The organism is Polaribacter sp. Asnod6-C07 (genome assembly GCF_045063625.1).
Classification (GTDB): domain Bacteria; phylum Bacteroidota; class Bacteroidia; order Flavobacteriales; family Flavobacteriaceae; genus Polaribacter; species Polaribacter vadi_A.
Map to the genome: position 1 here is coordinate 1,211,101 of NZ_JBEFOF010000005.1, position 57,274 is coordinate 1,268,374.

The following is a 57,274-nucleotide window of genomic DNA, read 5'->3' on the forward strand; positions in this document are numbered from 1 at the left end:
TACTTAAAGTTGAAGCTATTTCTAAAACTTCACTTTTTGTGTGTTTTAAATTAGAAAATTTAGATTTGTTAAAATCAGTTTTATAAATAAACAAAGGTTTTTTGAACTTAAAAAAATCTGAATTATATCTATATCTAGAAATTGTTTTTAATGTTGAATATATTTCAAATATGCTTGGTGAGATTGAATAACTCATTTTATCAATTAGATAACTAGAAGAGTTTAATTTAAGTGCTGCAAATGGTAAAGTGCCAATGTTTAAAGTTGGAACAATAATTATATGTTCAAATTCATTTATAAAAAAATCTTTTGGTAAAATTATTTTGTTAAGTTTCTGATAATTCTTCAAATTAGATTTTGAATTAGTAACAGTTCCTCTTAAATCAGTTTTATTTGTTTTAGAGTGTTTAAGTTGTTTTATATAGGAATTAGTTGAACTAACTAAATTTTCGAGTTCAGCTTTAATTATTGGTGTTTTCAAATAGTTTTTAACTCCATTCTTATCAATAAGGTTTATAATAAGTGTGTCCTTTTCATGCGTATAAATTAGAATTCCTATCTTTTTTTTATTGTAAAAAGTTTTTAATGCAAAAGAAAGATGATTTTCATTGAAATCTGATGGTACATCCCATTCTGGTATAATTCCTCTTGATACAGATAAATCTCTCATATTATCTTTATGCAGTTGAATTATTTCTGACATGTCATTTTGAGAACAAACAATAGATGAAAATGAAAAAATAAGAAACCCAAGTAAAATCTTTTTCATATTCTTTATTACTGATTACTCCTTTACAATTTCATAAATTATTTCGGTTGTATAGCCATCTACTTTATCAGAAACCACAATAACACCTTCTTGCCCTCTAGAATTTAAAAAAGTACTATTCATAAAATTAGCTAAAGGATTGCTTGTACCTCTTTCTCCAGAAACACCTCTATTTTTTATGGTTGATGCAATATTTATAGGGTAAGGAGAAGCAATACATTTTAAAACCAACTTTTCATAAGGTGGGCCATAGCTCATTATTTTATCATCAAAAAGTACTGTTTTTCCTTTTTTAATAAGTCTTTCTTGGTCGTTCATTTCAAATCCTTCACTAGGAAAAATACTGTTTATTTCTCCTTTAGAATTTACTTCTATTATAGTAAAATACAAATCTTTTTTTGAGTGATTTGTTACTTCGAAAACTAATCTGTCTTTACCTGGTACAATAGTTAAAACATTATTTTTTATTAATTCTTCTGGCTCACCAATTTCATTTTCTTCGGTAAGAATATTTAATTTTACGGGTAATGCTCTAAAGGTAAATTCGTATTTTTTGTTGTTAAAATTTAACTTTTTCATATAAGAACCATGTGCATATGTAGATAATGATTCTTTTAAGTTTGCAACTTTTTCTAGACTTATATTTTCTTCTATCGATGTGTATCCATTAGATGTAAACAAATTAAAAGTATTGTTTTTCTCTGTTAAAATAACATCAGATTTTATAGAGTCTACAAGATTACCAAGTTTTGTTGCGTTTAAAAAGTCTTTAATTTCTTTTTTAAATTTGGTGTTCTTAACACTTTTATCAAAAGAAACATTTAAAGAAATTTCTCCATAACTTTTCTTATCGATATAAATATTATAATCTTTTTCGTTTTTGCTTTTAAGATCTTTATCAAACAAAATATTGCTTTCATTAAATTTTGCTAAGACTACTTTTCCTCTCGCTAAAATTTTTGATGAATCCATTTCACTTAAACCTACAGGCATTAAAAAAACGGTTGTTCCTTTAAATATTCCTTGCAATTTACCTGCCTGAATTTTTACAGCATTACTTGTTAAAATATTCTTTATTTTAAAATATTCTTCTTGTTTTACATATTCATTTTTAAACAGTTTAATATTTTGGTCACCTTCTATTCCTGGATGCTGATTTGGCGAAAAAGTATTCATTTTAGCACAAATAACATCAAATAATTGTCTGTAGGTAAAGTTAGATCCTAAGTCGCTCATGGCTTCTGAAAAAGCGTAACTTAATGCTCCATAACCATCAGGATGTTCGTAATTTAATTCGTCTGCAGATGCACCAGAAATTAAAATATAAGGTGCTGAATTTTTATCTACTTTAACCTCATCAAACATGTCACTACCTGTTGCTTTTGCATCTTTGCTTGCTTTCCATCCTTCAGGTGCAAAAACTGTTTGTGTTCCTCTTGCTTTACCTCCTCTTGCAGAAGATCCTGAATGACAACTATCTAATAATAGTAATAACTGACCATCTTTACCTAAAGTATTTCTTATACCTGCTGTAATATTTGCCAATTCATCATCTCTAATATGGTTTTGCCCCTTGTAATTGTAAGAATAAGAAGCCATAGCATCTATAGGCACAATGGCTTCATCTTTATCATCGGCTTCATCTAATTTACCTTCAGTTTCACTATCAAAAATTGGTTGTCCATGGCCTGAATAATGTACAACAACAACATCGCCTTTTTTTATTTTATCTTCTTTTAACTCTTTAAATGCTTGTAAAATTCCTTTTTTGGTAGCTTCTCTGTCTATTAAAGTAGTTATATTTTCCTCTTTAAAACCTTGTCTTAATAAGGTTTCTTTAATTAAAGGAACATCGTTAGCAGAACTAATTGCACCCCAACCTGTACTTCTTGGGTAATCTCCAATAGCAATAATTAATGCATGTTTTGTTGTAGTGCTTTCTTGTGCTTTTGTAAAACCAATAACACAGAATAAAAGGAGTAAGAAATAAATCTTTTTCATAATTATTTATTTTAATTCAATTCGAAAAGGCTAAATGAAATTCCGAAATAATATCCAAAATCATACACAGATTTGGTAAATAAATCTATATCCGTAAAAGTAGCAGTATCACCTACTTCTAATCCGTTTTTTAACTTAGTTACTGTACCATAAGCTACTCCACCAGATAAAGACAACCTACTTTTACTACCTAAAAATATTGTTGGACCTAACAAAAAGTTAATACCTCTTGCTTCTCCAGACACAGGAATTGATACTCCAAAAGAACCTCCAATATTAAAACTTTCGCTAATTACTGGATAAAAATTAATCATTGTACTTAGGTTTGGTGTTGAACCATTACCAGTATCTTCTCCAATAATATTATTTTCATCTATAAAAAACTCTTTAGATTTAGAACCAAAATTATTTAAAGTTAAAGCAACACTTGTGTTAATTTTAAAACCTCCTTTAGAAAATAGATTTAAGCTTCTTGTTTTTATCAAGTTAGCTTCTGCACCTTCTGTTTGTGCCAATTCGCTTTGTATAAATTTAAGTTCTATACCTACTTTATCTGCCTCAATAATATAATCGTAGGTTTGTTCAAAGTTAGAAGCTTCTAAACTTGTATATAGGTTTTTAATTGTATTTAAACTTTCTGAAGTATTAGTTTGTTTAGCATTTAGACTCAATTTTAATGCTTCTAAATTTTTAAATGCATTATTGGTTTGCACTAATTCGCCTCTAGACATTGGTTTTTCGCTATCTAAAGTCTCATCAATTTCAGAACTAATATTGGCAATTTCATTTTGTAATTCTCTAGTATCTTCTTTTACAGCATTGTCTAAATTATATAAAAATGTATAATAATTTTCTTTAGGATTTGGTATTCTAGCATCCATAAATTTAGAAGATGACTCTTTTAAATTTTTAAGAATTTCTGTTTTATCGAAATTAGGATTTAATAAATTAGACCTAAAAGAAGCTTCTATAGCGTCTATATTTGTTGTTAATTTATTTAAATCAGAAAATTGATTGCTAAGTTTATCGCCTCTAGATTTTGCTGCTTGTGGATCTTTACCTCTAGATAAAAAGGAGTTCTCGCCTGCAACACTACCTACATTTAAATTTAAACTTTCGCCAGATAAAGAATTTACATTACCTAAAAGTGAACTAAAATTAAAACCACTCATTTTTGGGTGAATCGTTTCTTCTTTTACGTCTGTTTTTATATTAACAGCAAACGGATTTACATTTGTTAATCTTAATTCTATTAAACTATTTCGCTTAAATTTAGGTGATTTGAGTGTATCTTCTATATTATTAAGTTTATCTAACTTATAATAATTAATAACTTCTGTTTGATAATTGTAAGTAACTCTATATTTTTCTTGTGATATAATTGCGGTTGCAGAAAAAACGAGAAATAAACTTAAAACTTTTTTCATTATAGATTTTTTGATTGATTTAAACGCCTAAAAATAACATTTTTAAAATAAAAAGAAATACTCACTTGTAAGTATAAATAATTTGATGGTTTTACACCTTTTTGTAAGTTTGTTTAATGACAAAAAAAGTTTTTACTGTTGATGAAATAAAACGAAAACTTGAGCAATATTGCATTTATCAAGATAGATGTCATAAAGAAGTAGAACAAAAAATGAGAGAGTTCAGTCTTATTTCTGAAGCTAGAGAAATGATTTTACTAAGCCTAATGCAAGACAATTTTTTAAATGAAGAACGTTTTGCAAAAAGTTTTGCAAGAGGTAAATTCAGAATAAAAAACTGGGGAAAACAACGAATTGTAAGAGAACTAAAATTTAAAGATATTTCTGCTTATAATATTAAAACTGCCCTAAAAGAAATTGATGAGCAAGAATATTTAAATTCAATTTACAGAATTACAGAAAACAGAAACGAAGTTATATCAGAACCAAATCAATATAAAAGAAAGAAAAAACTAATCGATTTTTTAATGCGCAAAGGTTTTGAATCTGAGTTGATTTATAAAGTGGTAAATGAAGTAATTTCTTAATTATACTTCTTTAAAAAAAGGTTGTCATTTTTTTTCTTTGCAGCAATTACAGCTTGTACATCATCATTTGGTATGGCCACAGAAAGTACATAATGTTTAATTACCCAAGTATTTTCTTTTTTCTCTAAAACTCCAGAACCTCTACAAGTTCCCATCCAAGTATTTAACAACTCATCAAACCAAACAAAATTTCCAGGTTCGTTTACATAAACGTTTCTTTCTAGAGTTTTAAAATCCCAGGCTTTGCCTTTATCAAAATAAGGTTTACTAAAATTGGCAAATTGCTTTTTGGTCCAGTTTTCTGAAGCATCTGTACCAATAAAAACAGAAACACTATCCATTTTTCCAAAATAATTATCATAATTAGCTTCTGTTGCTGCCAAATGCCAATTGTTTAAAACTAGATTAATTTCTGTTTTAATAGTAGTTTTATCTGTTTCAGAAATTGCTTTTTGAGCTGTTTTACAAGAAACTATTAAAAACATAAAAAAGGTTACTATTATAAAATTTCTCATTGTCTTTTCTTTTTTAAATTTTTATTAAGTTTAGGAAGTGTTTTCTTTTTTACATCATTTTCTACAACCCTTTCTCTTACCCTTTTATCTACAGATTTTCTAGAAACACTATCCATTTTTGTAGAATCTAAACCTATAAAAATTACATCTACATCAATTGATTCTTCAAAACGTTTTTTAGATAAAATAGTATTTATTTTAGCATTAATTGCAGAAAAAGCATTAAGTGTTTTTTCTGTTTGTACGTTAACTTCTTCTGCTTTAATTGCAGGTATAGATGTCATGTCTGCTAATCGTAACGTTTCGTTGTAAAAAATATTAACTCTTACATCAAAAGAAGGGTTTTCATCAAAAAGTATTGGTTTTATACTATCTTTTAAATTTTTAGCCAATCCTTTTAGCTCTGTTGCATTACTTAAAACTTCATAAGGAGATCCTTTTTTAAACCTTCCTAAAAAATCTTCTACTATTCTAAGCTCTTTCCAACCTTCAATATCTTGCTCAAAATTTGGTTTTACTTTTTGTATTGCAGAATATTCGTGAACGATACTTAAAAGTGGTCTTGGCCTATCTTCTCTGTTTTTAGGGTCCTGATTTTTATCACAAGAAAAAATAAAAAGAAGTAATATAAATGAATAAAAATATTTCACAATGTAGAATTAAGATTGTAAAAATAAACATTTTTTAAAGTTGATGCTCTTATGGAATCCTTAAATTTTAGAAACCGTAATTACTAAAAATCAAGTTAAACCTAATGTGTAAGATTTTAAAAATATTTCGTCTATTTAAAAAACAATTTATTGTAACAATGGTTACAGTTTAAAAAAATAACGAAGTGTATCTTTGTTTTAAAATTTAGAAAAATGAAAAATATAATCGAAAATAGTTTAGAAAACACTTATACATACCAAGAATATAGAAATTTAGTTAGTGATTTACTTTCTAAAGGTAAAGCTACTGGGCCAAACCAATCTGAAGCTTTAACAAATTATAGTTTGTTGAATGATAGAAGAATGAAACGTTTAGACAAAACCATTAAAATTGATGACCAAACTGCTAAAGAAATTAATTTATTAAATGAGCCACAAACTTGGTTAGTAATTACAGAAGGTTGGTGTGGTGATGCTGCACAAAATTTACCAGTTATTAACAAAATGGCTAATTTAAATGATAACATAAACCTAAAAATTGTTTTGCGTGATAACAATTTAGATTTAATGGATTTATTTTTAACAAATGGTGGTAGATCTATACCAAAATTAATTGCTTTAGATAAAGAAAATAATGTGATTAATACTTGGGGGCCAAGACCAACTGTTGCTACAAAAATGGTTGCTGATTATAAAGCAGAACATGGTGTAATAGATGCCCAATTTAAACAAGATTTACAAGTTTGGTACAACAAAGACAAAGGTAAAAGCACACAAGACGATTTTGTAAAAATGATTCAAAAAACGTCTTTAAAAGAAGTATAAACTAAAAAAAAACAGTTTAAAAAACCGCAAATTTCATTTTAAGATTTGCGGTTTTTCTTTGCGTATATTTGTAGTCTTAAAAACAACTTATGTTTGTAGATTATAAATCGATTTCTGATGATGCAAAAGTTTGGGTATACCCATCTAGCAGAAAATTTTACAAAACAGAAATTGAAACTTTAGAAAATAAAGTAAAATCGTTTGTTGATAATTGGAAAAAAGGTGATGAATACTTTACTGCTTCTTATCAATTATTACACAATAGATTTATCGTTTTTATTGCTGATGATGAAAAATCGCCTTTAACAAATGCAGATATTGATGCTTCTGTTGCCTTTATTTTAGAATTACAACAAACTTATAATATAGAGCTTTTAGACAAAATGAATGTTTGTTTTAAACAAGGTGAGTTTGTACAATATAAAGAACTTAAAGACTTTAAAAAATTACTTAAAAATAAAGCTCTTACAGGTAAAACTATCATTTTTGATAATTTAATTGCCAACAATCACGACTTTAAAAACTATTGGGAAATACCAATAGAAGAGAGTTGGTACAATCGTTTCTTATAGATTTTTATGCTTAAAGTTAATCACATTTCTTTTGGTTATTCTAAAAACAAAACTGTTTTAGAAAACTTCAACTTCACTCTAAAAAAAGGGGAGCATTTGTGTGTTATGGGCGAGAGTGGTTGTGGAAAATCGACCTTATTAAAAACAATTTATGGTTTATTAGATTTACAAAAAGGTGATATTTTTTGGGACGATAAGCAAATTTTAGGTCCTTCTTTTCATCTGGTTCCTGGTTTTGAAAAATTTAAGTATGTGGCTCAAGATTTTGATTTAATGCCTTACATTTCTGTTTCTGAAAATATTAAAAAATTCTTATCTCGTTTTTATCCAGAAGAAAGTGAAAAACGAACACAAGAGTTGTTAGATGTAATAGAAATGAAAGCTTTTGCAAATACTAAAGTTAAAAATTTAAGTGGTGGGCAAAAACAAAGAGTAGCCATTGCTAGAGCCTTAGCTAAAGAACCAGAATTATTATTGTTAGATGAGCCTTTTGGACAAATAGACAACTTTAAAAAAAACACTTTAAGAAGAAATTTATTTGGTTATTTAAAAGAAAAAAATATTGCTTGTATTGTTGCTACGCACGATAAAAATGATGCACTTTCTTTTGCAGATCAATTAATAGTTATCAGAAATCATAAAATTATAGCTAACAATAATCCTAAAGAAATTTACAACAACACTAAAGAAAAATATGTAGCTGCTTTATTTGATGATGTTAATGAAATTACAATTAACAACAAAGTTTGTTTGTTATACCCTCATCAAATAAAAATTACAAATAACGCTAAATTAAAAGCAACTGTTTTAAATTCTTATTTTAAAGGTAATTATTGGTTAATTGAAATAAATTTAAATAATCAGACTGTATTTTTGAGTCATAATTCTTTTTTAAAGAAAAATGAAATTGTAAATGTTTCAATAAAAAAATCACCAAAATTCTAATGAATAATGGTGATTGGAATTATATGCTTTCTGGAAAATACCCCCTAATGCATTTTCTGAAAGAAAGTTGGGGGATATAATTTTCTTTATTAAAAAGTAAGTACTCTACAAAAATAATAGGATTTCATATTCAAACAGGGTAATTATTAGCATTTAAACTGTAAAAATGAGAAACTTTATTCTCTATATCTTTTTCTAAAAGCTTCTGGCGTAAACTGAGTATGTTTTCTAAAATACTTATATAAATTGGTTGGATCTTTAAAACCCAACTTAAAAGCAACCTCTTTAACAGATAAATTAGAGTGTAAAAGAAAGCTTTTTGCTTTTATAATTACTAGATCATCTATAAAAGCTTTTACAGGTTTATCTGCAATATATTGTACTATTGTATTTAACTTTTTTGTAGAAAAACCTAATTTATTAGCATAGTAATTTACCTTTTTACTTTTATTATAGTCACTCTCTAACAAGTTTTGAAATTTAATAAACTCTTTTAAATAATTACTTAATTGAACTTTATTATATCCCATAGACTTTATTCTATGAATTATAGTTATTAAAATATGTAATAAACTTCTTATTATTTTAAGCGAATATTCGTCTGATTTTTCTGTAAACTCTTTCTCTATTTGTACAAAAAAACAAAGTACCTCGTTAAACTGTTCTTCTTTTAATTGTGTTTTAGGCGATGAAAGCACCTCATTAAACATTTGAATTGTTTTAGAAATTTCTCTTTGGTTTAAATAACTATTTAAAAAATCTTCTTTAAAAAGTAAGAAATAGCCTCTAACATTTTTGTTATTATAAAAATGATGCGTTTTATCTTTTCTAATGGCTAAAATTGTACCCTTTGTAAAATAATAATCTTTATAACCTATAGAATGTCTTCCTATGTTTTCAGTAATAAAAAGTAAAGAAAAAGTACTTACTTTATGGTTTTTTGTAATGGTTTCTATAATTTCTGATTCTAATAAATCTTCAATTTTTAGAATATTAAAATTAGATATTGAAAAGTTTAAATTGTAATTATTTTGTAATGTAGATGTAGACATTTTTGGGGGAATATTTTAATAGCACCTAAAATTACTAATTATTTTATCAAAATAACTTTATTATTAATTTTATTAAAAGAATACTCCTCGTTTACTTTTTTGCCCAACAAAATTTTACCTATTGGTGATGATACAGAAACTGCATAATAATCCTTATCAAAAGCAGTTAATTTACCTGCTGAAATACTTAAAAAATAATTCGCCTTTTCTGTAATAACTATACTACCTAAATGTGCAATATCTGATGTTTTTGATGCATCTATTTTAGCTAAAATTTGATTCATTAAAGAAATGCCAGCCAATTGCTGACTCGCTTTTTCCATTTCTAGCTGCAACATTGCTCTACCTGTTTCGTGCTTATCACCAGCAGAACTTTTAGTTTCTGATTGCAATGCTTTTTGATTAGAAGATATAATTTCTTCTACGGTTTGCAAACGTTTATTTACAAACGCAGCACATTGCTTAAAAAGTTCTTGTTTTAAATCTATCAAATAAAAGGATTTTTAATTAACAATAAATTTACTAAAACTATTGTTAGTTTTAATAATGTAAAATCCTTTTGATAAAAAATTTACATCAATAATTGCTTTATTATTATTAAATCTTTTACTGATTATTTTTTTGCCTTTTAAGTCAAATATCTCTACCAAACCAATTTTATTAATAGCTTCTAAATTTAATATTTGACTTGTTGGGTTAGGATAAAAAGTAATTTTATTATCATTAAATAAATTATCGTTTACAGAAAGTGAAGCACAGGTATCATCACCAAAAACTTGAACTTCTTCATAACTATTCCATCCACTACCTTCAGAGTTTCCATACCCAAAAATTCTAATAAACTGAACTTCTTGAAAAGGAGAAAAAGGAAAGCTCTCAAAACCAACTGTGTTTCCAGAACTTGAAATAACGTTAGTAACATCTGTAAAATTTGTACCATCAGTAGATGTTGCTATTTTAAATTCTGATGTTCTTGAATCTCCTTTATGAAAATAGATTTTTACCTCTGTTACCAATTTTTTACATTGTAAATCATACGTTAAATATGCAGATCCATCTGTAGAATTTGCAGACCATCTTGTAGAATCATTACCATCTAAAGTGTTTTCTGGTAGGTTTACACCTCCATCTTGTGTACCAACTCCTGTAACTGTAATACCTGTCAGCTCTACTGCATCATTAAAACCAAAAGAACCATCAGATTGCGTAACGTTTATTGTTTGGCTTAATTCCCCTCCATCTTCAGAAATAGTTATTGTTGCTGTTCTATTTGCTCCAGAGTTATTGGTTGTTGCTGTTGCAGAAATGGTTGCACCATTCATTCCGTTATTTACATTTAAAGTTAACCAATCAGCATCATCTGTAATTAACCAATTAATATTAGAATTCACATCAAAATTGATTGTACCTCCAGAAATAATATAACTAATATCGTGTAAAGAAGAATTTAAAAAAGGAGATTGAGAAGACAAAAATCCGATTTTTACACCTACATCTGCAGTTGTAAATGGTAAGTTATCTCCATTTGCACCATATTCTTCTGCACCTGCATCAACATTTGTATCTCTTACACCACCTAAAATATCTTCTGTTACAAATGAATAAGTACCAATTGCAGCATCAACAGCCAAACTTACACTAGTTAATCTATGAAAACTCCCATCATCTAGAATATCTGTATTTGTTAAGTTGGTAATATTACCTTCTGATAAAAAAGTACCTGTTGGATTTGTATTTATTTGATAAGCATTTATACTTGTATTGTACATTATGTTATTCGCAACAGTTAAGTTTACAGGCTCTTCTGTACCTCCTAATGAGGTTCCAATTCTTATAGCATAATCACAATTTACCATTGTATTATTAACGATTATAGCGTTTTTTACCTGAGAATACTCATTTAATTCTGGGTCTGTAACTCCATTCATTACATTAATTCCACCTGTAACATTTGATGAAGAACCTGTTGGTTTAAAAGAATTGATACCTTCTATATAATTGTTATACACTTTATGATCTTCACCAATAATTCTTACACCTCCAGTAAAAGTGTTATTATTTGCAAAAAAATAGTTGTTAAAAACCTCACAACCATTTCCATGCCTTAAGGTTAATGTTCCTTGATAATCTCTAAAAGTATTATTGTAATATTTATTTTTTCCACTTTTGTTAGAGATGATTTCGACTTCTCCTGACCAATTGTAAAAAAAATTGTCATATACTTCTGAATAAGAATCTGATAAGGAAGTTGTACTTGTACCAATTCTTATGGCATCTTGATCATTTAAACCATTAATATCGTTATCTACAGGAACTCTATCTGCAAAATAATTATGATGAATTTTTAAATAATCTTCATTTGCTAAAGATCGATTATCATTTATAATACTACCTACACCATATTTGCCAATAAAAGAATTGTGCGAAATTTCGTTGTACTTGCCATCAACAATATAAATCCATTTAAATTTTAATGTTTTTTGAGCATCTGTACCATTATAAGCATCAATCTTATTGTTAGTCACTATACAATTATCACATTGGTTTAACTCAAAAATGGGCTCTATAGTAGAACCATTTTCTATTAAGTTAGATGGGTTTTGAAACACCAAACCAGAAACAGTTATATAATTTCCTCTCATATAAACTCTGGAATTTCCTGTCATAAAAACAGCTCCTGGATTTTGAGCTTTAATTATAATTGGTTGCGCAGCTGTACCATTTTTATTAATCTCTATAAAAACATTATTCCAAGTACCATTTGCTAATAAAATTTCTGACCCAGCTGTAGCATTAGAAATTGCTGTTTGAAGTTCTGTACTATTAGATACAGTTTGAGCTTTTGAAGTAATTACAAAAACTAAAATTAATAAAAAGGCACAGGTTTTATGTTTTATAGATCTCATATTTACATTTATTTAAATTGGTTAACCAATTTCTGTAAATATAGTCACAAAATAAATATTGTTCAATACCATAAGTAAAAAAGTAATGATTGTTTCTTTTAAAGCAATGGTACTCAAGAAGTAAATTTGCCAAATATTGTTTAAAGAGTCTATATTTTGCTATTAAAAACTGAATCTGTAAAAATTAATTTAATTGTAAATAAAACAACATTTTACTTAACATTACTACTTAGTACCACTAAAAGCGACTACAATATTTGCAGATTTAGACATCCCTAAGCTACCTTCACCAACCTTAAAATCATCTCTATTAATTTTAAAGTTAGATACTATAGAAATGTTTTTATCATCTTCAGAAACTTGTAACGGAATTTGTAATTCTTTAGTAATTCCTTTAATAGTAACATCAGCTAAAAGAAAAATTTCTCCATTTTTTCTTTTTTCAATTTTAGAAGATTTTACTTCAATAAATTTGTGCTTTTGTTCGTAGAAAAAGTTTTTGCTTAAAATCTTTTTATCTCTACCTTTTTTACCTGTAGAAATAGATTTTAAACAAATTTTTACATTGACATAACTTTTCTCTAGATCACTAGAATTAAAGTTTGTTTGTATGTTTACATCACTGAAAATACCTTTTACTTTTACTTGAAATTTTTTAGTAGAAAAGATAACTTTGGTTGCTTCATCGTTTTGATTCCATTCTTGAGAGTTTATGGAAAATGAAAGCACAAATAGGGCAATAAATAAAGTTCGTTTTAACATTTTGGGGGAAATTAAAGCTCTAAGATAGTAAATCTGACAGTTCTTTCCCAATTAAATTTCCAATTGCTATTCCCATTCCTCCTAAACGAACTCCACAAAACACATTATTACTTAGTTGTTTAACAATTGCTTTTTTCTGATTTCCAACACCCATAATTCCACTCCATCTGTGTTCAATTTCAAATTTAGTGTTTGGTAAAATGGTTTCTTTTAAAATTTTTTCAAGTTCATTTTGTACAATTTTTGTTTGTCCAAATTCTGTTGTTTCTTCTGTTTTAAAATCGAGATTTCTGCCACCACCAAATAAAATTCTATCGTTTATATTTCTAAAATAATAGAAACCTTTATCTAAATGAAAAGTACCTTTAATCTGTAAGTTTTTAATCGGTTTTGTAATTAAAACTTGTGCTCTTGCTGGTTTCACTTTTTCTTCTAATAATTGACTTGCAAAACCATTGGTACAAATAAAAAGTTGGTTGGTTTTAAAGTTCATTTTATCCGTCTTTAGATCTACTTGATTGTTATTTTCCTCAAAACTTTCTAGGGTGATATTATTTAGGATTTTAATTCCGTTTTTCTGTGCTTTAAAAAGTAATTTACTTGCCATTTTTCCAGTATCAATCTGACCTTCAAAATGATTAGCAATGTATTTTTGATGCACTTTTTGAAATCCGAAGATATTATCAGAAACAGAAAAAACATCTTCTTTAAAAATGGGTTTTAGCAACTTATTTATTTCGTCTTTTTTTGATAAATAGGTTTCAAATAAAGCTTGATTTTTAAACAATTCAAAACCTTTATTTTGCTGAAAATCGATATTTTTATCACCTAAATTATTACACAATAATTGTAAACCTTTCCAACGTTTATCAACTAAATTAAAAACCTCTTCTTCTGTATGATTATTTAAATCATCAATAATTTCTGATAAGCTACCAAAACAAGCAAAACCTGCATTTTTAGTACTTGCTCCTTGAGGTAACATTCCTTTTTCTAGAATTAAAATCTTAGCTTTTGGATATTTTTTTCTAAGTTCTAAAGCACAAGTTAGGCCTACAATTCCACTACCCACAATTGTAAAATCGAGGTTTATAAACCATTCTTTAAGTTCCCAATAGCTATAATTCATTCTCTGTTTTTAACTTTTCTGCTTTTCTTTTTAAAAAATAACTACTACCATAAATTAAAAACAATCCAAACAAATTAAGAGGTACATATAAGAATAAGGACCATTTTACCCAATTATACTCCCAAAAATAATAATATAATACTGTCGCAAAAATTGTTCTAACAAACCAAATTATTGTTTTTTTTCTTTTAAATTGTTTAGAAAAAATTTCATTTTCCTCAACTTCTTCAAGTTCTTTCTTTATTTCATTTCTATAATTTTTACCCATAATTATATTTCTTTTTCAAAACAAATACTGTTTTCCATTGCTGCATATTGTCCGTAATTAGGAATTACCTTATACTTACATTTATGATAAAAATTTACGGCTTCAACTTGTCTTTTACCTGTTTCTAAAACACATTTTTTATAACCCAATTCTTTTGTCCAAACCTCTAATTCAGTGAGTATTTTTTGTGCAATTCCTTTACCTCTTTTATCCGAAGAAACAAACATTCGTTTTACTTCTACAGCAGAATCATCCATTTTTTTAATCGCTCCACAACCAACAGCAATATCATTTAAATAAACTAAAACCACATATTTTAGAACATCAATATTATTAAATTGATTGTAAAAATCGTGTTCATCTCCATCTGTTATTTTAAGATAGGCATCTAACTTTTTTACTAGATTTATAAAGTCTTGGTTTTCTGAATTTGTTCTTAAAATACGTAGTTTCATAACTTAATTTATTAAGATTTTGAAAGCAACTTTACAACTGAGCTCAAGGTAAAGTTTTCAAAAAAGAATTAGTTTAATTATTAAAATTCAAATTTTAATTGAACCCAAACAGGTTCTTTAATTATTGTGTTTAAATTACCAAAAGAAATACCCAATAAACGTACTGAATTTTTTAGTTTTTCTTGATATAATAACTCTTTTACAATAGGAAAAAACTCCTTCTTTTTACTCATAAAATGATGTACAGTTTTACTTCTTGTTTGCTGTGTAAAATCTGAGTATTTTATTTTTAAAGTGATGGTTTTCCCTTTGGTTTCCGATTTTAGCATTCGTTTCTCAATCTCATCAGCAATATTTTCTAGTTTTTCTAACATAAAAATTTCTGATGAAATATTCTCAAAAAAAGTACGTTCTGCACCAACTGATTTTCTAATTCTGTTAGGTTTTACTGGACTGTTATGAACACCTCTCACAATATTGTAGTAGTGTTTGCCAGATTTGCCAAAGAGATTTGTAAGTTCTTCTAATGATTTTTGTTTTAAATCATTGCCCACAAAAATGCCTAAATTGTACATTTTTGCAGCAGTAACTTTACCCACTCCATAAAATTTATTGACAGGCAATTCTTCTAAAAATTGAATTACTTCATCAGGATGAACCGTTTTTTGTCCATTTGGTTTGTTAATATCCGAAGCAACTTTTGCAATAAATTTATTGATCGAAATTCCTGCAGATGCTCTTAAACCAGTTTCTTCAAAAATTCGTTGTCTTATTTCTCTGGCAATATCATTTGCAGACGGATTTCCTTTTTTGTTTTCGGTAACATCTAAATAAGCTTCGTCTAAAGACAAAGGTTCTACCAAATCTGTATAATCGTAAAAAATTTCTCGAATTTTTGAAGAGAGCTCTTTGTACCTAGCAAAATCGGATTTCACAAAAATAATATGTGGGCATTTTTGCTTGGCTAATACATTGCTCATTGCAGATTTTACGCCAAATTTTCGCGCTTCGTAACTTGCAGCAGAAACTACACCTCTATCTCCTCCTCCACCAACAGCAACTGCTTTTCCTCTCAATTCAGGATTATCTAATTGCGCTACAGATGCATAATACGCATCCATATCTACATGAATAATTTTACGAAAAGGAGGTTGTAATTCCATCTTTCGAAAATACAGAAAGTTCCTGTTAAGAAGAAATTAAATGGACTTTAGAAAAAAGAATAAAAAAACTCAAGTCTAAATTATTTATTGGAATTAGTCGTTTTTAAAATTGACTGATTTTTTTTTAAGAAAAAACCCACAGCAGTAATAGAAATTAAAATTAGTAGACCTACAAAAATGCTATTATTTGAGTAGAGGGAAGAAGAAGAAGTTTCTAGGTTTTTCCAGATACCGTCTTCTAAAACTAATTTAACTTGTTGGTTATTCTCATTATTTAAAACATATTTTTGTTTAGGAAAACCTTCTATTAACATAATGACGATACTTTTGTTTGATCGCATATCTTTGAACATCCTATTTTTTAAATATAATGATTTAATGTCTTTTGGTACGCCAATAACCTCAGCTAATAATTTGGTTTCATGACCCAAAATTACTGCTGGGTTTACAAGTTTTAATGAATCAACACCATTTATAGAAAATGAAAAGTTTTTTTCAAAATATTGAATAACTAGTCTTTTAAACTCTTCTGGTGTTTTATAAGAATCTTTTGTGTAATGGTATTCTATTTCGCCTTCAAATGCAGTTAATGAGCTATTTATTTGTATTATGTACTTACCATCATCAGCTTGCGAAAAAATAACTGTTGATAAATTAGATTGATGAGCATAAGTGGTTATACTCATCAAAACTGATATTATTATAAGGAGTTGTTTCATTAAAAATCTTTAATTTGCGTATACCCCATGAAGACTATTAATGAAGTTATTTGTTCCTGCATAATCTACATGATAGTGATAACCTCTGGTTTCATCATAATGCCCAAGAGATTCATCTAAATCACTGAGTATAGAGCTATCATAGTTATACATTCCATAACCATCAAGAGCATAACCAATCATACCTGTATGACCATCTGTTTGTTCAATCTGAGTGCTTATTCCTGTAGCTGCATGATAATGATAACCTGCTGCCAAATTTATATGTCCTCCAGCATCATCAAAAGGAGCTAATGTATATGCGCCTAAAATATTACTTACTGGTGCTGGTGCATCAAAAACAACGCCATTAAAAGCCAATCCTCTAACACTTGGTCCTGTTGACATTGGTCCTGATCCAAATGCTGTTGGAGAACTTGCTTCTACAGGTGTAACAGGAATGTAATATGTGTTTGTAATGCTTTCTAAATAAGAAGGTAAGCATTCTACACAATAATTTTTATAATCATCTCCAACATCTGGAATAGCTGCATTTGCACAATCTTCTTTAGATTCAGTTTTTGTTATTTCTCCTGTAGAACTATCGTACATGGACCAAGTACTATCAGAATAAAACGTTGCTAAATTTTCGATAAATGAACCATCTACATCATATTTTTCTCCACCTTCTAACCAGATTCCTCCTGCTGATGCATCATCAGAAATATTACTAGGACACCAAGGACCCATATCATGATCTGTTGCTAAACCAGTAACAACAATTTTATAACAATCTGCAGTTGATCCATCTGACATTGTTCTAGATTCTATAGTTATTGTTTCTGATAACCCTGCTGTTAAAAATAAGGATTCATCAACATCTACAACAACTAAATCGCTTGTTATTTCTTCTTCTATTTCTGTTGTAGAATTGCTTGAACATGCAAAAATCATAAATGATAATGCAAACAATGTTATGTAATATGATAATTTTTTCATGTTGTTGTTGTTGTTGTTGTTGTTGTTTTATTTAGTTAGATGTCATTTTTAAAAAAAACTTGTGTAAATTATTATTGTTCTTTTATTAAAATTAAAAAGATTACTTTATTACTGTAGCCATGGTTCTAATTTTAATTTCTTCATTTTCTACTTCATAACAAGATTTTGATCTTTGAAGCCCATATCTAATTCCGTTTTTAACTTGAAAATTTCGATATAAACTTCCATTTAATCTCCATGCTTTTTGAAAACCATCTTGTTTATCATTCTTATAATTATAAATAAAAGCGATGTTGCCATTTGAATACCAACTTTTTTGAAAACCTTCTTTTTTATTGTTCTGATAATTATAAGAAAACTTTAATTTCTTTGAATCTTTCCAGTAGCCAAAATGATTTCCTACAGAAACATTTTCTTTATAACTTCTTATTTCAAAAGGGTTACCATTTGCATAAAAACTTCTATAAATTCCGTTTAATTTTCCATTAAATACAGAGCTATAGGTTTTTACTTTAAACCCTTTTTGTTCTTTGTAAATGATTCCAGAATATTTTTTATCATTTAAATAATAAATACCATTTGTTAGAGATACATTAGGGTTCTTAAAGTCTATAGTATCTTTGGGTATGTTTATAATTTCTGTAAAAGAATCTTCTTTTTTGTCTTCAGCTTTAAGGATGTTATTTTTTTTAGTTTGGCAACTTATCAATATAAAAAAACAAACAGTAATTATATATATAAAATTACTTAATTCATTTTTATTTTGGTGAAAATTTGCCATCTTAAAATAGTATTAATTTACTGTGTAAATGTTCCTTTGGTTCCATGATAAGCTCCTGATTTAATAACAAATAAACCAGAAGTAGAATATTCTTCACTACTTATGTGATAGTGGTAAATTTCATCAGAAAAATCATTTGTTGTACCTGTATGACCTCCATTTTCATCTAAATCATTTGGATAAGAACCATCAGCATCTTTTCTTCCATAAACAGGAAAACCATCTCTAAGAAATCCTATTAAATTGTTTTCATCTACACTTAGATAAGTTCCTTCACAATGGTAATGATAATCTTCTCCTGGGCCTGGATGTGCGCCTGTTGAGTCAAAAGTACTCCAAGCAATTTCTGTTAAAACCCCACTTCCTTCATAATCATTATAAATTGGAGCTCCATTTAAAGCCATACCTACAGCACCTAGTTCTGTTTCTTCTTTATTTATTGCCTCTTGAGGATAAATAGGTATTGTCATTGCATAATTATGAGCAACCATACTTGTGTTTGCATTGGCGTGGTTTGTACCTGGAAAATCTTCATACATTTCATGACCTGAACCCCAATATGGAGTTTTATGATCTGGTAAACCTGTACTAGAAATTGTTATATAATCTCCACTAACAGCAACGCTAACATCGTTAGTATAACTATTAGTAAAGTTAGCTTGAACTACAGATGTAATATCTACTGAAGATTCATCAATAATTGTTGTTGTTTCTGATTCATTATCACTTGAACAAGCAAAAAAAACCAAGAAAAACATTGGAAAAATTAATTTTTTCATTGTTTTTTGTTTTATTTAAAAATATTTAGATGCAATCTAAATAAAAAACTTGCGTTAATTTTTATTTTTTTTGAAAGTCTTAAAAATTAATCGTTTTTCTATTTAAGAAATTGCAACACTATTTTTAAATCTATTGAATAAGAGTTGTATGTTAATTCAAAAATTTAAAACAAAATTCTACAGTTTCTTTTAGTTCTTGAGATAAATTATTTTGTTTCCAAGGATGAGAAACATTAAACACATGATTTGCGTTTTCTATAACCTTAAATTGTGCATCTGGATTCCATTTTTTTAGATTTTCTCCTTCAGATATAAAAACAGCATCATCTTTATTTCCGTGAATAATTAACTGTGGAATATCTAAATTTTTAACTGCATTCGGAATACTTAAACAAGCTTCATTTAATTTATAATTTTCATAAAACTGATAAAAATGAGGCATTTGCTGATTTGTTCTTCCATTAACAACATATTTAACTCCGTTTTTTTTCCAGTTTTCTAAATCGCCAATAGTTGAGCTTCTTTTGCCAAAATCGCAAACTGCTGCTAGTGTAATTACTTTTTTAACACGATTGTCTTCATTGGCTTTTAATAACACAATTCCTCCTCCTCTACTATGTCCAATCAAAGAAATATCATCAATATTGGCCTCGTTTTTAAAAGTGTTATCATTAGAGATCCAATCAATAATAGATTTTAAATCATCTAATTCTTTGGTATAATTGTTATTACCAAATGCTTCTAAATCTGGGAAATCTATAGGCTGCTCTATTGTGCCTCCATTATGAGAAAAATTGAATTTTATAAAGAAAAAATCGGCTTTTGCAAAGTCTTCTGCTACTAAATTCCAAGGTCCCCAATCTTTAAAACCTTTATAACCATGACAAAAAATAACTACTTTTTTAGGTTGATTTGTAGGTTTGTAAAAAACATCTGTAACTATTGGTTTTTGATGATTACCATCAACAATTATATTTTTAAGTATTTTCATCCGAAGAAATTATATTACAAAATTAATTAAAGTTAAGATACAAAAAGCAAACATTCATCATCTTTAAATTAGACGAACAAACTAATAATTAAGTTGTTGTGCAAAAACTACTTATTAAATAGATAAATTAAGTTACCTATAGCTACAAAACCGGTTAAACATCCTAAGATAAAATCCATCTTAGATGCTATAAAGGTTAGTTTGAGTTCTATATTTTTAGCAACAATAGCATAAATTGTATAGAGCGTAAAAGAACCAATTGTAGAACCAATTGAAAAATAAAATGCATTTAAATAACTGTAGTTAAAATACTCAAAACCAATTAAAAGCGATATAAAAGTAAAATAAAAAGGAATGGCCATCATATTTAATAACGACATTAAAATTCCGTAGAAATAAGACTTAGATTTTGGTATTTCTTTTTCCATTTTTTGCTCTTTGGATGAATAATAAACTCTAAAAAAATTAATGGATAAAAGAAATAAAATACCTGTACCTATTTGTTGAATTAAGGTGATATATTCTGAATTTTTCATTAAAATGTTTGCCAAATAAGCACCTAAATTTGCCTGAAAAAACAATACTGTTGCGTAGCCAGTTATTAAATAGAAAGTAGATTTTTTACCATTTCTTAGGCTATATTTTACTACAGTTAAATTTAAAAAACTAGGTGTAATACTTCCTAAAGAAGCAATTACAAAACCTAAAAGTAAGCAGATAAGAAAGTTCATAGTTTGTTATTATATAGCAAAGAAACAAAGAAACGCACCAATAAATTGATGCGTTTACAATATATAATAACTCAAAAAAGATTTTTTTAAATAATACCTTGTGCTAACATTGCGTCTGCAACTTTAACAAAACCAGCAATATTTGCGCCTCTAATATAATCTATAGAACCATCTTCATTAGCTCCATATTCTACACAAGAATCGTGAATATCTTCCATAATGTCTTTTAAGCGAGTGTCTACTTCTTCTCTAGACCAAGAAATTCTTAAAGAGTTTTGAGACATTTCTAGACCAGAAGTTGCAACACCACCAGCATTAGATGCTTTTCCTGGTGCAAATAAAATCTTAGCATTGTTAAACTCGTGAATAGCTTCTGGTGTAGAAGGCATATTTGCACCTTCAGAAACACACATACAACCATTTTCAATTAATGCTTTTGCTTCTTCTCCATTTAACTCGTTTTGAGTTGCACAAGGTAAAGCAATATCGCATTTAACAGACCAAGGTCTTTCTCCTGCTACATATTTTGCAGACGGATATTTTTCTAAATACTCGCTAATTCTACCACGTTTTTCATTTTTTAAATACATAACGTGTTCTAATTTTTCTGTACCTATACCTTCTTCATCGTAAATATAACCTCCAGAATCTGATAACGTAACTACTTTTGCGCCTAATTCAATTGCTTTTTCTGCTGCAAATTGTGCAACATTTCCAGAACCAGAAATTACAACTGTTTTACCATCAAAAGAATCGTTTTTACGTTTTAGCATATTTTGAGCAAAATATACATTTCCATATCCTGTAGCTTCTGGTCTAATTAAAGAACCACCCCAAGATTGCCCTTTACCTGTTAAAACACCTGTAAACTCGTTATTTAGTTTTTTATACATACCAAACATAAAACCAATTTCTCTAGCACCCACTCCAATATCTCCTGCAGGTACATCTGTATTTGGTCCAATATGTCTGAATAATTCACTCATAAAAGCATGACAAAAACGCATAATTTCGTTGTCTGATTTTCCTTTAGGATCAAAATCAGAACCTCCTTTTCCTCCACCCATAGGTAAAGTTGTTAAAGAGTTTTTAAATACTTGTTCAAAAGCTAAAAACTTTAAAATACTAGCATTTACTGTTGGATGAAAACGCAAACCACCTTTGTAAGGCCCAATTGCAGAATTCATTTGTACTCTATATCCTCTATTTACTTGAATTTCTCCATCATCATCTACCCAAGAAACTCTAAAAGAAATTAATCTTTCAGGTTCTACCATTCTTAATAAAATGTTTTTCCCAAAATAAATATCATTATCAATGATATAAGGAATTACAGTTTCTGCAACTTCTTGTACAGCTTGTAAAAATTCTGGTTCATGACTATTACGTTGTTCTACCAACTTCATAAAGCCATCAATTTTGGATTTCATATTTTCTTCCATACTTTATTATGATATTAATAAAATTTAATGCTGCAAAGATAGTTATTTTTCAATATGATAAAATACAAAAGTTTTCTTAAATATATTTAATTGCCCTTATTTCAATCGATTTCGTTTGAGTTGACTCTTTTATTAATAAAAGCAATCTTAAACTCTCTAAAAAAGTTTAAATTTGCAACATAATTTTATTTAAAAATGTTAGATAAAGTAAAAGAATTAATTGGTGAGGTTGAAGTTTTTAAAGCAACAACTAAAGATGAAGTAGAAACATTTAGAATTAAATATTTGGGTAGCAAAGGTTTACTTAAAGGTTTATTTTCTGAATTTAGAAATGTTGATGCTGCTTTAAAAAAAGATTTAGGACAAGCTTTAAATAGATTAAGAAATGCTGCAGAAGGTAAAGTTGCTGCATTAAACGAATCTTTAGAAAGCGCTGTTGAAGAAAAAGGAGTTTATGGTGATTTAACTAGACCTTCTGAACCAATTGAGTTAGGATCTCGTCATCCAATATCATTGGTAAAAAACCAAATTATTGAAGTTTTTAATAGAATTGGTTTTACAGTTTCTGAAGGCCCAGAAATTGAAGACGATTGGCATAACTTTACTGCATTAAACTTGCCAGAATATCATCCTGCAAGAGATATGCAAGACACGTTCTTTATTGAACAAGATCCAGATATTTTATTACGTACACACACATCTTCTGTGCAAGTTCGTTATATGGAAAATAACGAACCACCAATTAGAACTATTTCTCCAGGAAGAGTTTTTAGAAACGAAGATATTTCTGCTAGAGCACATTGTATTTTTCATCAAGTAGAAGGTTTATATATAGATACTGATGTTTCTTTTGCTGATTTAAAACAGACGCTTTTATACTTTACAAAAGAGATGTTTGGGAAATCTAAAATTAGATTAAGACCTTCTTATTTCCCTTTTACTGAGCCAAGTGCAGAAGTAGATATTTACTGGGGATTAGAAACTGAAACAGATTACAGAATTACTAAAGGTACTGGTTGGCTAGAAATTATGGGTTGTGGAATGGTAGACCCAAATGTATTGAAAAACGCAAACATAGATCCTACAAAATATTCTGGTTACGCTTTTGGAATGGGTATAGAACGTATTGCAATGTTATTATATCAAATACCTGATATTAGAATGTTTTATGAAAATGACAAGCGTTTCTTAGAGCAATTTAAGAGTGTAATTTAAGAAGCCCATCCTAACCTTCCCAAAGGGAAGGAACTCCAATCTATATGTAAAATTAGATTTTTTAACTATGAATGGTGCTAAATTTTTAAAACTATAATTACCTAATAATTTCTCCACTTTTAGGGAAAGGGGATATGAAAAAAGACATTCAAATACCAGAAGTTACAAACGTAGAATTGGCAATTGTTTATGAATACAATGATATTTATAAAACTGATGATTGGAACGTGTATATCATCAACAACAAAAATGTTGATTTAGAAATGATGGTAATTGTTACACAAGGATTTTCTGACACCAAAATATCTTCTTTATTCCGTAAAAAGTTAGACAAATTACCTGCAAATTCTTTTGCTAAAATTGAATTGATTCAGCCTGAATTATTCAAATTAAATAATCGTTTTCAAGTTACTTTTTTTGAAGGAAATACTTTGTATGAAAAAACATTTATCTTCGAAGCAAACACCATTAAAGAAGGTGCTTTACGTATGATTGATGAAATTAAAAAAAGAGGGATTTTGGCTAAATAATTTTATTTTTTTAATAATGATGCCAAATTATTAATCATCTTATCTGTTCTATAAGTATTTATTGAAGTAACTGTTCTATTTGATTTAACAGGTGAAGAGTTTGGTTTAATTGATGGTGTTAACTTAATAAGTTTTGAAGGTTTATTGTTTGCCATTTTCAATAATTTTATTTTTATCATCAATTCTTTTAGACGCTAAGACTTCTCTATAAAAAAGAGTTTGCAAAGATATACTGTTAACAGGAAATAATTCGTGTTTATTTCTACTATTACATAATGTTTCTCCAGTAATTTTATTTTTTCTTTTCCTGCTTTTCTTGAAGAAAGATACATATTTTTTTGGAGAAACACCTTCAAACATTAAAATTTGTACTTTTTCTTCATTATTTTCATCTAAATCAGAATCATCAGTAATTGCATCACTATGTAAATCAACACCCTTACTTTTAACATATGGTTCGATGTAATAAAGTTTAGTTATACCAGCTGCAATTATATGTCTTACACAATTATGGCAAGGATAAGTTGTACAGAAAAGTGTACTTTTTTTTAATTTTTCTCCAAATAATGAAGCTGCATTTAATATAGCATGCATTTCAGCATGAACAGACCTAGAAAACTCGATTAAAGTTTTAATTGAAGAATCTAAAAGAACTTCTCTTAATAATTTAATAGCTTCATTTTTATTATCTAATTCAGAATTATCAACTTTTTCTTTAAAACTATTTTCTATTACATCTCTAATATTTTTTTTATTAGAATCATTAAAACACTTTCCACCTTTAATATAACAACGATTATCAATTTTAGATTCGGAAGTATATAAATTCCCTCCATATTTTGGAACATCATTCCACCCAACAGATAATAATTCTTCACCAGAAATAATAGATGCACCAACTTGTCTTGATAAACATGCTGAATTTACTGATGCTGATTGAGCTTCATACATTGCTCTTTCTTCAATAGAAGGCGTTATTATTTCATTCTGAAAAATAAGGTTTACAAATCTTTCAACTTTCTTACTTACATCATTTTCATTTGATTTATCAACTTTAATAAAAAAATCTGATTCAACAAAAACATCTCTTACTTGTTGTCCATTACTATTAGTTTCTTGATATGCATCAATTTTAATAAGTTCTTTTGCTTCCAAAAGAGATAGATTTGTTGAAGAAACGTTATTAATTCTCTCTTTTTTGGGAGTGAAAATTCCAATTAGATAAAAAACCTCACTATAAACATCCCTTAAAACTTCTAATTCTTCTTTATGTTTAATTGAGTCTATAATGTAACAAACTCTTTGTGGTTTCACATTTGAAAAATCTGATTCATCTTTAATATTAAACTTTTCTTTTTTCTGATTAGCAATCTCAGATATGGCTAAATTGGCTAAATAATCATTTTCGAATTTTTCTCTAAGTTTATTCCCTTTTTTAATTTTTCTAATATGATTAATAAAACCTTTTGTTTTTCCTTCATATTGATTTTCAATTTCATCAAGAGAAACTTTTAAATCACCTTCAATAAAACTGCTTAATTTAATAGTTTTAATTTGATAACCATATTCTTTTAATTCTTTTTTTAAATTGGTTATAATAAGGTTTTTCTTTGCTCCTATTTGTGAACAAATACCTATAACAAGTTCTGTTGTATGCGTTTCTTTTACTCTTTCAGATGTAGATTTATTTGAATATCCAAAAGTAGAAACTTCTAGTTTTTTTACTGCTTCTCCCATAACTTTTTCTCAAATATATAAAATCATCCCAAAAAACCAATAATTAAATACAAAATAGTCGTAAGTATCCCTCCAAACAAAGCATAAGGCAGTTGTGTTTTTACGTGGTCTATATGATCGCTTGCAGAAGCCATTGATGAAATTATTGAAGTATCAGAAATTGGCGAACAATGGTCTCCAAAAATTCCTCCTCCTAAAGTTGCAGCCACAACAATGGTTAAATCGGCACTGTGAATATTTGCCATAGGCACAGAAATTGCCAACATAATTGCAAAAGTTCCCCAAGAAGTACCTGTAGAAAATGCAATAAAAGAACTCACCACAAAAACAACAGCAGGCAACAATTCTGGAGACAACCAACTTTCTGTAATATTTGCTACGTAATTACCAGTATCTAAAACTTTACAAGCATCACCAATTGCAAAAGCCAATAACATTAATAAAGCCAAAGGCATTAATTCGCTAATTCCTTTTAAAGTTAAGTTTACAGCTTCTTTTGGTTTCATAATTCCTTGTATAAAATACATTATCATTGCTACTAAAATAGCTGTAATTACAGCATATAAAACAGATGATGAACCAGAACCTTCACCAATTGCTTGTGAAGCGTGATTTAAGAATGATGTTGCTTCTTTTACAGCATCCCAACCTGTATAAATTAAGTTAATTGGCATCATACAAACCATCACCAAAAGTGGCACAATCATATTATACGCTTTGGCTTCTATACCTTCTTTTGGCGGAAAAGAAGTTACCTCATCAGAAACCATTGGTTTAGAACCTTCGTTCATTAACAAACCTGTTTCTTTGGTTCTTTTTTCGGCTTTTTTCATCAATCCAAAATCCTTTTTTGATAAGATGATGAAGAATAAAATTCCGATTGCTAAAAGTGGATAAAAGTTATATTTAATTGAAGCTATCATCACCGAAAATGGTTTTTCTATACCTTGTGTTAACAACAGACCCATAATAAATGCACCCCAAGCATTAAAAGGAATTAATATTGATGAAGGCGCAGAACTTGAATCTGCTATGTATGCTAGTTTTTCTCTTGGAATTCCTAATTTATCAAAAATTGGTCTGTATAAAGTACCTACAGTTAAAGAACTAATACTAGTTTCTACAAATAATAACAACCCAGTAAAAGTTGCCAAAATTTGAACCATTACTCTACTATAACCAGATTTCTTGTTTTCTAATTTTACTAGTTTTTTATTAATAATATTAATAAAACCTTCTACACCTCTAGAATATTGAATAAATATCAACAAAGAACCAACCAAAGCACTAAATATAATAGTTCTTGTATTTCCTTTCGATTGAAAAACGTTTACCATTCCTTCAATCATTGCTAAAGTTCCTTCTAAAGGATTCCAACCTTTAATTATCAACCAAGAAAACCAAATTCCGAATAACAAAGCAATATAAACTTGCTTGGTTCTTAGCGCTAAAATGATTGCAATAATTGGTGGTATTACTGATAAAAATCCATATTCCATAAAAAGAGTTTTTATTTTGCTAAAGGTAATAATTTATATACTTGTTATTTTGTAAATTGTGAATCCGATTTTACCAAAAATGTCAAAAAAATATATTTTAGCTTTAGATCAAGGAACCACAAGTTCACGCTCTGTTATTGTTGATGAAAAAGGTGAGATTATTGCTATTGAACAACAAGAATTTAAACAAATATTTCCAGAATCAAGTTGGGTAGAACATAATGCTTTAGAAATTTTAGAAACTCAATTATCAACCTTAAAAAAGGTGATACAAAAAGCCAATATTAAAGCTAATGATATTGTAGGTTTAGGCATTACAAATCAAAGAGAAACTACCGTAATTTGGAATAAAAACACAGGAAAACCAATTTATAATGCTATTGTTTGGCAAGATAAAAGAACCGCAAATATTTGTGAGAATTTAAAGAAAAAAGGATTAGAACATCACATAAAAAAAACAACTGGTTTAGTGGTTGATGCTTATTTTTCTGGCACAAAAATTCATTGGATTTTAGAAAACGTAAAAGGCGCAAAAGAAGAAGCTAAAAAAGGAAATCTACTTTTTGGTACTATAGATTCTTGGCTTTTATGGAATTTATCTGATAAAAAAATACACGCTACAGATTACAGTAATGCATCTAGAACAATGCTTTTTGATATTAACAATTTGTGTTGGGATGCAACAATTTTATCAGCATTAAAAATTCCGAAAGAAATGTTGCCAGAAGTAAAACCTTCATCATTTCATTTTGGAGATTTTATCTTTGATGGATGTAAAATTCCGATTGCAGGTATTGCTGGCGATCAACAAGCTGCTCTTTTTGGACAAACTTGCTTTAAAAAAGGCGAAGCCAAAAACACTTATGGTACAGGTTGTTTTTTATTGATGAATACAGGCACACAACCTCAATATTCTAAAAACGGTTTACTAACCACAATTGCTTGGGGAATAAACAACAAAGTCTATTATGCTTTAGAAGGCAGTGTTTTTGTTGCTGGTGCTGCAATTCAATGGTTAAGAGATGGATTACAAATTATAGAATCTGCTGAAGAAAGTGAGTTTTTTTCAGAAAAAGTAGATGAAGAAAACCCTGTAATTGTAGTACCTGCATTTGCTGGTTTAGGTGCTCCTTATTGGGATATGTATGCAAGAGGTGCAATTTTTGGTTTAACTAGAGATACAGGTAAAAATCATTTAATAAAAGCCACTTTACAATCTTTAGCTTACCAAACCAAAGACTTGTTAATTGCCATGCAAAACGATGCAGAAACACCTTTAAAAGCCTTAAAAGTTGATGGTGGTGCAAGTGCAAATAATTTGCTAATGCAGTTTCAGGCAGATATTTTAAACACAGCTGTAGACAGACCAAAAAATACAGAAACTACTGTTATGGGTGCTGCATATTTAGCAGGAATTTGTGTAGGTTTATGGCAGTTAGAAGATATTGAAACCGATAAAAAAATAGACCAAGAATTTCTACCAAAAATATCAGAAGAAAAAAGAAAACGGCTTTATAAAAAATGGCTAAAAGCTGTTGAAAGAACTAAGGATTGGGTTGATTAATTTCCTAAATTACTTTTTTACCGAGAAAAAAATAGTGTTTGTCTAAAAAATTCTCTTTCATAGGTTTCTATTCTTTTTTTGCTTCAAATAATTTTAAATTTAGAAATCATGAAAATTAGAAATGTAATTTTAGGGCTTTGTTTATTACTATTAACTTCTTGCGTGGTAAAATCCTTACATCCTTTTTACACCAAAGAAACCATCTCTTTTGATCAACATTTTATTGGAAATTGGCAAGATTCAAAAAAAGGAACTTGGATCATTGTTTCTTTTAAAGAAGAAATGTTAAAAGAAAATCCGCTAGAAAAAATGAAAAAAAAAGATTTAAAAATCTATGACGAATATAAAAACAGTTATTATATAAAAAGAAATTATAAAGACAATGAGGTTTTGTTTATTGCAACACCTTTTGTCATAAATAATCAAAGGTATTTAGATTTTTTTCCTTTTGATCATCAAGAAAATATTGACGATTTATTAAGTAGTCATTCTATTTATACACATAGTTTGGTAAAATATGATGTTAAAAACAATGGACAAATTGAGATCCGTTGGTTAGATGAAGATAAAATTGCAGCGCTTTTTACAGAACATAAAATAAAAATACAACACGAAAAATTTGGTTTGTTAGACGATAAATATTTGTTAACGGCAAACTCTAAAGAGTTACAAAAATTTATTGAAAAATATATGGCTTCTAACGATGCTGATAAATGGGAAACTTCCACAAAATTTACTTTAAGCAAAATAGATGCTAGAAAATAAATCTATATTTATAAGAACAAACGTCCACAATAAAATAACTTTTAATACTTTATTGTGGAGCTGTTCTTTTATAATATTATTGTTTCTGTTTTCAGGAAGCACATCGCCTTCAAAAATAGATTATATCTATACCAATTGTTTTGTTATAACTTTACTAATTCCTGTTTCGTTGAATCTTTATTTGTTGATTCCAAAATATCTGAAAAAAGAAAAACACCTTCTTTTTATTGTTTTTTTTACAATAAACCTCATTGTTTTTGCTGAGTTAAATTCTTGGTTTTTCGAGTTGATTACCAACACTTTTTTTAATGATTATTACTTTATTTCTTATCACAATACGTTAGAAATCTACTTTATCTTTTTCATTTTCTTTATACTCACTTCTTTACTAAAATTAGGTGAAGATTGGGTGTACTTAAATCAGAAAGAAAACAAGGTTTTAAAGGCTCAAAAACAAGAAATAGAACAACAATTATACTATTTAAAAGGACAAATAAATCCTCATTTTTTATTCAATTCTTTAAACGTTTTATATTCTTTAGCGATAGATGGTAAAAAAGATATTACCAATGCAATTTTACAACTGTCTGATATTTTAAGATATGTGATTTATGATGTTGAAGCAGATAAAATATCAATTCAAAAAGAAATTAAGTTAATTCAAAATTATATCGATTTTGAAAAAAACAGACATGTAAAAGGTTCTAAAATTAAGGTTGATTTTAAGGTTGATGAAAATATAGAAGTTTATCCTATGTTATTATTACCACTGATTGAAAACAGTTTTAAACATGGATTAAAAAGTGGTGGTGCAAACCCGTATATCAACATCAATTTAAAAGTAGAAAATGGAAAATTAGAATTCGAAATTTCTAATAACTTTATAGAAATGAAAAATCCTGATTACGAAGAAAAAAAAGGGATTGGTTTAAAAAATATTCAAAAAAACTTAGCGCTTGTCTATCCTAATAAACATCAGCTTTTAATAGAAAATAAAAAAGCTATTTTTACTGTAAACTTAAGCATATATTTAAAAAAATGAACATAAAATGTATCATAATAGATGATGAACCTTCGTCTCAAAACGTATTAAAATCGTTTATTAATAAAATTGATTATTTAGATTTACTACACGTTTGTAACAATGCCACTGAAGCTTTAGCGTATTTAAAAAACAACTCTGTAGATTTACTTTTTTTAGATATAAATATGCCACAACTCTCTGGTGTTTCTTTTTATGAATCGTTACAAAACCCACCAAAAGTAATCTTTACAACTGCATATTCAGAATATGCTTTAGAAGGTTTTAACTTAGATGCTACAGATTATTTATTAAAACCTTTTTCTTTTGAACGCTTTGTACAAGCAGTTTCTAAATTAAAAAATTTAAACGATCATACAACAGAAAACATCATTATAAAAGCAGATAAAAAATTACATCAAATAAAAATCGATGAGATTTATTTTATAGAAAGTTTAGGAGATTATATAAAAATTCATTTAGAAAATACAACTTTAGTTACTTACAAAACGTTGACTAAAATGTATAGCGAATTGCCAAAATCTAGCTTTATACAAGTGCATAAATCGTTTATCATCAATAAAAATAAAATCAATTATATTGAGGGGAATTTAATAATTATTAATTCAAATAAAATACCTTTAGGGATGAAATATAAGAAAGCTTTTCTCGAATTTTTTAACTCATAATTATGTCAAAATTCTATACAAAAATCACGTCAAGACTTCAAAAATTTATTGAAGCACAAAAAATATTCTTTGTAGCAACCGCTCCAAATTCTGGTAGAATAAACTTATCTCCAAAAGGTATGGATTCTTTTAGGGTGATGAGTGAAAACCGAGTTTTATGGCTCAATGTTACAGGAAGTGGCAATGAAACTGCAGCTCATTTATTAGAAAATGAACGTATAACAATTATGTTTTGTGCTTTTGAAGGTGCTCCTAATATTTTGCGTTTGTACGGAAAAGGCAAAGAAATTAAAGAAGGTGATGCTTCTTGGGATGAATTAATTCAATTGTTTCCAGAAACTCCAGGAACACGTCAAATTTTTGATATTACTGTAGACTCTGCACAAACTTCTTGTGGAATGTCTATTCCTTTTTTTGATTACAAAGGCGAAAGAAATGAATTGAATGACTGGGCTACAGAACAAGGCAAAGAAGGCATTGCAAACTATTGGAAAGATAAAAATCAAACTAGTATTGATGGTTTACCAACAAACATTTTAGAATAATAACATTTGATATTTGTTTAGATAAATCTATTTTAAGATATTTATATAAATTTAAGAGGGATGAAAACAATTGATAACATAAGAAATAGCTTAATAGACAAGTTACAATCTATTAATAATAAAGATGTTTTGGAGGCAATTGATAAATTGATTTCTACAAGGAAAATAAATTCTGAAGATATTGAATTCACAGAAGAGCAAATTATGATGTTAGAAATGAGTGAAAATGATATTAAAAATGGTAATGTAATTTCTCAAGAAGCTATGAATAAAAGAAATTTTGAATGGTTAAACGCAATGTAGTTTGGACAAAAACTGCAGATATACAATTTGTTGGTATTCTTGAGTATTGGGTAAAAAGAAATAAATCTACAGTTTTCTCAAAAAAAATGATTAAAATTGTCAGTAACAGAACTCTTCAAATTGCTAAAAACCCCTATTCTTATAAGGAAACAAGTTTCAAAGAAATAAGAGTTGCTTCTTTAAATAATTACAGTATTTTTTATAAAATAACACCAACAGAAATTATAATTTCTGCTTTTTGGGATAATAGACAAAATCCTAAAAAGCTTTTGAAAATTTTACAAAAATGAAAAACTTCTCATACTTTAAAAGAGCAGAAATTACATCAAACTTAAAAGAAACTGAGTTTGATATTTTAATTATTGGAGGTGGAATTACAGGTGCAGGAATCGCTTTAGATGCAGCTTCTAGAGGTATGAAAGTTGCCTTAATAGAAAAAGGTGATTTTGCTTCTGGAACTTCTAGTAAATCAACAAAATTAATTCACGGTGGTTTACGTTATTTAAAACAATTCGATTTTTGGTTGGTTAAAGAAGTAGGTACAGAACGTGCAATTGTGCACAAATTAGCACCTCATTTAGTAGTACCCGAAAAAATGATTTTACCTTTAATAGAAGGTGGAACTTATGGTTCTTGGCTAACTTCTGTGGGTTTAAAAGTCTATGATATTTTGGCTTCTGTAGAAGGTGAAGATAAAAGGCAAATGCTATCTAAAAAAGAGGCTTTAACCAAAGAACCTTTACTACCAAAAAAGATTTTAAATGGTGCTGGTTTTTATGCAGAATATAGAACAGATGATGCTCGTTTAACAATAGAGGTTTTAAAAACAGCTTTAAATTACGATGCAAAAATCATTAATTATACAGAAGCTACCGATTTTATTTATGAAAATAAAAGAGTTGTTGGTGCTAATGTAAAAGATGTTTTAACTGATGAAAAATACGCTATAAAGGCAAAATATGTAGTAAATGCTTGTGGACCTTGGGTAGATGAATTAAGGCAAATTAATCACTCTAAAACAGGCAAACGTTTACACTTAACCAAAGGAGTTCATTTGGTTGTTGCGCACGAAAAATTACCTGTAAAACAATCTGTTTATTTTGATGTTCCTGATGGTAGAATGATGTTTGCAATTCCTCGTGGAAAAGTAACTTATTTTGGCACTACAGACACCAATTATCAACTAGATAAAGAAAACGTAAACACCAATTTAGTAGATGCAACGTATTTAATTTCTGCTGTAAATAATATGTTTCCAGACATCAATTTAACTTTAGATGATGTTCAATCTTCTTGGGCTGGTTTAAGACCTTTAATTCACGAAGAAGGAAAATCGGCTTCTGAATTGTCTAGAAAAGATGAAATTTTTGTGTCTGACACAGAACTAATTTCTATTGCTGGTGGTAAATTAACTGGCTACAGAAAAATGGCAGAACGTATTGTAGATTTAGTTGATAAAAAATACAAACGCAGATTTAACAAAGAATTCGAAGAGATTAAAACCAAAGACATTGTGCTTTCTGGTGGTACTTTTAAAAATTACGATGAAGTTAAAAGTTATACTGATGCTATACAGAATAGAATTGCAGAAGTAGATTTTAACAGAAAAGATGCTGAATATTTAGTACATAATTATGGAAAACAGACAGATATTATCCTTCAAAAATTTGATGATTTAATGCACGATAATATGCAAGAAAAAATGATAAATGCAGAAGTTTGGTTTGCTATAAATTATGAAATGGCTTACAGTCCAACCGATTTTTTTATGCGTAGAACTGGTCGTTTATTTTTTGATAAAACTAGTGTAGATATTTACAAAAATTATGTAGCGCAACTGTTTAAAAATCAGTTTAATTGGGATGAAATTACAACCGAAAAAAAAATACAAGAATTAAATAAAAATTTAACATTAGCTTGTACATTCAATTAAAAAATAGTTTACATTTACTATAGTTATTTTATCAATTTTTAGGCCTATGAAAATATAGTTCGGTTTACTTCAAAAAAAAGCATTTCCTTTTTAAGAAAAGAGGATGGCTACTATATTTTAAAAACAACTTAAAAATTATAAATTAATGAAAAAATTATATGTGGTAGCATTCGTGCTACTTATTACTGCGTCTTTCTCTTTTACTACTAACGTACAAGAAAAATCGAATAAATTAACAGCTACATTTTTAGGCTTAACAGAAGATCAATATTACAAGTTTGTTGATGCTGATAAAACAGAATATTTATTTTACGATTACAATGATGATATTGATATCAGTTTAGAAGATGATGAAAACCTTAACAAAAAGTTCTCCATAATTTGGGTAGAAAAAGAAATAAATGAAACAGATGATGAGGAAGAGGAAATATCTGAAAATGTCATTAAAATTAAGTTGATAATAGCTCTTAAGTTATTAAAATAAGCATTTACTAACCGTTTTTTGAAAAAATCAAAAAGCGGTTTTTTATTTATACAGGAAACATAAATAATTCTCCATAACCAACTGTATACAGCCAAACTCCATAAATAGAATGCTCTAAAATAATTAACCAAGTAGATTTAGTTTTTAGATAAGTATGTGCAAAAAGTAAACTACCTACAAAAGAAAACGCTAATACTGTAAAGCTCTGAAACCAAATGTGTGCAAAAGAAAATAGTACAGAATTTATAAAAATAAACAACCATTTATTTTTAATTAAGTTTTGATATCGTTTTACAAAGAAAGTTCTGTAAATTAATTCTTGAGGTATCACAGAAAATAAGATATAAACTCCACTAAACTTTAACCATAAATCTGGTTTGTTAAGTATAACATTAAACAATTGTTCTTTATTCTGATAATATAAAACCAACGTTGTTAAAAGAGCAATAATTAAAAATCGAATTCCTATTACTAAAACAACTTTTTTGTTTGATTTTTTATCTGTTTTAATTTTAGAAAATTTTTCTTTAAATATGGAAATTAAAGTGATGTAAACCACACCCAAACCAACATAAATTACTTTAATAATAATAGAAATTGGCAATAAAAGTACTACAGGCGCAACAATAAATAGAAAAAATATTTCTATAAATTTACACTTCTTTTGCTTTAGTATTTCTAAAAAAGAACTCATTTTTATAATTTAAACAGACTCCCTTAATAAGCTTTTATATGTTTTTCTCAACTTTGTTGGATGTACTCCTAACCTGTACTTTAAAAAAACATAACCGTTTATTAAATTTACTTTTAACCAAGAGTTATTATTGTATTTTCTTGCACTAACTGTTGCTTTAGATTGAATAATTTTAAACGGAATTTTATGTTTTCGAATTCTGTCCATCATTTCAAAATCTTCCATAATACAAAAGTTTTCATTGTAACCTTTAAAAGCTTTAAATGTTTCTTTTGTAAAAAATTGGCATTGATCACCACCACCTGCAAACAAACCATCTTTCTTGGTAAACTTACTATTTAAATTTAAAAGAGTAGTACTAACATCAAACTTATAAGCAAAAAACCCGAATTTATTGCCTTCATTAACAGCCGTTTTAACTTGTAAATAAAAATCTTCTGGTAAAACTACATCAGCATGTAAAAACATTAAAACATCACCTTTTGCTAATTTAGCACCAGCATTCATTTGTGCAGCTCTACCTTTTATTTTACAATCTAAATGAATAACTTTAGCATATTTGTTGCAAACTAATTGACTTTCATCAATAGATTCTGGAGAATTTGCAATAATAATTTCTATATTGTTTTTGTTAGCTTTTTCACATAAAAACGACAACCTCTTTATAAGGTTTTCTTGTTCATTATAAACAGGAATAATAATACTTAACATCATACTTAAACATACGTATTTTTCTATGAAACAGTTTTTTATAATTACATTTTTTTTATCATCTTTATTTTTAAACGCTCAAAATACTACAAGTTATATTGATGTTTCTCAAACATTATTACAAAATATAATTGATAAAAAACCTTATGATAAAGAAGTAGCTATTTTATCTGAAAGCACACTAAATGAATTAGTTACAGAACTAAAAACAGACAAACATAAACTTGCTTTTTGGATTAATATTTACAATGCTTTTATTCAAATATCTTTAACAGAAAACCCAGCAGAATATGAAAATAGAGGTGCTTTTTTTAAAAAACCTAGAGTAAAAATTGCTGGTGAACTTTTATCTTTTGATGATATTGAGCATGATATTATGAGAAAATCTAGAGTAAAATGGAGTTTAGGTTATTTAAGAAAATGGTTTAGACCAAAATGGGAACGTAAATTACGTGTAGATAATATAGATTGGAGAATACATTTTGCCTTAAACTGTGGCGCAAAAAGTTGTCCTCCTGTTGCTTTGTATACTTATAATAACCTATACAAAGAACTCGATTTTATGGCCACTGAATATTTAAAAGAACAAACAACTTATAAACCAGTTGAAAAAGAAGCAACTTCTGTAGCTTTAATGTCTTGGTTTCGTGGAGATTTTGGTGGTAAATGCGGTGCTAAAGAAATTCTATTAGAATATGGTATTACACCAGAAAAACCAAAAGACTTAAATTTTAAAGGTTATGACTGGACAATAAGTTTAGGTAATTTTAGAACAATTCCTAAATAATTATTTTATAAATAAAGTATTATTCAGTACTTACTTTTTCTGATTCATTTTCATTTTCTTCAATATCTTCTGTTAAATCTAAGTTTCTTATTGTGGGGCTTACAATTCCTGTGGTAACAGCTGTAATTAAAGTCATTGTACCACCAAAAACAACAGCAGTAACTGGTCCTAATAATTTAGCAGCCAAACCACTTTCAAAAGCACCTAATTCGTTAGAAGAACCTACAAACATAGAATTTACTGAAGATACTCTACCTCGCATTTCATCTGGAGTTTTTAATTGTAAAATAGTTTGTCTTATTACCATAGATATTCCGTCTGCAGCACCACTTATAAATAATGCTAAGAGACTTACCCAGAATATAGATGATAATCCAAAGGCAATAATACTAAGTCCAAAAATAAAGACAGAAATCAACATTTTTTTACCTGTGTTTCTGTGAATGGGAATGTAAGTTGTAATAAACATAGTTAAAATACTTCCCATAGAAATAGACGCATTTAAAAGACCAAAACCTTCTGGCCCAACCTTTAAAATATCTTGAGCAAATACTGATAAAATAGCTACAGTACCACCAAATAAAACAGCAATCATATCTAAACTTAAAGCTCCTAAAACTGCCTTATTTTGAAACACAAACTTTACACCTACTTTTAAACTTTGCATCATTGGCTCACCAATTTTAGTATTTAAAATTGGTTTCTTTTTTATTTGAAAAAGGATTATTAAAGATAAAATTACAAGTATAAAGACTAAACAAAGTGTTTTATCAACACCAATCCAACTGATAAAAAAACCTCCAAAAAGAGCTCCAGAAACAGAAGCAGTTTTCCAGGTACTTGTGCTCCAAGTTGCAGCATTATGATATATTTTTTTAGGAACTAAAAGTGCAACTAAAGAAAAAATTGTTGGTCCGAAAAAAGATCTTAGAAATCCACCAAAAAACACCAAACCATATATTGAGTATAAAATTGAATTTGTAGACCAATTGCTAACAAAACTATCAGAAGTTAATAAAAACAAGCCCAAACTTATAAACGAAAAAGCTGCTGTACAAATGGCTAACAAGTTTCTTTTTTCGTTTTGATCTACAATATGACCCGCAAATAATGCCATAGAAAAAGCGGGTATAATTTCCATTAAACCAATTATACCTAAAGAAAGCGGATCTTTAGTAATGGAATATACTTGCCATTCAATAACAATAAATTGCATAGACCACCCAAAAACTAATAGAAATCTTACCAATAAAAAAATATTAAATTCTCTTATTCTTAGTGCTGCATAAGGGTCTTGTTTAGCCATAGTTAGCTTAATTTCATATCCATTAAAATGGCAAAAGTTTGGTTAATATCTTCTTCTTTTACAACAATAGTCATTTCATTTGTTGTAGAAATAATTTCTTGTAAAGGAATGTCTGCCCAAGCCAATTGCTTTAAAATAAAGTAATAAATACCAGATTGTTCTAAGTTTTCTTTTGGCAACTTTATAGTAATAGATGCCAACTCTAACATACTGTGTGTTAGTGTTTCATCTTCGAAAATTTCTTCTACGTAAGGTCTTAAATTTTTACTGGTAACAATATTAGTTTCAAAAATACCTTGAGATACTGTTAAGAAATAATCAGAGTTTTCTGCAGATTTAGTTAATATTTTTGCAATTTCTTTGAGTAAAGAAGGTGTGTTTTTAAACGTAAAATCGCATAAATCAGAACGTACAATTACATCACCTAAATCTAAAGCTAAACGTTTTATATTTTTTCTGATACGTAACTCACTTGCAGGTGAAAGTCTATTAATAGCCATCATTACTGCACCAACTTTTACATCCTTTTTTAAAATTTCGGAAACTTCTGGTAAAATAATTCTTGCTAAAGAAGAAACATTTATCAACTTTTCATTTAAAGCTTCCTCTATAAATGGTGTTTTTCTAATTGTACTTTCAACAACTTCTTGTATTGTTTTCATAGTAAAAGTTTAAAATTATAAATAATTGTTCAAAAATAAACAATTTTTAAATATTAGAACGATTAGATGAAAATATACACCTTAAATATTCAAATTGTTTAATTTTAAACATCACGTTTAAAACTCTTTTTAAAAACTAGAAACTGTATTAATCTAATTTATTAGTTAACTTATTAAATTCCTTTTTAGGATTTTTATTGCTGTATAAAATTTTATAAACAGTATCTATAATTGGTGTATTTGCCTTATTCTCTTCTTTAATTTTATAAGCACTGTTGGTTGCATAGTAACCTTCTGCAATCATACTCATTTCATGTTGTGCAGACTTTACTGTGTAGCCTTTACCAATCATATTACCAAACATTCTATTTCTACTAAAGGTAGAATAGCCTGTTACTAATAAATCACCTAAATACGCAGAGTTGTTAATGTTACGTTTCATTTTATGTACTTTTTTTATAAAACGTTTCATTTCTCTAATTGCATTACTCATTAATACCGACTGAAAATTATCTCCATAACCCAAGCCATGAGCAATACCTGCTGCAATTGCGTAAATATTCTTTAACATTGCTGCATATTCTGTACCAATAATATCATCAGAAATTGTAGCTTTTATATACCAACTTTGTATGGCTTTTGCCATTTTTTCGGCTTTATTTTCATCAATACATGCAATTGTTAGGTATGATAAACGCTCCATTGCTACTTCTTCTGCATGACAAGGCCCTGTAATTACACCAATATTCTCTAGTGGAATATTAAAATGTTGATTAAAGTGCTCGCCAACAATTAAACCTGTTTCTGGCACAATACCTTTTATTGCAGAAAAGATTGTTTTATTATCTAAAGAAGCATTTACTTTATTGAGTTCTATGGTTAAAAAAGCAGACGGAATTGCAAAAATTAAAATATCATAATTAGCAATTGTATAATTAATATCGCTAGATAAATCTAGTTTTTCTACTTGTAATTCAGCAGAACTTAAATATTTAGGATTGTGTTCATTTTCTTTGATATGTTTAATGGTTTGCTCATTACGCATATACCATCCTATACTATCTAAATTTTCCATCAACATTTTAATAATGGCTGTTGCCCAACTTCCACCTCCTAAAACCGCTATTTTTTGATGTTCATCCATTAGTTTTTCATTTTAAAATCAAAAGTAATAAAAGTATTATCTATAGATGAATGCATTTGCGAATTATTATATTTGTGTAACGCTAATTTTTGTTTAAAGTGAAAACAATAGTTTCTTTTTTATTCAGTTTTTTACTTTTAATGATTGCTTGTAAAGGGCAATCTATAAAAAAACCAAAAACTAAACCCAAAATAGTAAATAGTAAATCTACAAGAGCAGAAAACGCATCAATTTTAGATAAAGAATTTGTTATTAGTGGTTTAAATGATAAATCTCATAAGGTTTGGGTTTACTTACCTCCTAACTACGATACTACTTCTAAAAAATTCCCAGTAATTTATATGCACGATGCTCAGAATTTATTTGATATAGAAACTGCTGCTTATGGTAAAGAATGGAGTGTAGATGAAACTCTAAACGAACTTTATAAAAATACTGGAAAAGGTTTTATAGTAGTTGGTATAGAAAATGGTGGTGATAAAAGAATTGAAGAATACACACCTTGGACTCACCAAAAATACGGTGGAGGAAAAGGTGCAATTTATGTAGCTTTTTTAGTAAATGAGTTAAAACCTTTTATTGATAAAAATTACAGAACAAAGACGAAAGCCAAACACACTGCTATAATTGGTAGCTCTTTAGGTGGATTAATTTCTTTTTATGGTGGATTAAAATATCCAGATGTGTTTGGTAAAATTGGAGCACTTTCTACCTCGTTTTGGTTTTCTAATAATGTGTATGCTTTTGCAAAGCAAAATGGAAATCAGAAAAAGACAAAACTCTATCTTTTAATTGGTAGTGATGAAGGCAATACTATGTTACCAGACACAGAAAAAATGGAAAAACTTTTGCTAAATACAGGTTTTCCTAGAGAAAATATAAAAACTAGAATTGTTCCTAAAGGACAACATAATGAAACTTTTTGGAGTGCAGAATTTTTAGATACGATTACTTACTTATACAAATTATAACAATGAACGTACAAATTATAAATAAATCAAAACACGCAACACCAAATTACGAAACAGAAGGTGCTGCAGGAATGGATTTAAGAGCAAACATCGATGATTCTATAACCTTAAAACCTTTAGAACGAGCAATTGTAAAAACAGGTTTATTTATTGCTTTACCTGTTGGTTTTGAAGCACAAGTAAGACCAAGAAGTGGTTTGGCTGCAAAAAAAGGAATTACTGTTTTAAATTCTCCAGGTACTGTAGATGCTGATTATCGTGGAGAAATTGGAGTAATATTAGTTAATTTATCAAACGAAGATTTTGTGATTAATGATGGCGAAAGAATTGCACAATTAGTCATTGCAAAACACGAAAGAGCAATTTGGCAAGAAGTAGAAATACTTAGCGAAACTGAACGTGGTTCTGGAGGTTTTGGTAGTACTGGTGTTTAAAAAATGGATGAAATTGAATTACAACCTTTAAGGATTACTGGTAGTTGGAATGTAGAATGGAATTTATTCTACGAAGTTGATCCTTCTAAAGAAACTATGCATTATTTAGATTCTAGCTCTCTTTTACACCTAAATAATTATAGTTTAATGCGTGCTATAAATTTAGATTTTAGGCCAGAAAATGATATAAATGGCTACTTTAATTTACGTGTAATTAATTTAACTAAAAATGTAAATTCTAGAACTCATAAAATTTCTTTTGATGCAGATTGGGACAATTTATACTTCGAATTAAAATCTAAAAGTAGAATTAAAATTGTAAAAGAAATAGAAAGATTAGTTAGAGAAATTCCTCCTTTTAAAGGATAAAATATAAACAAAATAAATTTAAATTATGATTTTAGGTGTATGTGAATGGCTGAGTACAAAAACACAATTTTCAGCAAAAAATATTAGAATATTATTTGTGTTAACAGTTTTATTGGCTGGTTTTGGTATTGGTGCGTATTTAATTCTTTGGTTGGTAAAAATATTTTCTAAAGAATAATTTTATCTAAATTTTTATAAACTTGACTTATTTTTCTCATTTCTTTAAACATTAAATCAAAAGGTAAAAAGTTGTGAGAATGGTATTTAAAACCTAGCTTTTTATAAAACTCAAAGGCTTGTGGCTGTGCATTCATAGCTTCAAGCCAAATTATTTTATAACCTCTTTTTATTAAATCTTCTTCTAACCAATTAAGTATTTTTTTGCCTAACCCTTTTCCTTGTGTTTTTTTATGCAAGTAAATTCGATGTAATTTAACCTGTTTATCATCCTCTAAACTAGCTAACTTTTCATTCCAAATAATTCTTAAATTACCAATAATTTCATCATCAAAAACAATAAAATAATAGTCTGAATTTGGCTGAGCTAGCTCTTTTAAAACATTTTCCTTGTTATATTGAGATTTTACATACCAATCTCCAGAATCTTCCCAAAAATGATGATAAGCAGCAGGATATACTTCTTTCATCAACTTAAAAAGAGTTACTGTATCATTACTAGTAATTGTTCTTAAAAATAAATTTTCTGATACTTTAATCATTTCATAAAAAATAAAAAACTGCTACTGGTTGATTACTCCAATAGCAGTTTAATAATAGTTAGAACTTTTAATACTTAATCTTGATTTTCAATAGCTTCTTTTATTTTCTTTTCTAACTCCTCCATTAAATCTGGATTATCTTTTATTAAGCCTTTTACAGAATCTCTTCCTTGTCCTAATTTAGTTTCTCCATAACTAAACCAAGAACCGCTTTTCTTTACAATACCTAATTCTACACCAATATCTAAAATTTCACCAACTTTAGATATTCCTTGCCCATACATAATATCAAATTCTGCAATCTGAAAAGGTGGTGCTACTTTATTTTTAACAACTTTAACTTTGGTGCTGTTACCAATAACTCTATCACCATCTTTAATTTGCGTTCTTCTTCTAATATCTAAACGTACAGAAGCATAGAATTTTAATGCATTACCACCAGTTGTTGTTTCTGGGTTACCAAACATTACTCCAATTTTTTCTCTTAATTGGTTAATAAAGATAACTGTACAATTAGTTTTAGAAATTGTACCTGTTAATTTACGCAATGCCTGACTCATTAAACGTGCATGTAAACCCATTTTAGAGTCACCCATTTCACCTTCAATTTCAGATTTTGGTGTTAACGCTGCAACAGAATCAATTACAACAATATCTATTGCCCCAGAACGAATTAAATTATCTGCTATTTCTAAAGCTTGCTCACCATGATCTGGTTGAGAAATAATTAAATTATCTATATCTACACCTAAATTTTCTGCATAAAACTTATCGAAAGCGTGTTCTGCATCTATAAATGCTGCAATACCACCTGCTTTTTGTGCTTCTGCAATTGCGTGAATTGTTAACGTTGTTTTACCAGAAGATTCTGGACCATAAATTTCAATAACTCTACCTCTTGGATAACCACCAACTCCTAAAGCTAAATCTAACCCTAAAGAACCAGATGAAATAGCATCTACATCTTCTGTTACTACATCTCCTAATTTCATTACAGAACCTTTACCATACGTTTTATCTAGCTTATCTAGAGTAAGTTGTAGGGCTTTTAGTTTTGCTGCCTTTTCTTTATCTGCTGCCATAAATTATGCTTGATTTTTTTAAATTTTCGGATGCACAAGTTACAAAAAACAACTTCTACTTTCCTAATAAATTTTTGGCTATTTTGTAGTATTTTTACACAAAAAGTAAAAGTATGGATTCTATTGTTTTTTTAAATGATTTAAACAGTTCTGTTAGTATAGAAAAAGGAGAATTAATTAGTTATCAAAAAGATAACCAAGAGTATATTCATCAAAAAGGAAGTAAAGGTTGGCGAAAATCGGATGATGAAATGTTTCCTGTAATTGGGCCAACTGCTAAAAATAATTTTAGAGTTCACACCAAAAATGGTGATGCTATTCAAGATCAACATGGTTTGTTAAGAGAAATGGATTATGAATTAATTTCTGCTGATAAAACAAGTGCAAATTTCATCAAAAAATATAAAAAAGATACTGAAATCAAGAACAGTAAGTTTCCAAAAAAATCTACGGAAGAATTTTTAAAGTGGCCTTTCGATTTTACTTTCGAAAAGAATTTTAAGTTAGAAAACGATGTTTTAACCATCGATTTTATCATTACTTCTGATGAAAATATGCCTTTTATGTTGGGTTATCATCCTGCTTTTTTATTATCAGACACAGGTAAAGAAACTTTAGAAGCTGGTAATGAAAAAATAACGTTAACAGATATTTACAAAGCAGGTTCTAATGCATTTCCAGTTTTAGGTACAGATAAAATAATTCTAAAAAATGCTATTAAAAACGATGTAGAAATTACAACTGATGGTTTTAACAATTTTATGCTTTGGACCGAAGTTGATAATATGCTTTGTATTGAGCCAATAACACAATATACTTCATATACAAATCAGAAATTTTCTGAAAAAAATATGACTTTATCTAAAGGTAAAAATAACTTTTCAGTAACAATTAGGGTTTTATAAATTATCACCTTTGATTCTTTTACGCAACTAAAATTTTTATTTAGTATGAAAAAGGATCTTTTATTTTTTCTGTTTGCTGTTATACTAATCTGTAAAATTTATTATTGGTTTTTTGTTTTTCCGAATGTAGATGAAGCTTATTATTGGTTTTGGGGGCAATACCCAGATATTTCTTATCACGATCATCCTGCTTTGCAAGCATTAATACAAGCACTTTTTTCTACTATTTTTGGCACTTCTTACTTTGCTTTACGATTACCTGTTATTATTTGTTGTTTTATAATTGGTTATATTTTACATCAATTTGCAAAAAAATTAGCGTTCGAAAATAAAAATTTAGCAATAGGTTTATTTTTTGGTTGTCCTTTGTTTTTTTTGTTTACAACCTATGCTTGGAACGATTATCTGTTAATAACAAATTGCATAATTTCTGGATATTTTTTTATCAATTTTTTAAATGATATTTGGTTGGATAAAAATGGAAAAACTACTGATATTTTTCTAGGAAGTCTCTTTTTTGGTTTGGCTATTTTATCGAAATACAATGCAGTTTTTTTAGGTTTAGGAATCTTTTTTCTGCTGATTTTAAACAAGAAATTTTACAAAGTATTTAAAGATTATCGGTTTTATATAAGTCTGTTAATTGTTGCAATTTTAAGTTCGCCTATAATTTATTGGAACACAAAAAACAAATTTGGTTCTTTCGAATTTAATATTCAACAAAGAACTTTAAACCCAATTATTGATGAATTTAATTTGTTTGGCGGAAATTATTTGGGCTTTATTCTAGGAACTATTTTAATGTTATCACCCTTTTTTTGCTGGGCAATTTTTAAGGTTTTTACAGCCGATAAAAAAATCAAAAACAAATCATCTTATCAAATTGTGTACACCAAATTTGCAGTTGCCATTTTTTCTGCATCATCCATTGTGTTTTTATTCTTTTCGCTTTTTTCTAATGTTTTGTTTTATTGGAACATTGTTGGCTTGTTATTTATCACATTCTTAGCATGCAATTATCTCATCAAAAAAAAGAAAGTTTTAATTACTTTAAGTTATTCTGCTTTGGGTGTATTTGGCATCATTTTTCATTTTGGTGTTGTACCTATAACTTCAGTTTTTGGAGGTTCTGACAGAGATAATATTTATCATTATGGATGGCAAAAAATAGGAAATGAAGTTAAAAAACTGCAAACATCTAAAACAATGCCAATTGTAACCTCTAATTATAGAAGTGCGTCTTTGTTGGCTTTTGAGCTAAATAATCCAAAAATATTTTCTTATTCAAAACGTTTTGATCAATTTGATTATTGGAGTAAAAACATAAAATACAAAACCAATACTGTAGGTATTATTTTAACTGATGAAAATGATGGTGTTATGTTAAATGATGAAATTAAGGCATTATTCAACAAAATAACTTTTGTAGATACTTTAAACATAGAAAAATACGGTTATAAAATTAAAGCGTATTATTTGTACAAAGGTGTGTTTAAGTAAATGTATTTTTGCTTTTTAAAAGTTAATTTATCTTGATAAAACATCGACATTTTATATTGCATAAACCTTATGGTTATTTGTCTCAATTTATAAACAACCAAACCAAAAGGAAGAAAAAATTGTTAGGAGAATTACACGATTTTCCTGATGGAACTATGGCAATTGGTCGTTTAGATTTTGCTTCTGAAGGTTTGCTTTTATTAACCACAGATGGCAAAGTATCTGCAGAAATTAGAAGTAATAAGTACGAAAAAGAATATTATGTTCAGGTTGATGGTATCATCACTCAAAAAGAAATAGAACAATTAAAAAATGGTGTAGAAATTGGTTTCGAGGGTAAAAAATACACCACAAAACCTGGTAAAGCTTTTTTAATTGATGATCCTCAGTTTCCTTTAAGAAGTCAAAAAATTCGTGATGAAAGACATGGCCCAACAAGTTGGGTTTCTGTAATAATTACAGAAGGAAAATTTAGACAAGTACGTAAAATGACAGCCGCTGTTGGGTTTCCTACTTTACGTTTAATTCGTGTAAGAATTGGCGAAATTAAGATTGATGATTTAGCAAATGGAAAGGTTTTAGAAGTAGATGGTTTTATGTAACATTTATTACATATTAAGAAAAATCTACTTTCTAATTTTGCGCTATGGAAAACTCTAACACCACTTTATACATTATAGCTACAATTATAATTCTTCATTTTTTAGTTGCTTTTGGCTTCTTAATTTATAAAATGACGAAAAAAAAGAAAGATAAATAAATACTTTTTACCCTAAATTATTTACCTCCATTAGCCTTTAAATCTGCCAAACATTGTGCGTCTAAAGTTGGTACAGAACCTCCAGAAAGCATGTTTCCAATTCCTTGGCTAGATTCTGCAGCCCAATACATTAAACAATCTTCTTCATTACAATGCTTTGGATGTTCTTCATCTTCATGATCGCTTTGTAAATCACTTCCTAAATTTGTTAACCCTAAAATATGGCCAAATTCATGATTTATTACAGATGATTCTAGCAAACTTCTATCAGGTTCAAAAGTTCCATCACTTAAACCATGAATAGTTTCTTCGTAAATAACAAAAGATGTATTCCAATAAGCTGAGCCTAAAATTGAACCAGAACTTGTGTCATTAGACGATTTTCCGTCTATAAATAAAACCCAAACTGCAATTGTAGCACCTGAATTGTATTGGATTCTGTATTCTTTTTCTAAATCAACAACTTCATCTAATGTATATTCTGTTTTACCTGTTGTTGGTATTTCTTTGGTAATAAACGTTACTCCTTCTGGTTTGTTAATTCTATTTTCTATAAAACTTTTAAAATTATTTATAGCGGTTGTTGTAGGTTCAAAACCTTCTAAGTAAGCCATTTCTACAATCAATTTATTAAAAGAATCTGAAGAAAGTAAATCGTTTGCAGAAGCACCTGTTGCTTGTCTATTTAAAGCTACATTAGTGATTTCTCCTGTTTCATTATCAGTAATATTTTCTGTTTCTGATGAACAAGAAAAAAAGATACTACAAACTAATACTACTTTTACAAAAATATTTTTCATCTACTTACCTTTTAAAAAAATCTTTACAACCACTAAGTAACTTATAGCAGTTGTAAAGAAAACTAACTAACTATTCTTTTTCAATAATTTTTAATTATAGCTTTTTAAAAGCTAAAGTTACAGAAGCGTCTGTAGTACTTTGTAAAGTAATTAAAGTTGTACTATAAGTGCTAATAACCCAGTTATTCCCCAAAGCACTTAAAGTTGTATTACTTGCAAAGTTTATATTAACAAACGCTTCTGTTTCTGAACTAACAGAATAAGTTCCTTCTATTTCTCCTAATGCAGAATTCACAACATTAGTAGCTACAATTTTAAGATCATTTGTAAATTCTATAGACCATTCTGCATAATCGTTTGCAGTATCTACACCATTATTAATAAAAGTTTCTACTTTAAATTTTGTACCACTTAAAACAGCTTCTGCTTCTGCAGCAGTATTTGCAGCATCGTCTTTTTCATCTTCATATTGTACACAATCAGAAATTGCATTCTGAAATTCTGCATCACTAGTAATCTGTATTTCTGTACCATTACTTAAAGTGGCACTAATAGGATAATTTACTGCAAAAAGTTCGTCAGATCCTAAACTTGTCATGTAATTATATAGTTGTTGTTCAGATTGTAAAACAACAGAGCCAGTTTGTTCTAGACTAATATCATAAGTTAACATTGTAACCGGAAAATTAATGTCTATACAAGAAATAGCATCTCTACCTTCTTCTTCTGCATTTTCGCATTCTGCATTTAAAGCATCTAATTCTGATTGGTTATTAACAGTTACTTCTGTATAATTACTTGTTCTTACTTTAATAGGAAAATTAAATGTTACTGAATCAGAATCATCATTAAATTCACCTAAAATATTTAAAACTGCAGAAAAATCTAAACTACTTAATAGAGTAATTTGTTGATCATTTACAGTAGCTGTTAACGGAAATAATAATTCTGTACAAGCATTACCATCTAAAAAATCATCATTAGAACCATCGTTCATTGCAGCTCTTTCATAATTAGAAGCTGTTGTAGATGTAGATGAATTTGCATTTGGGTTTGTACCTACCTCAGTATTATCATCTGATTGACAAGAACTAAAACCTAAAGTTGCTGTTAAAGCAATTGCTGTTATTAATTTTAATGTTTTCATGTTAATTGATTTTATTGTTATGAGTAAAACAACTTTATTTAATTTTACCCTACTTTTTTTTAGAAAAACTAATTTTTTAGATCTTCTGCTAGTAAAACAACTAAACATTTATTTACCCTACCTTTGTATTGAAATTTTTATATTTTTATTACTTAATTTCTATTTATGACTGATAAATCTCTTTGCGATGAAATTTATTTTAATGAGTTTTATACAGCTCATATACAGTCTTCTAGTAATTTTGCATACTACAAATCTGGAAATAAAAACACGGCCTTAGATTTAGCACAAGAAGCTTTTATTAAAATTTGGGAAAACTGTTCTAAAATAGATTTTACCAAAGCAAAATCGTATTTATTTACAGTTGTTAACAACCTTTTTTTAAATAAAGTCAAACACGAAAAAGTAGTATTTGAATATGCTAAAAGCAGTCCTTATTTAGATATTAACAACCAAAGTCCAGAATATTTATTAGAAGAAGAAGAGTTTAAATTAAAACTTAAAAAAGCCATAGAAGATTTAACAGAAGGTGAAAGAGAGGTTTTTTTGATGAACAGAATTGATGGAAAAAAATACAGAGAAATTGCAGAAATACTTTCTATTTCGCAAAAAGCAGTAGAAAAAAGGATGTCATCAGCATTAAAAAAATTAAGAACAAAAATTGATGGAATTTAAAATAGCTTTTAAAGTAGGGTAAAATACTTTTTAGTTGTTTTATATATAGAAATAAAAATGGAAAATAATAACGACATCTTAAAATGGCTTAACAAAGAATCTTCTGATGAAGAATTGCTGCGCTTACAAGAAACTGAAGATTTTAAAACTTTAGAAAAAATTGCGCATTATTCTTCTCAAATAGAGCCACCAAAAGTTGATGTTGATAAAGCCTTAGCAGATCTTAAATTAAGAACGCAAAACAAAACTAAAAAAGGTAAAGTTATTGCTTTTAATGTTAAAGATTTGTATAAATATGCAGCAGCTATTGTTGTTTTATTGATAAGCTCTTATTTTATCTTTTTTAACAAAGAGGCTACTATTAAAACCGAATATGCACAAACAAAAACATTTAATTTACCAGATAATTCTGAAGTAATTTTAAATTCTAATTCAGAGATTTCTTATGGCAAAAAAAGTTGGGATGAAGACAGAAATTTAGCTTTAGATGGTGAAGCTTTTTTTAAAGTAAACAAAGGAAAAAAATTTACAGTAAGTACAGAAATTGGTAACGTAACTGTTTTAGGTACAAAGTTTAACGTAAAAGAAAGAGCTAATTATTTTGAGGTAAAAACTTACGAAGGTTTAGTAAGTGTTGCTTATAAAGATACCCTTGTTAAATTACCTAAAGGAGCTCTTTTTAAAGTAGTTAATGGTGTAATTGATACAAATACTACGTTTGATATTGAGGAAAAATCTTGGTTACAAAAAGAGTCTAATTTTAAAAGTACACCATTACAAATTGTATTAGAAGAATTAGAAAATCAGTTTGGTTATACTATAGAAACCCAAGAGGTTAATTTGGCAATTTTATACTCTGGTGGTTTTACACATACTGATGTTAATTTAGCTTTACAATCTGTTACAATTCCACTACAATTATCTTATAAAATAGAAGGAAAAACAATTACTATATTTAATTATGGTAAATAAATTTCAGGTTTTTTTTATCAATTTTTTGTTGATAACAAGTATTGCTCTTGCTCAAAATTCTTCTGATAAAGTAGCACTTTCAACCTTATTAATTGAACTCGAAAAAACCTACGAAATTAAGTTTTCTTATTCTGATAATGATGTAAAAGACCTCTTTGTAAATCCCCCAAAAAAAGGAATTTCCATAGATCAGCTTTTAACTTATTTAAATAAAAACACTTTTTTACAATTTAAAACATTAGACAACAGATATGTAACTGTTTCGTTTTTAAATAAATCAATTTCTATTTGCGGAATCATTATAGACGCCAACTTTTTAGAACCACTTTTACTGGCAACTGTTAAAGTAGATGGCTATAAATTAGGTACAACCACCAACCAAAAAGGTGAATTTTATTTACACAATATACCTGTAAATGCCACATTAAGCTTTTCATATATCAGTTTTAAAACCAAAACAATTGCTGCAAAAGAATTGTTTTCTACAGGTTGTAAAGAAATTTTTTTAGAAGAAGAAACAGAGCAATTATCAGAAATTACAATGCCTAGATTTTTAACTTCTGGCTTACAAAAAAGTGCTGATGGTGCTACTGTTTTAAACACAGAAAAATTCGGAATTTTACCAGGATTAATAGAACCAGATATTCTAAAAACCATAAAAATTTTACCTGGTATAGAAAGTGTAAACGAGAGTGTTTCTAATATTAATGTTAGAGGAGGTACAAACGACCAAAATTTAATGCTTTGGGATGGTATAAAAATGTATCATTCAGGTCATTTTTTTGGGTTAATTTCTGCTTATAATCCGTATTTAACAAAGAAAGTTGCAGTTACTAAAAACGGTACAAGTACTGCGTTTTCAGACGGAGTTTCATCAACCATTAATATGGAAACTGCTAATAGAATTACCAATGAATTTTCTGGTGGTGCAGGTTTTAATTTATTAAGTGCAGATGCTTTTGTACAAGTGCCACTTAAAGACAATATGGAATTACATATTTCTGGTAGAAGATCTTTTACAGATTTAATAAATACACCTACTTATAACAACTATTTTTCTAGAAGTTTTCAAGATAATTCTGTGGCTTCTAATAGTGTAAATAATTCAGAATCAGATTTTTATTTTTATGATTATTCATTTAAATTTTTATATGATATTGATTATAATCATTCTATTAGAGCAAATTTTATCCACATAAAAAACAATTTAGAATACTTAGAAAAATATACAACTAACAACATAACCATTGAAGAGAATAGCACTTTAAAACAAGAAAATTTAGGTGCAAATATTCATTGGAATGCAGATTGGAACACTAAATTTTCTACCACTTTTTCTGCATTTTTTTCTGATTATAAAATTAATTCATCAGACTATAATAAAGATTCAGATCAGTTACAAACACAGTTTAATAATGTTTTAGAAACCGAAATAAAGCTAGATTCTAAATATGAATTTTCTGATGTTTTTCATTTTAAAAATGGTCTTGTTTTTAACGAAATTGGTATCAGAAATACAACTACAGTAAACGCACCTACTTTTTCTACAACAGTAAAAGATGTGTTGTTAAAAAGTGCATTTTATTCTGAATTAGAATATCAGAAAAAGAAAACTTATGCACGTTTTGGGTTAAGAACTAACTATTTTTTTGAATTTCAAAAGTTTGTAATTGAACCTAGAATTAACATCCGACAGAAAATAAATAACGAATTTTCTTTAAAACTTGAGGGTGAATTTAAAAACCAAACTACAGCACAAAAAATAGATTTTGAAGAAAATTTTTTAGGAATAGAAAAACGAAGATGGATTCTTGCTGATAATGTAAATACACCTATTGTAAAAAGTAAACAAGCATCTTTTGGTATAGAATACACCTTAAATAAATTGTATTTTGATGTTACTGCTTTTTATAAAAAAATTGATGGAATTACTGCAGATAATCAAGGTTTTTACAACAATACACAAACTTTAAATTCTATAGGAAATTACGAAATAAAAGGAATTGAATTTTTAGTAAACAAGCAAACTAAAAATATAAGTACCTGGTTAAGTTATACTTATTCTAGTAATAATTATACTTTCGATATTTTTAATCCAGAAACTTTTGCAAATACTTTAGATATTAAACATTCTGTAAGTGCAGCTTTTAACTACGATTTTACAAAGAAATTTAAACTATCTTTAGGTAGTGTTTTACGTTCTGGTAAACCATTTACAAAACCAATAGATGGTAATGAAACCATACAAGATGGCAATAGAATTATTATAAATTATGATAACCCAAATAAAGAAAGATTAGATAGTTTTTTTAGATTAGATTTTTCTGGAAGCTATAATTTTGATTTTACAAAAGATGTAAAATCTACAATTCGTTTAGGAATTACAAATATTACTGATCGTAAAAATATAATTGATTCTTATTTTATTGTTGATGAAACAAACACAAATAATGTAAAAAGAATCAATAATTATTCATTGCCTTTTACACCAAATCTTAGTTTTAGAATACAATTTTAAGAAGCTATTCTATCCATTCTAATATGTGGTATACCATCTTCAAGATACTCCTCTCCTATTTGTTTAAATTGATGCGATTCGTAAAACTTTTTTAAATATTTTTGAGCAGAAATTGTAATTAAATCTACTTTAAAATGCTCTTTAATAGCTAAAATAGATGCTTTCATAATTTGATGCCCATAACCAAATTTTCGTTCTTTTTCAGCTACTACTACTCTACCAATACTAGCATTATTAAAATAATCACCAGGTTTAAAAATACGAGTATAAGCCACAATTTTATCGTCTTTAAAACCGAAAATGTGTACTGCTTTTTGATCTTTAAAATCTACATCTTGGTACACACAATCTTGTTCTACCACAAAAACTTCAGATCGTAATTGTAAAATAGAATACAGTTCTGTAGTTGTTAATTCTTGGAAAGATTTTATGATGAAATTCATTTTTATAACATTATAAATGTTCTCGATACAATTTCGATAAAAATCGAAATCAGTCCAACTGACAAGACTTTTTAGTAATATAAATTAACTTACTGTCACTTCGAGTGAAATTTCTTTTTCTGAAATTTTGCATCGAGAAGTTTTTATTAACAAGAAATTTTACCAACTCTATTTGCGTGTCTACCACCTTCAAATTCAGTAGTTAAAAAAATATCTACAAAACCTATAGCTTGTTGTAAAGACACAAAACGAGCAGGAATTGTAAGTACATTTGCATTATTATGTTGTCTTGTTAAAGCAACCAACTCATTATTCCAACACAATGCAGCTCTTACACCTTGGTGTTTATTAGCTGTCATTTGTGCTCCATTACCTGAACCACATAAAATAATACCTAATTCAGCTTTACCAGACTCAACACAATCTGCTGTTGGATGAATAGCATCAGGATAATCCATGGAATCGTTAGTATCTGTACCAAAATTAAGTACAGTATATCCTTTTTCTTCTAAATGTTTTATAATTTCGAACTTATATTCAGTTCCTGCGTGATCATTACCAATGGCAATTGTCATAATTTATTTATTTAATTGTTTTTACGAGTTTACAAAGTAATCTGTAATTTTATTTAAAGATTTCTTCATTACATTCGCAATGACTTAGTTAGGCTGGCAAAAATATAGAAATTAACGGTTATCAACAGTTATAAACATTTAAAAATTATCATTTTTTAATAACTGTTTATTTTTAAAGCTTTTAACTGTTTTAAGTAAATGTTAAGAACTTATGATTAAAAATAGGAAACTTTATTTGGTATTCTTATTAATTATAACAATACAAGCTCTTGATTGACATATGCAAATTTTATTTTAAGTTTTTGATAAAAGTTTATCAACATAAAATTTACAATTTGTTTACATATATTTTGTTGTTAACTATTAAGAATTTTAAGTTAACTACTGTTTATAACTATTGTTAATAACTCTAAATTTAAATTGATTTATAAGCTTTTAAGTTACTTATAAGTTGTCAATGATTTTTAATAACTCAAACTAAAAAATAAAAATAGAATATTTTATAGTAGCTATTAACACACTATTATAAACATCAATTTTTTTTAAAATTTTTAAAAAGAAAAATAATTATAATATAGAATGTTGATAACTGTTGAAACTTTTAAAAATTGAAAATGAATTTTTGAAAAAAGAAAGAATACTAAAAAATGTAAAATGGGTTTTTGAATAAAAGTTTAAACCGCTTTTTTTTCAGCTTCTAATAGATAAAGAGTATCTTTCTGAATCTCAACAGTTTCTTTAGGAGGCATGTCTTTTTGTAGTGAACCGTTAATAATCTGTACGCTTATATAAATTCCTGTTAGGAATATAAGTGCAAATAGAGCGATTATTTTACGTAGATTTTTCATCTTAAAACTTTGGTGTTGTTATTATAAAGACGTAATATTTAAGAAAACGTTACAATTTTTTTAAGAAAATTTTAAGAAAAATGAGAAATTCTTAAATTTAGAGAAAGAAAAGCAATAGTTATATCAGAAGTTTTTATCTATCTTTGCAGTGTTATTTTGTAAACTACTTAATTGTAGTGTTCTATCTCTGCTATCCAAAATAATATTTCTAAAACCTTTTAGAATTGCATACGCAACCAATTCAATTTTGTATTTAGAATACTGTATAAAACAAAAGAATACACGAATTTTTTATGTTTTTTAAATGGCTAAAATTCTCTTAATTTTTTAGAAAATTTCCGATTTCTAAAAATAGGAATGCTGTTTATAAATCAAGATTTTTTAGTATTAAATGTCTATAAATGAGACATGAAAAAATATAATAAACAAGGCTACCTCAATATAAAAATAAATTGATAACTCTTTTTTAATAAACAATGGTTATAAAAAATTGTATTTTGGTATCAAATAAAATAGAAGTAAGAATAAATGAAAAGAAAGAAAAAGAAAATATTTAAGAAAAAAGGAAAAGTTATTAAAGACTTAACTAGAAATATTTTTAAAATTTTAAATGAAGACAGCACAAAGTTTTATAATTATAAACAAATAGCTGGTAAATTAGGGGTTTCTGATACTGATGGAAAAACTCAAATATTAAAAAAACTAGCAGAATTAACTGCAACAAAAAAAATTAAAGAAATAGATAGAGGTAAATATCAAATAAATGAAGACCGTAAATATTCTATAGGAACATTAGATGTAACCTCTAGTGGAAATGGATATTTTATTTCTGATGATTATGAAGACGATATTTTTATACCAAACATAAATTTAGGTAAAGGATTACATGGAGATGTAGTAAGAGCATATGTTTACCAACGTAAAAGAAGTAAAAAGTTAGAAGCAGATGTTGTAGATGTTATAGAACGTGCAAAAACAGAGTTTGTTGGTGTTTTACAAAAGAGTAAAAACTTTGGTTTTGTAATTTGTGATAATCATAAAATGTATGCAGATATTTTTATTTCTCAAAATAAAATGAATGGTGCAGAACATGGAGATAAAGTGCAAGCTACTATTTCTGATTGGCCAGAAAATTCTAAAAATCCATTTGGTAAAATAACCACTGTTTTAGGTAAACCTGGTGATCATGATACAGAAATGCATTCTATTTTATTAGAATATGATTTACCTTATGAGTTTGAACCAGAAGTAGAAAAAGAAGCACAAAATTTACCCATAGAAATTACTGAAGATGAAATTGCCAAACGTAGAGATATGAGAGGCGATTTAACATTTACCATAGATCCTAAAGATGCAAAAGATTTCGATGATGCATTATCGTTTACCAAACTAGAAAATGGTAATTACGAAATAGGAATTCATATTGCAGATGTTTCGCATTATTTACAACCCAAAACTATTTTAGATGATGAAGCTTATGAAAGAGCAACTTCTGTTTATTTAGTTGATAGAGTAGTACCTATGTTACCAGAAATGCTAAGTAATGGTGTTTGTTCTTTAAGACCAAATGAAGAAAAATTAACTTTTTCTGCTGTTTTTGAAATTAATAAAAAAGCACAAATAGTAGGAGAGTGGTTTGGTAGAACAGTAACCTATTCAGACCAACGTTTTGCTTACGAAGAAGCACAAAGTATTATAGAAAACGTAAAACTTTCAGATAATGTAAAACCTTATACAATGCCTGCAGATATTTCTATAACAGATTCTTCTTATGAGGTAAAACCAGAAGTTGTAGAAGCAACTTTAAAGTTAGATGAATTGGCTAAAATTCTTAGAAAAAAGAGAATGAAAGCTGGTGCAATTTCTTTTGATAGAGTAGAAGTGAAGTTCAATTTAGATGAGGAAGCAAACCCAGTAGGAGTTTTCTTTAAAACATCTAAAGACGCTAATAAACTAATTGAAGAATTTATGTTATTAGCCAATAGAAAAGTAGCAGAATTTATTGGTTTTTCTAAAGGAAAAGCAACCAATAAAACTTTTGTTTACAGAGTACATGATGAACCAAACATAGAAAAATTAGCATCATTACAAAACATTATTAGCAAATTTGGTTATAAAATTAATACAGATACAAAAGAATCTACTTCAGAATCTTTAAATCAGTTATTAAATGATGTAAATGGTAAAGCAGAATCTAACATGATTGAGACTTTAACTATTAGATCTATGTCTAAAGCTGTATATACTACTCAAAATATTGGCCATTATGGTTTGGCTTTTGATTATTATAGCCATTTTACATCGCCTATTAGACGTTATCCTGATGTAATGACACATAGATTACTGCAGCATTATTTAGATGGTGGAGATAGCCCAAAAGCAGAAATTTATGAAGAAAAGTGTAAACATTCATCAAAAAGAGAAGAATTAGCATCTAAAGCAGAAAGATCATCTATAAAATACATGCAAGTTAAATACATGCAAGACCATAAAGATGAAATTTTTGATGGTGTTATTACT

Annotated in this window: 62 protein-coding genes (2 of these 62 running past the window's edge); 27 read left to right on the plus strand and 35 right to left on the minus strand. The window is 27.9% G+C overall.

The genetic code is table 11. The features are described 5' to 3' along the window. The 3 genes in view from ACJJVK_RS04935 to ACJJVK_RS04945 are tightly spaced (at most 15 nt apart) and all read right to left on the minus strand, a layout consistent with a single transcriptional unit that may run on beyond the window. Nucleotides 1–769: the 5' portion of a CHAT domain-containing protein gene (locus ACJJVK_RS04935; RefSeq protein WP_405563795.1), read on the minus strand. The gene continues 47 nt to the left of window position 1, outside the view; 769 of the gene's 816 nt are visible here — the first part of the coding sequence; it begins with the start codon at nucleotides 767–769; its stop codon lies off the left edge, out of view. 15 nt (nucleotides 770–784) lie between these two features. After that, nucleotides 785–2,770: a caspase family protein gene (locus ACJJVK_RS04940; RefSeq protein ID WP_405563798.1), complete on the minus strand. Its 1,986-nt coding sequence runs from the start codon at nucleotides 2,768–2,770 to the stop codon at nucleotides 785–787. Between the two features lie 11 nt (nucleotides 2,771–2,781). Further along, nucleotides 2,782–4,197, minus strand: a complete 1,416-nt coding sequence (locus tag ACJJVK_RS04945; protein WP_405563801.1) for a hypothetical protein — start codon at nucleotides 4,195–4,197, stop codon at nucleotides 2,782–2,784. 116 nt (nucleotides 4,198–4,313) lie between these two features. Between ACJJVK_RS04945 and ACJJVK_RS04950 the strand changes: the two genes are divergently transcribed. Beyond that, on the plus strand, nucleotides 4,314–4,784 hold the full coding sequence (locus ACJJVK_RS04950) for a regulatory protein RecX (protein ID WP_405563802.1): 471 nt from the start codon (nucleotides 4,314–4,316) through the stop codon (nucleotides 4,782–4,784). On the opposite strand, the gene ACJJVK_RS04955 is transcribed toward ACJJVK_RS04950, so the two are convergent. Both ACJJVK_RS04955 and ACJJVK_RS04960 read right to left on the minus strand, forming a co-directional pair. After that, nucleotides 4,781–5,299: a nuclear transport factor 2 family protein gene (locus ACJJVK_RS04955; RefSeq protein WP_405563805.1), complete on the minus strand. Its 519-nt coding sequence runs from the start codon at nucleotides 5,297–5,299 to the stop codon at nucleotides 4,781–4,783. The two genes, ACJJVK_RS04950 and ACJJVK_RS04955, sit on opposite strands and share 4 nt — an antisense overlap. Continuing rightward, nucleotides 5,296–5,949: a hypothetical protein gene (locus tag ACJJVK_RS04960; RefSeq protein WP_405563807.1), complete on the minus strand. Its 654-nt coding sequence runs from the start codon at nucleotides 5,947–5,949 to the stop codon at nucleotides 5,296–5,298. Before ACJJVK_RS04960 ends, ACJJVK_RS04955 begins: the two co-directional genes overlap by 4 nt. A gap of 213 nt (nucleotides 5,950–6,162) precedes the next feature. On the opposite strand from ACJJVK_RS04960, the gene ACJJVK_RS04965 reads away from it, so the two are divergent. From ACJJVK_RS04965 to ACJJVK_RS04975, 3 genes are all read left to right on the plus strand, one after another. Further along, nucleotides 6,163–6,774 (plus strand): thioredoxin family protein, encoded by a 612-nt coding sequence (locus ACJJVK_RS04965; protein ID WP_405563809.1) that lies wholly within the window; start codon nucleotides 6,163–6,165, stop codon nucleotides 6,772–6,774. An 89-nt stretch (nucleotides 6,775–6,863) separates the two neighbouring features. After that, nucleotides 6,864–7,346, plus strand: a complete 483-nt coding sequence (locus tag ACJJVK_RS04970) for an ABC transporter ATPase (RefSeq protein ID WP_405563812.1) — start codon at nucleotides 6,864–6,866, stop codon at nucleotides 7,344–7,346. Nucleotides 7,347–7,352: 6 nt separating this feature from the next. Then, nucleotides 7,353–8,291 carry an ABC transporter ATP-binding protein gene (locus ACJJVK_RS04975; RefSeq protein ID WP_405563815.1) on the plus strand — a complete coding sequence of 313 codons (939 nt, stop codon included), beginning with the start codon at nucleotides 7,353–7,355 and terminating at the stop codon, nucleotides 8,289–8,291. Between the two features lie 176 nt (nucleotides 8,292–8,467). On the opposite strand, the gene ACJJVK_RS04980 is transcribed toward ACJJVK_RS04975, so the two are convergent. The 15 genes from ACJJVK_RS04980 to gdhA all read right to left on the minus strand — a co-directional run bounded on the left by ACJJVK_RS04980 (nucleotide 8,468) and on the right by gdhA (nucleotide 22,435). Further along, complete coding sequence (locus ACJJVK_RS04980; RefSeq protein ID WP_215994447.1) at nucleotides 8,468–9,343, minus strand: AraC family transcriptional regulator; 876 nt, start codon at nucleotides 9,341–9,343, stop codon at nucleotides 8,468–8,470. Nucleotides 9,344–9,381: 38 nt separating this feature from the next. Further along, nucleotides 9,382–9,831 carry a 3-oxoacyl-ACP synthase gene (locus tag ACJJVK_RS04985; RefSeq protein ID WP_405568311.1) on the minus strand — a complete coding sequence of 150 codons (450 nt, stop codon included), beginning with the start codon at nucleotides 9,829–9,831 and terminating at the stop codon, nucleotides 9,382–9,384. 15 nt (nucleotides 9,832–9,846) lie between these two features. Then, the gene (locus tag ACJJVK_RS04990) at nucleotides 9,847–12,249 is read right to left on the minus strand and encodes a chondroitinase-B domain-containing protein (protein WP_405563817.1); all 2,403 of its coding nucleotides are present in this window, start codon (nucleotides 12,247–12,249) and stop codon (nucleotides 9,847–9,849) included. Nucleotides 12,250–12,474: 225 nt separating this feature from the next. Continuing rightward, nucleotides 12,475–13,011, minus strand: coding sequence for a YceI family protein (locus ACJJVK_RS04995; RefSeq protein ID WP_405563820.1), 537 nt, complete (start codon nucleotides 13,009–13,011; stop codon nucleotides 12,475–12,477). 19 nt (nucleotides 13,012–13,030) lie between these two features. Next, nucleotides 13,031–14,140: an NAD(P)/FAD-dependent oxidoreductase gene (locus ACJJVK_RS05000; RefSeq protein WP_405563822.1), complete on the minus strand. Its 1,110-nt coding sequence runs from the start codon at nucleotides 14,138–14,140 to the stop codon at nucleotides 13,031–13,033. Next, entirely contained in the window at nucleotides 14,130–14,408 is a 279-nt protein-coding gene (locus tag ACJJVK_RS05005; RefSeq protein WP_405563825.1) for a hypothetical protein, read from the minus strand. The genes ACJJVK_RS05000 and ACJJVK_RS05005 overlap by 11 nt, the downstream gene beginning before the upstream one ends. A 2-nt stretch (nucleotides 14,409–14,410) precedes the next feature. Beyond that, nucleotides 14,411–14,863 carry a GNAT family N-acetyltransferase gene (locus ACJJVK_RS05010; RefSeq protein WP_405563828.1) on the minus strand — a complete coding sequence of 151 codons (453 nt, stop codon included), beginning with the start codon at nucleotides 14,861–14,863 and terminating at the stop codon, nucleotides 14,411–14,413. Between the two features lie 80 nt (nucleotides 14,864–14,943). Then, nucleotides 14,944–16,026, minus strand: coding sequence for a DNA polymerase IV (dinB, locus tag ACJJVK_RS05015; protein ID WP_405563830.1), 1,083 nt, complete (start codon nucleotides 16,024–16,026; stop codon nucleotides 14,944–14,946). A gap of 80 nt (nucleotides 16,027–16,106) precedes the next feature. Beyond that, nucleotides 16,107–16,745, minus strand: coding sequence for a hypothetical protein (locus ACJJVK_RS05020; RefSeq protein ID WP_405563833.1), 639 nt, complete (start codon nucleotides 16,743–16,745; stop codon nucleotides 16,107–16,109). Nucleotides 16,746–16,754: 9 nt separating this feature from the next. Then, nucleotides 16,755–17,723: a YHYH protein gene (locus ACJJVK_RS05025; protein ID WP_405563836.1), complete on the minus strand. Its 969-nt coding sequence runs from the start codon at nucleotides 17,721–17,723 to the stop codon at nucleotides 16,755–16,757. Between the two features lie 100 nt (nucleotides 17,724–17,823). After that, nucleotides 17,824–18,504 (minus strand): toxin-antitoxin system YwqK family antitoxin, encoded by a 681-nt coding sequence (locus ACJJVK_RS05030; protein WP_215994455.1) that lies wholly within the window; start codon nucleotides 18,502–18,504, stop codon nucleotides 17,824–17,826. 17 nt (nucleotides 18,505–18,521) lie between these two features. After that, nucleotides 18,522–19,283, minus strand: coding sequence for a YHYH protein (locus ACJJVK_RS05035; RefSeq protein WP_215994456.1), 762 nt, complete (start codon nucleotides 19,281–19,283; stop codon nucleotides 18,522–18,524). A gap of 151 nt (nucleotides 19,284–19,434) precedes the next feature. Then, nucleotides 19,435–20,274 (minus strand): alpha/beta hydrolase family protein, encoded by an 840-nt coding sequence (locus ACJJVK_RS05040; protein WP_405563840.1) that lies wholly within the window; start codon nucleotides 20,272–20,274, stop codon nucleotides 19,435–19,437. A 107-nt stretch (nucleotides 20,275–20,381) separates the two neighbouring features. After that, nucleotides 20,382–21,005: a LysE family translocator gene (locus tag ACJJVK_RS05045; protein WP_405563843.1), complete on the minus strand. Its 624-nt coding sequence runs from the start codon at nucleotides 21,003–21,005 to the stop codon at nucleotides 20,382–20,384. 86 nt (nucleotides 21,006–21,091) lie between these two features. After that, on the minus strand, nucleotides 21,092–22,435 hold the full coding sequence (gene gdhA, locus ACJJVK_RS05050) for an NADP-specific glutamate dehydrogenase (protein WP_405563846.1): 1,344 nt from the start codon (nucleotides 22,433–22,435) through the stop codon (nucleotides 21,092–21,094). Between the two features lie 207 nt (nucleotides 22,436–22,642). Between gdhA and pheS the strand changes: the two genes are divergently transcribed. Further along, nucleotides 22,643–23,662 carry a phenylalanine--tRNA ligase subunit alpha gene (gene pheS / locus ACJJVK_RS05055; RefSeq protein ID WP_405563849.1) on the plus strand — a complete coding sequence of 340 codons (1,020 nt, stop codon included), beginning with the start codon at nucleotides 22,643–22,645 and terminating at the stop codon, nucleotides 23,660–23,662. A 134-nt stretch (nucleotides 23,663–23,796) separates the two neighbouring features. Continuing rightward, nucleotides 23,797–24,192 (plus strand): hypothetical protein, encoded by a 396-nt coding sequence (locus tag ACJJVK_RS05060; protein ID WP_405563852.1) that lies wholly within the window; start codon nucleotides 23,797–23,799, stop codon nucleotides 24,190–24,192. A 2-nt stretch (nucleotides 24,193–24,194) separates the two neighbouring features. Here ACJJVK_RS05060 and ACJJVK_RS05065 read toward each other — a convergent pair whose 3' ends face one another. From ACJJVK_RS05065 to ACJJVK_RS05075, 3 genes are read right to left on the minus strand one after another with little or no spacing between them, the layout of a single operon-like run. After that, a complete protein-coding gene (locus ACJJVK_RS05065; protein ID WP_405563854.1) occupies nucleotides 24,195–24,347 on the minus strand; it encodes a hypothetical protein in 153 nt (50 codons plus the stop codon). Then, on the minus strand, nucleotides 24,334–25,929 hold the full coding sequence (locus tag ACJJVK_RS05070; RefSeq protein WP_405563857.1) for an anti-phage dCTP deaminase: 1,596 nt from the start codon (nucleotides 25,927–25,929) through the stop codon (nucleotides 24,334–24,336). The genes ACJJVK_RS05065 and ACJJVK_RS05070 overlap by 14 nt, the downstream gene beginning before the upstream one ends. Before the next feature lie 23 nt (nucleotides 25,930–25,952). Further along, nucleotides 25,953–27,428, minus strand: a complete 1,476-nt coding sequence (locus tag ACJJVK_RS05075; protein ID WP_405563860.1) for a Na+/H+ antiporter NhaC family protein — start codon at nucleotides 27,426–27,428, stop codon at nucleotides 25,953–25,955. 79 nt (nucleotides 27,429–27,507) lie between these two features. On the opposite strand from ACJJVK_RS05075, the gene glpK reads away from it, so the two are divergent. The 9 genes from glpK (at nucleotide 27,508) to ACJJVK_RS05120 (ending at nucleotide 34,732) form a co-directional block, all read left to right on the plus strand. Continuing rightward, entirely contained in the window at nucleotides 27,508–28,992 is a 1,485-nt protein-coding gene (glpK, locus tag ACJJVK_RS05080; RefSeq protein ID WP_405563861.1) for a glycerol kinase GlpK, read from the plus strand. Nucleotides 28,993–29,100: 108 nt separating this feature from the next. Beyond that, on the plus strand, nucleotides 29,101–29,757 hold the full coding sequence (locus tag ACJJVK_RS05085) for a hypothetical protein (RefSeq protein WP_405563864.1): 657 nt from the start codon (nucleotides 29,101–29,103) through the stop codon (nucleotides 29,755–29,757). 184 nt (nucleotides 29,758–29,941) lie between these two features. Further along, nucleotides 29,942–30,799 carry a sensor histidine kinase gene (locus ACJJVK_RS05090; RefSeq protein WP_405563867.1) on the plus strand — a complete coding sequence of 286 codons (858 nt, stop codon included), beginning with the start codon at nucleotides 29,942–29,944 and terminating at the stop codon, nucleotides 30,797–30,799. Next, nucleotides 30,796–31,467 carry a LytR/AlgR family response regulator transcription factor gene (locus ACJJVK_RS05095; protein ID WP_405563869.1) on the plus strand — a complete coding sequence of 224 codons (672 nt, stop codon included), beginning with the start codon at nucleotides 30,796–30,798 and terminating at the stop codon, nucleotides 31,465–31,467. The genes ACJJVK_RS05090 and ACJJVK_RS05095 overlap by 4 nt, the downstream gene beginning before the upstream one ends. Nucleotides 31,468–31,469: 2 nt before the next feature. Further along, nucleotides 31,470–32,012, plus strand: coding sequence for a pyridoxamine 5'-phosphate oxidase family protein (locus ACJJVK_RS05100; protein WP_405563871.1), 543 nt, complete (start codon nucleotides 31,470–31,472; stop codon nucleotides 32,010–32,012). Nucleotides 32,013–32,072: 60 nt separating this feature from the next. Next, entirely contained in the window at nucleotides 32,073–32,315 is a 243-nt protein-coding gene (locus ACJJVK_RS05105; protein ID WP_405563874.1) for a hypothetical protein, read from the plus strand. Continuing rightward, entirely contained in the window at nucleotides 32,297–32,605 is a 309-nt protein-coding gene (locus ACJJVK_RS05110) for a type II toxin-antitoxin system RelE/ParE family toxin (protein ID WP_405563876.1), read from the plus strand. Before ACJJVK_RS05105 ends, ACJJVK_RS05110 begins: the two co-directional genes overlap by 19 nt. Further along, complete coding sequence (locus ACJJVK_RS05115) at nucleotides 32,602–34,248, plus strand: glycerol-3-phosphate dehydrogenase/oxidase (RefSeq protein ID WP_405563878.1); 1,647 nt, start codon at nucleotides 32,602–32,604, stop codon at nucleotides 34,246–34,248. Before ACJJVK_RS05110 ends, ACJJVK_RS05115 begins: the two co-directional genes overlap by 4 nt. Nucleotides 34,249–34,393: 145 nt before the next feature. After that, complete coding sequence (locus ACJJVK_RS05120; protein WP_405563880.1) at nucleotides 34,394–34,732, plus strand: hypothetical protein; 339 nt, start codon at nucleotides 34,394–34,396, stop codon at nucleotides 34,730–34,732. 46 nt (nucleotides 34,733–34,778) lie between these two features. Here ACJJVK_RS05120 and ACJJVK_RS05125 read toward each other — a convergent pair whose 3' ends face one another. Further along, the gene (locus tag ACJJVK_RS05125) at nucleotides 34,779–35,426 is read right to left on the minus strand and encodes a CPBP family intramembrane glutamic endopeptidase (RefSeq protein WP_405563881.1); all 648 of its coding nucleotides are present in this window, start codon (nucleotides 35,424–35,426) and stop codon (nucleotides 34,779–34,781) included. Between the two features lie 9 nt (nucleotides 35,427–35,435). Then, nucleotides 35,436–36,140 carry a TIGR04283 family arsenosugar biosynthesis glycosyltransferase gene (locus ACJJVK_RS05130; RefSeq protein WP_405563883.1) on the minus strand — a complete coding sequence of 235 codons (705 nt, stop codon included), beginning with the start codon at nucleotides 36,138–36,140 and terminating at the stop codon, nucleotides 35,436–35,438. 22 nt (nucleotides 36,141–36,162) lie between these two features. Between ACJJVK_RS05130 and ACJJVK_RS05135 the strand changes: the two genes are divergently transcribed. Then, nucleotides 36,163–36,924 (plus strand): DUF547 domain-containing protein, encoded by a 762-nt coding sequence (locus ACJJVK_RS05135; RefSeq protein WP_215994470.1) that lies wholly within the window; start codon nucleotides 36,163–36,165, stop codon nucleotides 36,922–36,924. A 19-nt stretch (nucleotides 36,925–36,943) separates the two neighbouring features. Here the strand turns inward: ACJJVK_RS05135 and ACJJVK_RS05140 are convergent, their stop codons facing one another. From ACJJVK_RS05140 to ACJJVK_RS05150, 3 genes are all read right to left on the minus strand, one after another. Beyond that, a complete protein-coding gene (locus ACJJVK_RS05140) occupies nucleotides 36,944–38,230 on the minus strand; it encodes an MFS transporter (RefSeq protein WP_405563886.1) in 1,287 nt (428 codons plus the stop codon). Nucleotides 38,231–38,232: 2 nt separating this feature from the next. Next, complete coding sequence (locus ACJJVK_RS05145; protein WP_215994472.1) at nucleotides 38,233–38,892, minus strand: hypothetical protein; 660 nt, start codon at nucleotides 38,890–38,892, stop codon at nucleotides 38,233–38,235. A 148-nt stretch (nucleotides 38,893–39,040) separates the two neighbouring features. Further along, entirely contained in the window at nucleotides 39,041–40,036 is a 996-nt protein-coding gene (locus ACJJVK_RS05150) for an NAD(P)H-dependent glycerol-3-phosphate dehydrogenase (RefSeq protein WP_405563889.1), read from the minus strand. Between the two features lie 98 nt (nucleotides 40,037–40,134). Here ACJJVK_RS05150 and ACJJVK_RS05155 point away from each other — a divergent pair, with 98 nt between their 5' ends. The 4 genes from ACJJVK_RS05155 to ACJJVK_RS05170 are packed head-to-tail and all read left to right on the plus strand — an operon-like array spanning nucleotide 40,135 to nucleotide 41,988. After that, nucleotides 40,135–41,007, plus strand: coding sequence for an alpha/beta hydrolase (locus ACJJVK_RS05155; protein WP_405563891.1), 873 nt, complete (start codon nucleotides 40,135–40,137; stop codon nucleotides 41,005–41,007). A 2-nt stretch (nucleotides 41,008–41,009) separates the two neighbouring features. Then, on the plus strand, nucleotides 41,010–41,441 hold the full coding sequence (gene dut, locus ACJJVK_RS05160) for a dUTP diphosphatase (protein WP_405563894.1): 432 nt from the start codon (nucleotides 41,010–41,012) through the stop codon (nucleotides 41,439–41,441). 3 nt (nucleotides 41,442–41,444) lie between these two features. Then, on the plus strand, nucleotides 41,445–41,810 hold the full coding sequence (locus ACJJVK_RS05165) for a hypothetical protein (RefSeq protein WP_405563895.1): 366 nt from the start codon (nucleotides 41,445–41,447) through the stop codon (nucleotides 41,808–41,810). A 25-nt stretch (nucleotides 41,811–41,835) separates the two neighbouring features. Then, on the plus strand, nucleotides 41,836–41,988 hold the full coding sequence (locus ACJJVK_RS05170) for a PspC domain-containing protein (protein WP_215994476.1): 153 nt from the start codon (nucleotides 41,836–41,838) through the stop codon (nucleotides 41,986–41,988). On the opposite strand, the gene ACJJVK_RS05175 is transcribed toward ACJJVK_RS05170, so the two are convergent. Together ACJJVK_RS05175 and recA are read right to left on the minus strand one after the other, a co-directional pair. Beyond that, a complete protein-coding gene (locus ACJJVK_RS05175) occupies nucleotides 41,978–42,529 on the minus strand; it encodes a GNAT family N-acetyltransferase (protein WP_405563897.1) in 552 nt (183 codons plus the stop codon). The two genes, ACJJVK_RS05170 and ACJJVK_RS05175, sit on opposite strands and share 11 nt — an antisense overlap. A gap of 74 nt (nucleotides 42,530–42,603) precedes the next feature. Further along, nucleotides 42,604–43,611, minus strand: a complete 1,008-nt coding sequence (gene recA, locus ACJJVK_RS05180; protein WP_215994478.1) for a recombinase RecA — start codon at nucleotides 43,609–43,611, stop codon at nucleotides 42,604–42,606. A gap of 113 nt (nucleotides 43,612–43,724) precedes the next feature. Between recA and ACJJVK_RS05185 the strand changes: the two genes are divergently transcribed. Genes ACJJVK_RS05185 through ACJJVK_RS05195 form a run of 3 tightly spaced genes read left to right on the plus strand, consistent with a single transcriptional unit; the run spans nucleotide 43,725 to nucleotide 46,618 of the window. Further along, entirely contained in the window at nucleotides 43,725–44,516 is a 792-nt protein-coding gene (locus ACJJVK_RS05185; RefSeq protein WP_405563899.1) for an aldose 1-epimerase, read from the plus strand. A 45-nt stretch (nucleotides 44,517–44,561) separates the two neighbouring features. Then, nucleotides 44,562–46,016, plus strand: coding sequence for an ArnT family glycosyltransferase (locus ACJJVK_RS05190; protein WP_405563902.1), 1,455 nt, complete (start codon nucleotides 44,562–44,564; stop codon nucleotides 46,014–46,016). A 32-nt stretch (nucleotides 46,017–46,048) separates the two neighbouring features. Beyond that, nucleotides 46,049–46,618, plus strand: coding sequence for a pseudouridine synthase (locus tag ACJJVK_RS05195; protein ID WP_405563905.1), 570 nt, complete (start codon nucleotides 46,049–46,051; stop codon nucleotides 46,616–46,618). Between the two features lie 175 nt (nucleotides 46,619–46,793). Here ACJJVK_RS05195 and ACJJVK_RS05200 read toward each other — a convergent pair whose 3' ends face one another. Beyond that, on the minus strand, nucleotides 46,794–47,576 hold the full coding sequence (locus ACJJVK_RS05200; RefSeq protein WP_405563907.1) for a membrane metalloprotease: 783 nt from the start codon (nucleotides 47,574–47,576) through the stop codon (nucleotides 46,794–46,796). A gap of 94 nt (nucleotides 47,577–47,670) precedes the next feature. Further along, nucleotides 47,671–48,723 (minus strand): hypothetical protein, encoded by a 1,053-nt coding sequence (locus tag ACJJVK_RS05205; RefSeq protein ID WP_405563910.1) that lies wholly within the window; start codon nucleotides 48,721–48,723, stop codon nucleotides 47,671–47,673. Between the two features lie 165 nt (nucleotides 48,724–48,888). On the opposite strand from ACJJVK_RS05205, the gene ACJJVK_RS05210 reads away from it, so the two are divergent. The 3 genes from ACJJVK_RS05210 to ACJJVK_RS05220 are packed head-to-tail and all read left to right on the plus strand — an operon-like array spanning nucleotide 48,889 to nucleotide 52,888. Next, entirely contained in the window at nucleotides 48,889–49,398 is a 510-nt protein-coding gene (locus ACJJVK_RS05210; RefSeq protein ID WP_215994483.1) for an RNA polymerase sigma factor, read from the plus strand. A gap of 57 nt (nucleotides 49,399–49,455) precedes the next feature. Further along, nucleotides 49,456–50,370: a FecR family protein gene (locus ACJJVK_RS05215; protein ID WP_405563912.1), complete on the plus strand. Its 915-nt coding sequence runs from the start codon at nucleotides 49,456–49,458 to the stop codon at nucleotides 50,368–50,370. Further along, nucleotides 50,360–52,888 carry a TonB-dependent receptor domain-containing protein gene (locus ACJJVK_RS05220; protein WP_405563915.1) on the plus strand — a complete coding sequence of 843 codons (2,529 nt, stop codon included), beginning with the start codon at nucleotides 50,360–50,362 and terminating at the stop codon, nucleotides 52,886–52,888. Before ACJJVK_RS05215 ends, ACJJVK_RS05220 begins: the two co-directional genes overlap by 11 nt. Here ACJJVK_RS05220 and ACJJVK_RS05225 read toward each other — a convergent pair. The 3 genes from ACJJVK_RS05225 to ACJJVK_RS05235 form a co-directional block, all read right to left on the minus strand. Then, nucleotides 52,885–53,331: a GNAT family N-acetyltransferase gene (locus ACJJVK_RS05225; protein ID WP_215994486.1), complete on the minus strand. Its 447-nt coding sequence runs from the start codon at nucleotides 53,329–53,331 to the stop codon at nucleotides 52,885–52,887. The genes ACJJVK_RS05220 and ACJJVK_RS05225 overlap by 4 nt on opposite strands. Before the next feature lie 146 nt (nucleotides 53,332–53,477). Continuing rightward, on the minus strand, nucleotides 53,478–53,906 hold the full coding sequence (gene rpiB, locus ACJJVK_RS05230) for a ribose 5-phosphate isomerase B (protein WP_405563917.1): 429 nt from the start codon (nucleotides 53,904–53,906) through the stop codon (nucleotides 53,478–53,480). Nucleotides 53,907–54,580: 674 nt separating this feature from the next. Further along, a complete protein-coding gene (locus tag ACJJVK_RS05235) occupies nucleotides 54,581–54,754 on the minus strand; it encodes a hypothetical protein (RefSeq protein ID WP_215994488.1) in 174 nt (57 codons plus the stop codon). Between the two features lie 528 nt (nucleotides 54,755–55,282). Here ACJJVK_RS05235 and rnr point away from each other — a divergent pair. Beyond that, nucleotides 55,283–57,274, plus strand: the 5' portion of a protein-coding gene (gene rnr / locus ACJJVK_RS05240; RefSeq protein ID WP_405563919.1) for a ribonuclease R. It continues 228 nt past the right edge of the window; only the first 1,992 of its 2,220 coding nucleotides appear in the window; the start codon lies at nucleotides 55,283–55,285; the stop codon falls past the right edge of the window.

Coding starts and splice junctions, on each gene's coding strand:
- ACJJVK_RS04940 (WP_405563798.1), bottom strand. CDS start 2,770: ATGAAAAAGATTTATTTCTTACTCCTTTTATTCTGTGTTATTGGTTTT.
- ACJJVK_RS04945 (WP_405563801.1), bottom strand. CDS start 4,197: ATGAAAAAAGTTTTAAGTTTATTTCTCGTTTTTTCTGCAACCGCAATT.
- ACJJVK_RS04950 (WP_405563802.1), top strand. CDS start 4,314: ATGACAAAAAAAGTTTTTACTGTTGATGAAATAAAACGAAAACTTGAG.
- ACJJVK_RS04955 (WP_405563805.1), bottom strand. CDS start 5,299: ATGAGAAATTTTATAATAGTAACCTTTTTTATGTTTTTAATAGTTTCT.
- ACJJVK_RS04965 (WP_405563809.1), top strand. CDS start 6,163: ATGAAAAATATAATCGAAAATAGTTTAGAAAACACTTATACATACCAA.
- ACJJVK_RS04970 (WP_405563812.1), top strand. CDS start 6,864: ATGTTTGTAGATTATAAATCGATTTCTGATGATGCAAAAGTTTGGGTA.
- ACJJVK_RS04975 (WP_405563815.1), top strand. CDS start 7,353: ATGCTTAAAGTTAATCACATTTCTTTTGGTTATTCTAAAAACAAAACT.
- ACJJVK_RS04980 (WP_215994447.1), bottom strand. CDS start 9,343: ATGTCTACATCTACATTACAAAATAATTACAATTTAAACTTTTCAATA.
- ACJJVK_RS04990 (WP_405563817.1), bottom strand. CDS start 12,249: ATGAGATCTATAAAACATAAAACCTGTGCCTTTTTATTAATTTTAGTT.
- ACJJVK_RS04995 (WP_405563820.1), bottom strand. CDS start 13,011: ATGTTAAAACGAACTTTATTTATTGCCCTATTTGTGCTTTCATTTTCC.
- ACJJVK_RS05000 (WP_405563822.1), bottom strand. CDS start 14,140: ATGAATTATAGCTATTGGGAACTTAAAGAATGGTTTATAAACCTCGAT.
- ACJJVK_RS05005 (WP_405563825.1), bottom strand. CDS start 14,408: ATGGGTAAAAATTATAGAAATGAAATAAAGAAAGAACTTGAAGAAGTT.
- ACJJVK_RS05010 (WP_405563828.1), bottom strand. CDS start 14,863: ATGAAACTACGTATTTTAAGAACAAATTCAGAAAACCAAGACTTTATA.
- dinB (WP_405563830.1), bottom strand. CDS start 16,026: ATGGAATTACAACCTCCTTTTCGTAAAATTATTCATGTAGATATGGAT.
- ACJJVK_RS05020 (WP_405563833.1), bottom strand. CDS start 16,745: ATGAAACAACTCCTTATAATAATATCAGTTTTGATGAGTATAACCACT.
- ACJJVK_RS05025 (WP_405563836.1), bottom strand. CDS start 17,723: ATGAAAAAATTATCATATTACATAACATTGTTTGCATTATCATTTATG.
- ACJJVK_RS05030 (WP_215994455.1), bottom strand. CDS start 18,504: ATGGCAAATTTTCACCAAAATAAAAATGAATTAAGTAATTTTATATAT.
- ACJJVK_RS05035 (WP_215994456.1), bottom strand. CDS start 19,283: ATGAAAAAATTAATTTTTCCAATGTTTTTCTTGGTTTTTTTTGCTTGT.
- ACJJVK_RS05040 (WP_405563840.1), bottom strand. CDS start 20,274: ATGAAAATACTTAAAAATATAATTGTTGATGGTAATCATCAAAAACCA.
- ACJJVK_RS05045 (WP_405563843.1), bottom strand. CDS start 21,005: ATGAACTTTCTTATCTGCTTACTTTTAGGTTTTGTAATTGCTTCTTTA.
- gdhA (WP_405563846.1), bottom strand. CDS start 22,435: ATGAAATCCAAAATTGATGGCTTTATGAAGTTGGTAGAACAACGTAAT.
- pheS (WP_405563849.1), top strand. CDS start 22,643: ATGTTAGATAAAGTAAAAGAATTAATTGGTGAGGTTGAAGTTTTTAAA.
- ACJJVK_RS05060 (WP_405563852.1), top strand. CDS start 23,797: ATGAAAAAAGACATTCAAATACCAGAAGTTACAAACGTAGAATTGGCA.
- ACJJVK_RS05065 (WP_405563854.1), bottom strand. CDS start 24,347: ATGGCAAACAATAAACCTTCAAAACTTATTAAGTTAACACCATCAATT.
- ACJJVK_RS05070 (WP_405563857.1), bottom strand. CDS start 25,929: ATGGGAGAAGCAGTAAAAAAACTAGAAGTTTCTACTTTTGGATATTCA.
- ACJJVK_RS05075 (WP_405563860.1), bottom strand. CDS start 27,428: ATGGAATATGGATTTTTATCAGTAATACCACCAATTATTGCAATCATT.
- glpK (WP_405563861.1), top strand. CDS start 27,508: ATGTCAAAAAAATATATTTTAGCTTTAGATCAAGGAACCACAAGTTCA.
- ACJJVK_RS05085 (WP_405563864.1), top strand. CDS start 29,101: ATGAAAATTAGAAATGTAATTTTAGGGCTTTGTTTATTACTATTAACT.
- ACJJVK_RS05095 (WP_405563869.1), top strand. CDS start 30,796: ATGAACATAAAATGTATCATAATAGATGATGAACCTTCGTCTCAAAAC.
- ACJJVK_RS05100 (WP_405563871.1), top strand. CDS start 31,470: ATGTCAAAATTCTATACAAAAATCACGTCAAGACTTCAAAAATTTATT.
- ACJJVK_RS05105 (WP_405563874.1), top strand. CDS start 32,073: ATGAAAACAATTGATAACATAAGAAATAGCTTAATAGACAAGTTACAA.
- ACJJVK_RS05110 (WP_405563876.1), top strand. CDS start 32,297: ATGGTTAAACGCAATGTAGTTTGGACAAAAACTGCAGATATACAATTT.
- ACJJVK_RS05115 (WP_405563878.1), top strand. CDS start 32,602: ATGAAAAACTTCTCATACTTTAAAAGAGCAGAAATTACATCAAACTTA.
- ACJJVK_RS05120 (WP_405563880.1), top strand. CDS start 34,394: ATGAAAAAATTATATGTGGTAGCATTCGTGCTACTTATTACTGCGTCT.
- ACJJVK_RS05125 (WP_405563881.1), bottom strand. CDS start 35,426: ATGAGTTCTTTTTTAGAAATACTAAAGCAAAAGAAGTGTAAATTTATA.
- ACJJVK_RS05130 (WP_405563883.1), bottom strand. CDS start 36,140: ATGATGTTAAGTATTATTATTCCTGTTTATAATGAACAAGAAAACCTT.
- ACJJVK_RS05135 (WP_215994470.1), top strand. CDS start 36,163: ATGAAACAGTTTTTTATAATTACATTTTTTTTATCATCTTTATTTTTA.
- ACJJVK_RS05140 (WP_405563886.1), bottom strand. CDS start 38,230: ATGGCTAAACAAGACCCTTATGCAGCACTAAGAATAAGAGAATTTAAT.
- ACJJVK_RS05145 (WP_215994472.1), bottom strand. CDS start 38,892: ATGAAAACAATACAAGAAGTTGTTGAAAGTACAATTAGAAAAACACCA.
- ACJJVK_RS05150 (WP_405563889.1), bottom strand. CDS start 40,036: ATGGATGAACATCAAAAAATAGCGGTTTTAGGAGGTGGAAGTTGGGCA.
- dut (WP_405563894.1), top strand. CDS start 41,010: ATGAACGTACAAATTATAAATAAATCAAAACACGCAACACCAAATTAC.
- ACJJVK_RS05165 (WP_405563895.1), top strand. CDS start 41,445: ATGGATGAAATTGAATTACAACCTTTAAGGATTACTGGTAGTTGGAAT.
- ACJJVK_RS05170 (WP_215994476.1), top strand. CDS start 41,836: ATGATTTTAGGTGTATGTGAATGGCTGAGTACAAAAACACAATTTTCA.
- ACJJVK_RS05175 (WP_405563897.1), bottom strand. CDS start 42,529: ATGATTAAAGTATCAGAAAATTTATTTTTAAGAACAATTACTAGTAAT.
- recA (WP_215994478.1), bottom strand. CDS start 43,611: ATGGCAGCAGATAAAGAAAAGGCAGCAAAACTAAAAGCCCTACAACTT.
- ACJJVK_RS05185 (WP_405563899.1), top strand. CDS start 43,725: ATGGATTCTATTGTTTTTTTAAATGATTTAAACAGTTCTGTTAGTATA.
- ACJJVK_RS05190 (WP_405563902.1), top strand. CDS start 44,562: ATGAAAAAGGATCTTTTATTTTTTCTGTTTGCTGTTATACTAATCTGT.
- ACJJVK_RS05200 (WP_405563907.1), bottom strand. CDS start 47,576: ATGAAAAATATTTTTGTAAAAGTAGTATTAGTTTGTAGTATCTTTTTT.
- ACJJVK_RS05205 (WP_405563910.1), bottom strand. CDS start 48,723: ATGAAAACATTAAAATTAATAACAGCAATTGCTTTAACAGCAACTTTA.
- ACJJVK_RS05210 (WP_215994483.1), top strand. CDS start 48,889: ATGACTGATAAATCTCTTTGCGATGAAATTTATTTTAATGAGTTTTAT.
- ACJJVK_RS05215 (WP_405563912.1), top strand. CDS start 49,456: ATGGAAAATAATAACGACATCTTAAAATGGCTTAACAAAGAATCTTCT.
- ACJJVK_RS05220 (WP_405563915.1), top strand. CDS start 50,360: ATGGTAAATAAATTTCAGGTTTTTTTTATCAATTTTTTGTTGATAACA.
- ACJJVK_RS05225 (WP_215994486.1), bottom strand. CDS start 53,331: ATGAATTTCATCATAAAATCTTTCCAAGAATTAACAACTACAGAACTG.
- rpiB (WP_405563917.1), bottom strand. CDS start 53,906: ATGACAATTGCCATTGGTAATGATCACGCAGGAACTGAATATAAGTTC.
- ACJJVK_RS05235 (WP_215994488.1), bottom strand. CDS start 54,754: ATGAAAAATCTACGTAAAATAATCGCTCTATTTGCACTTATATTCCTA.